The 43397-nt window shown below is 65.6% G+C and carries 37 protein-coding genes (1 of these 37 only partly in view); 30 read left to right on the forward strand and 7 right to left on the reverse strand.

Annotated elements, in window-relative coordinates:
- The 4 genes in view from gcvH to ACSBQT_RS12490 are tightly spaced (at most 10 nt apart) and all read left to right on the forward strand, a layout consistent with a single transcriptional unit that may run on beyond the window.
- Positions 1-313: the 3' portion of a glycine cleavage system protein GcvH gene (gcvH, locus tag ACSBQT_RS12475; RefSeq protein WP_101546267.1), read on the forward strand. Its footprint begins 92 nt before the window's first position; the window shows 313 of its 405 coding nt (coding positions 93-405); its start codon lies off the left edge, out of view; the stop codon is at positions 311-313.
- Positions 313-1470, forward strand: coding sequence for an FHA domain-containing protein (locus ACSBQT_RS12480; RefSeq protein WP_435001869.1), 1158 nt, complete (start codon positions 313-315; stop codon positions 1468-1470). The genes gcvH and ACSBQT_RS12480 overlap by 1 nt, the downstream gene beginning before the upstream one ends.
- A gap of 10 nt (positions 1471-1480) precedes the next feature.
- Positions 1481-1966 (forward strand): bifunctional nuclease family protein, encoded by a 486-nt coding sequence (locus tag ACSBQT_RS12485; RefSeq protein ID WP_410711562.1) that lies wholly within the window; start codon positions 1481-1483, stop codon positions 1964-1966.
- 10 nt (positions 1967-1976) lie between these two features.
- On the forward strand, positions 1977-3371 hold the full coding sequence (locus tag ACSBQT_RS12490; protein WP_410711561.1) for a class II 3-deoxy-7-phosphoheptulonate synthase: 1395 nt from the start codon (positions 1977-1979) through the stop codon (positions 3369-3371).
- 77 nt (positions 3372-3448) lie between these two features.
- Here the strand turns inward: ACSBQT_RS12490 and ACSBQT_RS12495 are convergent, their stop codons facing one another.
- Together ACSBQT_RS12495 and ACSBQT_RS12500 are read right to left on the reverse strand one after the other, a co-directional pair.
- A complete protein-coding gene (locus ACSBQT_RS12495) occupies positions 3449-5713 on the reverse strand; it encodes a protein kinase domain-containing protein (protein ID WP_410711560.1) in 2265 nt (754 codons plus the stop codon).
- Complete coding sequence (locus ACSBQT_RS12500) at positions 5710-6849, reverse strand: lytic transglycosylase (protein WP_435001870.1); 1140 nt, start codon at positions 6847-6849, stop codon at positions 5710-5712. Before ACSBQT_RS12500 ends, ACSBQT_RS12495 begins: the two co-directional genes overlap by 4 nt.
- 129 nt (positions 6850-6978) lie before the next feature.
- Between ACSBQT_RS12500 and ACSBQT_RS12505 the strand changes: the two genes are divergently transcribed.
- Complete coding sequence (locus ACSBQT_RS12505) at positions 6979-7329, forward strand: Rv2175c family DNA-binding protein (RefSeq protein ID WP_410711558.1); 351 nt, start codon at positions 6979-6981, stop codon at positions 7327-7329.
- A 90-nt stretch (positions 7330-7419) separates the two neighbouring features.
- On the opposite strand, the gene ACSBQT_RS12510 is transcribed toward ACSBQT_RS12505, so the two are convergent.
- Together ACSBQT_RS12510 and ACSBQT_RS12515 are read right to left on the reverse strand one after the other, a co-directional pair.
- Positions 7420-8736: a polyprenyl synthetase family protein gene (locus ACSBQT_RS12510; protein ID WP_410711557.1), complete on the reverse strand. Its 1317-nt coding sequence runs from the start codon at positions 8734-8736 to the stop codon at positions 7420-7422.
- Positions 8733-9278 carry a hypothetical protein gene (locus ACSBQT_RS12515; protein ID WP_410711556.1) on the reverse strand — a complete coding sequence of 182 codons (546 nt, stop codon included), beginning with the start codon at positions 9276-9278 and terminating at the stop codon, positions 8733-8735. The genes ACSBQT_RS12510 and ACSBQT_RS12515 overlap by 4 nt, the downstream gene beginning before the upstream one ends.
- A 60-nt stretch (positions 9279-9338) precedes the next feature.
- Here ACSBQT_RS12515 and dinB point away from each other — a divergent pair, with 60 nt between their 5' ends.
- The 3 genes from dinB to ACSBQT_RS12530 all read left to right on the forward strand — a co-directional run bounded on the left by dinB (position 9339) and on the right by ACSBQT_RS12530 (position 11894).
- Complete coding sequence (gene dinB / locus ACSBQT_RS12520; protein ID WP_435001871.1) at positions 9339-10592, forward strand: DNA polymerase IV; 1254 nt, start codon at positions 9339-9341, stop codon at positions 10590-10592.
- Between the two features lie 131 nt (positions 10593-10723).
- Entirely contained in the window at positions 10724-11131 is a 408-nt protein-coding gene (locus tag ACSBQT_RS12525; protein ID WP_410711554.1) for a DUF3040 domain-containing protein, read from the forward strand.
- A gap of 49 nt (positions 11132-11180) precedes the next feature.
- Entirely contained in the window at positions 11181-11894 is a 714-nt protein-coding gene (locus ACSBQT_RS12530; RefSeq protein WP_410711553.1) for a YdcF family protein, read from the forward strand.
- Positions 11895-12017: 123 nt separating this feature from the next.
- On the opposite strand, the gene ACSBQT_RS12535 is transcribed toward ACSBQT_RS12530, so the two are convergent.
- Genes ACSBQT_RS12535 through ACSBQT_RS12545 form a run of 3 tightly spaced genes read right to left on the reverse strand, consistent with a single transcriptional unit; the run spans position 12018 to position 16799 of the window.
- Positions 12018-14549: a transglutaminaseTgpA domain-containing protein gene (locus ACSBQT_RS12535; protein ID WP_410711552.1), complete on the reverse strand. Its 2532-nt coding sequence runs from the start codon at positions 14547-14549 to the stop codon at positions 12018-12020.
- The gene (locus ACSBQT_RS12540) at positions 14546-15805 is read right to left on the reverse strand and encodes a DUF58 domain-containing protein (protein ID WP_410711551.1); all 1260 of its coding nucleotides are present in this window, start codon (positions 15803-15805) and stop codon (positions 14546-14548) included. Before ACSBQT_RS12540 ends, ACSBQT_RS12535 begins: the two co-directional genes overlap by 4 nt.
- A gap of 4 nt (positions 15806-15809) precedes the next feature.
- Entirely contained in the window at positions 15810-16799 is a 990-nt protein-coding gene (locus ACSBQT_RS12545) for an AAA family ATPase (protein WP_410711550.1), read from the reverse strand.
- A gap of 459 nt (positions 16800-17258) precedes the next feature.
- Here ACSBQT_RS12545 and mraZ point away from each other — a divergent pair, with 459 nt between their 5' ends.
- The 22 genes from mraZ (at position 17259) to nrdR (ending at position 43203) form a co-directional block, all read left to right on the forward strand.
- Positions 17259-17690: a division/cell wall cluster transcriptional repressor MraZ gene (mraZ, locus tag ACSBQT_RS12550; RefSeq protein ID WP_025777975.1), complete on the forward strand. Its 432-nt coding sequence runs from the start codon at positions 17259-17261 to the stop codon at positions 17688-17690.
- 165 nt (positions 17691-17855) lie between these two features.
- Entirely contained in the window at positions 17856-18818 is a 963-nt protein-coding gene (rsmH, locus tag ACSBQT_RS12555; protein ID WP_410711549.1) for a 16S rRNA (cytosine(1402)-N(4))-methyltransferase RsmH, read from the forward strand.
- Positions 18815-19381: a hypothetical protein gene (locus tag ACSBQT_RS12560; protein ID WP_410711548.1), complete on the forward strand. Its 567-nt coding sequence runs from the start codon at positions 18815-18817 to the stop codon at positions 19379-19381. Before rsmH ends, ACSBQT_RS12560 begins: the two co-directional genes overlap by 4 nt.
- A gap of 75 nt (positions 19382-19456) precedes the next feature.
- Positions 19457-21238 carry a peptidoglycan D,D-transpeptidase FtsI family protein gene (locus tag ACSBQT_RS12565; RefSeq protein ID WP_410711547.1) on the forward strand — a complete coding sequence of 594 codons (1782 nt, stop codon included), beginning with the start codon at positions 19457-19459 and terminating at the stop codon, positions 21236-21238.
- Positions 21238-22809, forward strand: coding sequence for a UDP-N-acetylmuramoyl-L-alanyl-D-glutamate--2,6-diaminopimelate ligase (locus ACSBQT_RS12570; protein ID WP_410711546.1), 1572 nt, complete (start codon positions 21238-21240; stop codon positions 22807-22809). Before ACSBQT_RS12565 ends, ACSBQT_RS12570 begins: the two co-directional genes overlap by 1 nt.
- A 1-nt stretch (position 22810) precedes the next feature.
- Positions 22811-24277 carry a UDP-N-acetylmuramoyl-tripeptide--D-alanyl-D-alanine ligase gene (locus ACSBQT_RS12575; RefSeq protein WP_410711545.1) on the forward strand — a complete coding sequence of 489 codons (1467 nt, stop codon included), beginning with the start codon at positions 22811-22813 and terminating at the stop codon, positions 24275-24277.
- Positions 24274-25362 (forward strand): phospho-N-acetylmuramoyl-pentapeptide-transferase, encoded by a 1089-nt coding sequence (gene mraY / locus ACSBQT_RS12580; RefSeq protein ID WP_139469765.1) that lies wholly within the window; start codon positions 24274-24276, stop codon positions 25360-25362. The genes ACSBQT_RS12575 and mraY overlap by 4 nt, the downstream gene beginning before the upstream one ends.
- Positions 25355-26875: a UDP-N-acetylmuramoyl-L-alanine--D-glutamate ligase gene (gene murD / locus ACSBQT_RS12585; RefSeq protein ID WP_410711544.1), complete on the forward strand. Its 1521-nt coding sequence runs from the start codon at positions 25355-25357 to the stop codon at positions 26873-26875. The genes mraY and murD overlap by 8 nt, the downstream gene beginning before the upstream one ends.
- A gap of 1 nt (position 26876) precedes the next feature.
- Positions 26877-28409, forward strand: a complete 1533-nt coding sequence (ftsW, locus tag ACSBQT_RS12590) for a putative lipid II flippase FtsW (RefSeq protein WP_410711543.1) — start codon at positions 26877-26879, stop codon at positions 28407-28409.
- Between the two features lies 1 nt (position 28410).
- On the forward strand, positions 28411-29511 hold the full coding sequence (murG, locus tag ACSBQT_RS12595; RefSeq protein WP_410711542.1) for an undecaprenyldiphospho-muramoylpentapeptide beta-N-acetylglucosaminyltransferase: 1101 nt from the start codon (positions 28411-28413) through the stop codon (positions 29509-29511).
- A 2-nt stretch (positions 29512-29513) separates the two neighbouring features.
- Entirely contained in the window at positions 29514-30929 is a 1416-nt protein-coding gene (gene murC / locus ACSBQT_RS12600) for a UDP-N-acetylmuramate--L-alanine ligase (RefSeq protein WP_435001872.1), read from the forward strand.
- Between the two features lie 5 nt (positions 30930-30934).
- Entirely contained in the window at positions 30935-31690 is a 756-nt protein-coding gene (locus ACSBQT_RS12605; RefSeq protein WP_410711540.1) for a cell division protein FtsQ/DivIB, read from the forward strand.
- A gap of 270 nt (positions 31691-31960) precedes the next feature.
- Positions 31961-33136: a cell division protein FtsZ gene (ftsZ, locus tag ACSBQT_RS12610; protein WP_410711539.1), complete on the forward strand. Its 1176-nt coding sequence runs from the start codon at positions 31961-31963 to the stop codon at positions 33134-33136.
- Position 33137: 1 nt separating this feature from the next.
- Positions 33138-33896 (forward strand): peptidoglycan editing factor PgeF, encoded by a 759-nt coding sequence (gene pgeF, locus ACSBQT_RS12615; protein WP_410711538.1) that lies wholly within the window; start codon positions 33138-33140, stop codon positions 33894-33896.
- A 78-nt stretch (positions 33897-33974) separates the two neighbouring features.
- Entirely contained in the window at positions 33975-34493 is a 519-nt protein-coding gene (locus ACSBQT_RS12620; protein WP_410711537.1) for a cell division protein SepF, read from the forward strand.
- Between the two features lie 93 nt (positions 34494-34586).
- Positions 34587-34886, forward strand: coding sequence for a YggT family protein (locus ACSBQT_RS12625; RefSeq protein ID WP_264798881.1), 300 nt, complete (start codon positions 34587-34589; stop codon positions 34884-34886).
- A 304-nt stretch (positions 34887-35190) separates the two neighbouring features.
- Complete coding sequence (locus ACSBQT_RS12630; protein WP_410711536.1) at positions 35191-35994, forward strand: DivIVA domain-containing protein; 804 nt, start codon at positions 35191-35193, stop codon at positions 35992-35994.
- Positions 35995-36118: 124 nt separating this feature from the next.
- Positions 36119-36655 carry a signal peptidase II gene (locus ACSBQT_RS12635; protein WP_410711535.1) on the forward strand — a complete coding sequence of 179 codons (537 nt, stop codon included), beginning with the start codon at positions 36119-36121 and terminating at the stop codon, positions 36653-36655.
- Entirely contained in the window at positions 36648-37571 is a 924-nt protein-coding gene (locus ACSBQT_RS12640) for an RluA family pseudouridine synthase (RefSeq protein WP_410711534.1), read from the forward strand. The genes ACSBQT_RS12635 and ACSBQT_RS12640 overlap by 8 nt, the downstream gene beginning before the upstream one ends.
- 239 nt (positions 37572-37810) lie before the next feature.
- Complete coding sequence (gene dnaE, locus ACSBQT_RS12645; RefSeq protein WP_410711610.1) at positions 37811-41320, forward strand: DNA polymerase III subunit alpha; 3510 nt, start codon at positions 37811-37813, stop codon at positions 41318-41320.
- A 72-nt stretch (positions 41321-41392) separates the two neighbouring features.
- Positions 41393-42703: a histidinol dehydrogenase gene (gene hisD / locus ACSBQT_RS12650; protein WP_410711533.1), complete on the forward strand. Its 1311-nt coding sequence runs from the start codon at positions 41393-41395 to the stop codon at positions 42701-42703.
- Between the two features lie 2 nt (positions 42704-42705).
- On the forward strand, positions 42706-43203 hold the full coding sequence (nrdR, locus tag ACSBQT_RS12655; RefSeq protein ID WP_025777954.1) for a transcriptional regulator NrdR: 498 nt from the start codon (positions 42706-42708) through the stop codon (positions 43201-43203).
- The last annotated feature ends 194 nt before the right edge of the window (positions 43204-43397 follow it).

The raw sequence follows: 43397 nt of genomic DNA on the forward strand, positions 1-43397 counted from the left end.
TATCACTGATTTCGCCCAGGAACAGCTGGGTGACGTCGTCTATGTCGACCTGCCTGAAACCGGGGATTCGGTCACCGCAGGGGAGTCCTGCGGTGAAGTCGAGAGCACGAAGAGTGTCTCCGACCTGATCGCACCTGTGTCGGGGACCGTCACAGAGGTCAACGACTCACTCGACGATTCACCGGAGACCGTGAACTCGTCTCCCTTCGAAGACGGGTGGATGTATCTCGTCGAACTCAGTGACCCCGCACAGCTCGAATCGCTGATGGACAGCGAAGCGTACAAAGAGCTCATTCAGAGCGAGGAGGCGTAATGTCGCAGAACCACGATCAGAATCGTCCCACCCCCTCGCAGCCCTGGTATGACAACGGACAGGTCCCGCAGTCGAAGAAGTTCCCGTTCGGAGCCGGAAACGGCAACGGCGCTGACGAGTCGCCGACTCGGATGAATCCTCAGGTCGACCAGAACGGTCAGGGGAACACCCCTCCCTACGGTCAGCAGCCTGCCGACGGCGCCCCGCAGGCACCGCAGTACGGCAACGGCCAGAACCATGGCGCCACGCCGCAGGGCGGCCAGAACTACGGTGGCACCCCGCAAGGCGGCCAGCAGTACGGCAACGGTCAGCAGTTCGGCGGCGCCCCGCAGGGCGGACAGAACTATGGTGCGTCGCAGCCGGCGAATCAGCCGTATGCCGGACAGGGTCAGGGCAGCCAGGGGCAGCCTCAGTATCAGCCCCAGCAGCATCAGTATCCGCCGCAGAACTACGGCCAGCCGCAGAGCGGCCAGCCGCAGGGCGGTCAGGGTCAGCAGCAGTACGGCTCCAATGGGGCCGGTCAGTTTGCGCAGCCTCAGGGCAGCCAGGGTCAGCAGCAGTACGAGAACCATCCGCAGCAGGGCGGCCAGCAGCAGTACGGTTCGAACGGGGCTGGCCATTACGGCCAGTTCGATCCCAATCAGCAGCAGGGCAGCCAGCCCGGCCCCGGCCAGTATGGTCAGCCGCAGTCCGGTCAACCGCAGGGCGGCCAGCCTCAGTCCGGTCAGCCGCAGGGCGCGCCGACGAACGGCGGACAGGACGCGATGAACGATTCGGGCAGCCAGCAGTTCCAGGGAATCCTGGATCCGCACACCGGTGAGATCCACCCGGTTCCCGACCTCGACGGTCTGCAGGATGCCGATGCTCTGCTCGTCGTGGTCTCCGGACCGGACTCCGGTTCGCAGATCCTGCTCGACACGGACGTGGTCACTGTGGGCCGCAGCCCGAACGCCGACATCTTCCTCGATGACGTCACCGTCTCGCGTAAGCATGCCGAGTTCATCCGCACACCCAGCGGGTTCACTCTGCGCGACACGGGCTCGCTCAACGGCACCTATGTGGGCCGTCAGCTCATCGACTCCATCGAACTGCAGAACGGAGCCGATGTGCAGATCGGCAAGTTCCGAATGATCTTCCAGCAGCGTCCGCGCTCCTGACCGGGGGATAATGTCAAAAGTCCAAGTCGAGGTTGTCGGCGTCCGCATCGAAATGCCCGCCAACCAACCGATTCTGCTGCTCAAGGCCAGCGAACCTGCGTACTATCTGCCGATCTGGGTCGGTGCGATCGAGGCCAATGCGCTCTCGATCGCGCAGCGGGGGCTGACCCCGCCACGCCCCATGTCACATGCTCTGCTCCTCGACGTCCTCGAGAAGTACGGGGCCGAGCTGCAGGACGTGACGATCACCGGCAAGGACGGTCAGATCTTCCTGGCGGAGCTGCACACGAATGACGGGAAGTCGATCTCCGCGCGCCCTTCGGACGCGGTGACTCTGGCGCTGACAGCCGACTGCCCCGTGTTCGTCGAAACACAATTGCTTGAAGAGTCCGGAATCGAAGCCCCCGAGGCCGATGAAGAGGAAGTCGCACAGTTCAGAGACTTCCTCGACAATGTGTCGGCCGAGGACTTCGAGACCGGTACCGAAAACCCATGAAAGTGAAACATTGAGTCTCCACACCGATCCGGTCCTGTCCAACAGAGAAATCGCCGCCGCCGGCCACGACAATCTCCGCGGTCTCGACGACTGGCGAGAGATGGATCCGAAGCAGCAGCCGACGTATCTCGACAGTGCCGCGCTCGACGAGGTGCTCACCGATCTGCGCAACTCACCTCCGCTGGTCTTCGCCGGTGAAGCCGATGTGCTCAAGCAGCGGATCGCCGCCGCCTCGCGCGGAGAAGCCTTCGTCCTCGCCGGCGGCGACTGCGCCGAATCATTCGACGGAGCCCAGGCGGACAAGATCCGGGCCCGTGTGCAGACGGTTCTGCAGATGGCGGCCGTGCTCACCTACGGCGGATCGATGCCCGTGGTGAAGATCGGCCGCATGGCCGGTCAGTTCGCGAAACCGCGTTCGGCCGACATGGAGACCCGTGACGGAGTCACCCTGCCGTCGTTCCGCGGAGACATCGTCAACGGCTACGAGTTCACCGAGGAATCCCGCCGCCACGATCCGGAGCGTCTGCTCAAGGCGTACCACATCTCCGCTTCCACGCTGAACCTCATCCGTGCGTTCACCCAGGGCGGCTTCGCCGATCTGCGATTCGTCCACGATTGGAACCGCGGTTTCCTCGCATCGAACCCCGGCTACCAGCGCTACGAGCAGACCGCTGCCGAGATCGACCGTGCCATCCGCTTCATGGATGCCTGCGGAGCCGACTTCGATGCACTCAAGACCACCGAGTTCTACGCCGCCCACGAGGCGCTGCTGCTCGAATACGAACGTGCACTGACTCGTATCGACTCACGCACCGGTGAAGCCTACGACGTGTCCGGCCACTTCCTGTGGATCGGCGAACGCACCCGCGAGATCGATGGTGCCCATGTCGACTTCCTGTCCAAGGTGCGCAACCCCATCGGCGTCAAGCTCGGCCCCACTGCCACGGCAGATGACGCCCTGGCCCTGGCCGAGAAGCTCGACCCGGACGCCGAGCCCGGCCGCCTGACCTTCGTCACCCGCATGGGTGCCGGTCAGATCGGTGAGTCGCTGCCTGCTCTGCTCAAAGGCATCGGCGACCGTCTGCCGCATGTGACCTGGGTCTGCGACCCGATGCACGGCAATACGATCACCTCGAACACCGGGTACAAGACCCGCCGCTTCGAAGATGTGATGGCCGAGGTCGAAGGATTCTTCAACGCCCACGCTGACGCGGGCACGATCCCCGGTGGACTGCACATCGAACTCACCGGCGATGACGTCACCGAGATCATGGGCGGAGCCACCGAGATCGACGACGAAGGCCTGCGTCGCCGCTACGAGACCCTCGTCGACCCGCGCCTCAACCACGATCAGTCGCTGGAGATGGCGTTCCAGGTCGCCGAGTACCTCACTCGCCGGCAGTAACCGCCACAACTGACTGAGCCGGGGGCTCCGCAGAATCTTCTGCGGAGCCCCCGGCTTTGTCGTCTGACCGACGAGTCCTATTTGTCTTTGTCGTCCTTCTTATCGTCGTCAGACTTCTTGTCCTTGGAGTCGTCCTTCTCGTCCTTCTTGTCGTCCTTCGAGTCGGAGTCTTCCTTCTTCTCCTCGCCCTTGGACACGCGGACGATGATGAGCGAGTTCGCGGGCTTCGCCTCGGTGCTCTTCGGGAACTGCGAGACGACCTTGCCCTTGGGGACATCGTCGGAGAAGACCTCGTCCTTGCCGACGCGGAATCCGCGCTTGGCCAGAGTCGCATAGGCGGCGTCGAAGGTCAGCCCCTCGACGTTGGGAACCGGGATCGGCGCGACGCCCTTGGACACGACGAGGTCGATCTTCTCGCCCTTCGACAGCTTCGTCCCGGCCTTCTGCGAAGCCGAGATGACGGAGTTCCTGGCGACGGTGTCGCTGTACTTCTCCTCGACCTTGCCGACCTCGAGGTTGACCTTCTTCAGCGCGGCTTCCGCATCGTCGCGGCTCGTGCCCTCGAGCTTCGGAACCGCGAACTTCTCCTCACCCTTGGACACGACGACCGTGACGGACGAGTCGGGGGCCAGCTCCGCACCACTGACCGGTTCGGTGCCGATGACAGTGCCGGCGGGAACCTTGTCGTCGAAGACCTCTTTGGGCTCGGCCTTGAGGTCGTTGTCCTCCAGCTGCGAGGTGACCTCCTCGACGGGCTTGCCCGCCAACTCACCGGGGACGATGGATTTCGGTGTGGGCAGGTTCGCCACAACGAACCAGGCGACCAGCGCGAGGACGGCGACCACGGCGACGAGCCCCGTGAGGACGCGCCGTCGGCGACGTCGGGCGGGAGATGCCACCGCCGAGGCGGCCGCGGAGCCGGCGACGACCGCGGCCTTATCGTTGCGGTCGGAATCCGAATCCTGCGACTCCGGTTCGTCGTCGGAGTCCTCTCGGTCGGAGGAGTCGTCCGAATCGTCCGAGTCTGCAGCGGCGTCGGCAGCGCCTGCGGCTTCGGCGCTTGTCGTGTCTGCGTCGGGGGAATCGGCGGTCGCACCGGCCCCGGCAACCGCGGCGCCGGCCACTCCGCCTCCGGCCGCAGCGACGGCGGCCGCGCCGGCAGCACCGGCCGTGTGGTCGTCATCGTCACGATGGGCGTCATCGGAGTCGGCGTCATCGTCAGGATCAGAGTCGTCCGACTCGGTGCCGTCGACCCCGTCGGCATCGTCGTGGGCAGCCTCCTCGGCAGCCGCCTCGGCGGAGGACTCGTCGTCATCGGCAGCGTCCGGACCGGCCGCACCGGTGTCCGCCTCGGTGTCGTCCTCTTCGCCTTCGAGATACGGGATCTCGTCGGTGCGGGAGCGCTTCTCCTTCGGCACCTCTTCGCCGAGGTCGATGCTCGCGGTGAGCGCGGGGGAGTGCTCACCGGTGGCGATCTGCGGATCTCCGAGGTCGAGATCGGCCTCGGACATCTCCGCGCGCGCTTCGGCCAGGGCCAGACGGAATTCGGCGGCATCGGCAGGGCGGTCCTCGGGGTCCTTCGACGTCGCCCACAGCACGAGTGCGTCCAAGCGCGGACTCAGGCGGGTGACGACGTCCGACGGCGGCGGAACCGTGTCGTGGACGTGACGGTACGCGACCTGGATCGGTACGTCGTCGGTATACGGCTGAGCGCCGGTGAGCATCTCGTAGAACATGATGCCGACCGTGTACAGATCGGTGCGGGCATCGGCTCCGGCTCGGGTGACGAGCTCTGGAGCAACATAGCCGACCGTGCCGATGAGGGTCTTCGTCGTCGTCGCCGTGGTCACGGCACGGGCCAGACCGAAGTCGGCGAGCTTGACCTGACCGTCGGTGCCCAGCAGCACATTGTCGGGTTTGAGATCCCTGTGGATGATCCCCGTCGAGTGCACGGCCTCGAGCGCGGCGAGGATCGCATCGAGGACGACGATCGCCTGTCTGGGCGTGAAGGTTCCGCGGTGCTTGAGCTCGCGGCGCAGCGTCACCGACGGCAGGTATTCCATGACGAGGTAGACGATGTCGCCGTCGCGCGCCTGATCGTGGATGGCCACGAGGTTCGGGTGGGTGAGCCGACCGGCGTTGATGGCCTCCCGGCGGAAGCGTTCGACGAAGGTGTCATCGGAGATGAGGTGCTCGTGCATGACCTTGATCGCGATCTCTCGGTCGAGTCGCAGGTCGGTGCCTCGGTAGACCATGGCCATACCGCCGCGGGCGATCTTGGCATCGATGCGGTAGCGGTCATTGAGCACCGTGCCGATGAGGGGGTCTCGGCGGGCGGTCACAGGGCCTCCTCCGAACGCGCACGCTGCAGCTGGACGGCGCGGACGAAGGCCTTCGTCTCCGGCAGCAGTCCGTCGGCGCGAACCGAGCGCAGGTCCTGGTAGTAGCCGGCGATGGCTTCGTTCTCCGATTCGGCGGTTTCGATGAGCCAGCCGAGGATGACAGTGCCGGCGACGATATTGTCTTCGATGTCGAGCAGGTCGAGTCCGCGACCGACGATATCGGACGCCCAGCGACCGGATCGGGGCGTGATCTGCATGATTCCGATCGCATTGCCGGCCGAGACCGTCGTGTGCTGGAATCCGGATTCCGCGGCGGCGACGGCTTGCATGAGGGCGGGATCGGCGCCGAGTTCGACAGCCAGTGAGGCGACGAGCAGCTTTGCCTGCGCCGGGGCCGGATGGCGGCGGTGCAGCAGGGTGTATTTGTTCAGTCGCGCCGCGTGGAGCACCGAGGGGCGGATGCCCTCGACCTGCGCGCTGGCGGCGACGCGGGGGATGTCGCGTGGCGCTTCGGGGGCTGTGCGACGCGGGCGGGCCTTCGACGGGCGCAGCAGGAGGAGTTCGCCGACGGTGATGAATGAGTCATCGCCCATGGCGTTGGCCTGCCGCAGGGTCGCCGGCGAGATTCCGTGCCGCGCCGCGATTCCCTGCAGGGTGTCACCGGGAACGACGACGTGGGAGGGATCATCGTCGGGCAGATCGTTCTTCTCCGGCAGGGACAGGACCTGACCCTGGTGGAGGTTCTGACGCGGCGAGATGCGGTTGAGTTCGGCCAGCGCGGGCACGGAGACGCCGTGTTTGCTGGCCACACCATAGAGGGTGTCGCCCTGCTTGACCTTGTACGTGCGGCCGCCGTGGGTGACGGGAACGGTGGCACTCGCGGTGCCCGAGATCCACTGCGGGCCGGTGCTCGAAGTCGCTGCGTCTTCGTCAGCGGAAGGGCGGTCGGATGTGCCCTCGACGGCGTCCTCGGACTGATCGTCGGGGGATTCGGTAGTGGGGGCTGCCTCGGTGGGGGAGTCGTTTTCGGGGTCGACCCGTTCGGCTCCTGGGATCGGACCGGTCGAATTCACCTTCGATGCGGCGCGGATGTCAGGAGCGGCGGTGACGGGCCTGTGCCGTCGCGGTCGTGTCATCTGTCACCTGTTGACTTCATGTCGAGTGGGGAAGCTACGGTCCCCAGCCTAACGAGTAGCCGGGCCCGACCCGAGCATTCGGCACCGCATGGCGGGGTGTTTCTGCCGAATATTGCTACGCTTGAGGGCGTGAATACCGAAGAACTCGTCCAGGACTGGGCCACGCTGCCCGACATCGCAGAGCTCACCGGGCTCGGCATCTCCCAGGTGCGGAGGATGCTCGAAGACGGCGCCATCTGCGGAATCAAGATTGGCAATCCGAAGGTTCTGCGGGTTCCGTTGGCCTTTTTCGTCGACGGCGAGGTCGTCAAACCGCTCAAGGGCACCCTGCACACCCTCTATGACGCCGGATTCGACTACGAAGAAGCCATCGTGTGGCTCTTCACTCACGACGAGTCCCTGCCCGGCCGACCCATCGATCTGCTTCGCGCCGGCAACAAGAAGGAAGTGCGCCGCCGCGCTCAGGCCCTCGCGTTCTGATCTGGGCTGCCCGCGCAGAGTGAGCGCTTTCAGCCGTAAGCGCCGTGAGCGAACTGATCCGTCGGGTACGCCTGAAGCGGTCCGGCGGATTCAGCTGGAGCGGTAGCTCAGGGCTTTCGCGAATCCCTTGAGCCGCTCCTGCGCGGCCGACCCGATGCGCACCTGCGCCGAGGCGGTCGACCCTGCCGCTGAACCTGCACCGGCCTCTGCCCACGTATCGACGACCGTCGCTGCGTGGGCATGCTTGTCCGCGATGAAGGATTCGACGGCGGCGAGTCCGCCCGAGTCCGTGATCATGTCAACGCATTCGGCCACCTCGGCGTCGCTGAGATCCGGATCGCCCAACCGTGCGGCGAGGATCTCGAGCTGGTCCGCCGAGATCCGGGCCGCGGTCTCGGCGATGAGCACGGTCCGCTTGCCCTCCCGGATATCGTCGCCGGCGGGTTTGCCGGTGGCCGCGGGGTCACCGGCAATGCCGAGCACATCGTCGCGCAGCTGGAACGCCTGTCCGAGCGGAAGGCCGAAAGCGGAGATCTCCTGCAGCTGCTCAGAGTCCGCTCCGGCCAGGGCCGCGCCGAGGAGGAGCGGCTGTTCGACCGAGTACTTCGCGGACTTATAGCTCAGGACCTCCCATGCGCGTTCGGCGATCCGGTCGTCGCTAAGCGGGATGACCTCGGCGAGCACGTCGAGGTACTGACCGACCATGACATCTCGGCGCACGGTTCCGCGCAGCTCGAGGGCCGTGCGGCTGTTGCCCAGGGCCTCCTGGGAACGTTCGAAGAACTCCTCGCTCAGCGCCAGACAGATATCGCCGATGACGATGGAAGCGGAGACGCCGAAGGACGCGCCGTCGCCATGGAATCCGGAGCGCTGATGGCGGGCCTCGAACTCTCGGTGCAGGGCCGGACGGCCGCGACGGGTGTCCGAATTGTCGATGACATCATCATGGATGAGCGCGGCGGCGTGGAGCAGCTCGAGCGAACCGGCTGCCTGAGCCAGACCCACGGTGACGTCGGCTGCAGAGCCGGTTGCCCGGTCGGCTGCGGCCCCGCCTGCCACGCCGGCGCGGACGTCACCGCCGGCGAGCTGGAAGCCCCACCACAGCAGGACGGGACGGATCCTCTTGCCGCCGCGGGTGAACTCGATGAGCGCATCGCCGATCGCTGTCGCATCGGGTGAGATCGCCTCGAATTCGGCAGCCTTCTCAGCGAGGAAGGCCTCCAGCTGAGCGGACACCTCGCCAGCGATTGACTCGGGAGAGTCGAGGGACTCGACGAAGGTGGGACAGGCGTCGGCCGAGCTGGGAGCGTCGGACGGGGCGGGCGCGGTGGACGAGGCGGACTCAGGGGAGTCGGACGGGGCGGACTCAGGGGCGTCGCCGGTCAACCCTGATCTGTGCGAGGTCATGAACCGATGTTTCCGCCGACGGTCACGATCGAATTCGCTTTGTCCTCCGAATCCTCGGCGACCGTGACGACGAGGACGCTGTCATTGTCCTTGTGCTTGAAGTTGACCACGCGGGCGCTCTTCGTCTTCACCTCATCGCCGAGGCGTTCGAAGTCCGCCTTGCCGAGCTCCTTCTCGTAGAACTCGAAGATGTCCTTGGCATCGGCCTTCGCCTTGACGACGAGACTGACCTGCTCGGGCAGCTTCTTGTCCTTGTCGTTGTGAGCCTTGACGCTCGACGCGGAGAGCACCTCGGAATCGGGGTACGGCTTGATGTACTCGGGCAGATCCTTCACATCGTTCGATGTATCGGGGTCCGAGCCCGTGGCCTCGGTCGATGCTTCGGACGAGGCAGTCTGGTCCTCGGTCGGGGACGCGGAAGCCGAGGCCTCCTGAGAAGCCGAAGGGGTCGATTCGGCCTTGTCTCCACCGTTTCCCGAACAGCCCGCGAGAGCGAGCGCGGCAACGATGGGCAGTGTCATGACAGCGGTGCGCGATACCATGCTTCAAGAGTACCTGGACTGTTCGGCGGAGCCGAAAGAAACGAGGGCGAGGGGCAGGCGATGAGTCGGAAGCAGCTGGCACGATCCGGAGGTGATCTGACCCGTTTGGGCACGGACGACACCGGTGCCACCATGCTCCACCTCGACATGGACTCGTTCTTCGTCTCCGTCGAGCTGCTCAGCCGCCCGCACCTCGTCGGCCGCCCGCACCTCGTCGGCCGCCCGGTCATCGTCGGCGGACGCAGCGGACGCGGAGTCGTCGTCTCGGCCAGCTATGAAGCCCGCGAGTTCGGTGTGCATGCGGCGATGCCGATGTCGCGGGCCATGAACCTGTGCCCCGTCGCCGAGGTGATCCCACCGTCCCACGGCCTGTATTCCTCGTACTCCCGCCAAGTCTTCGATCTCGTCGCCGAAGTCACCCCCGATGTGCGGCAGGTCAGCGTCGACGAAGCCTATATCGATGTCTCCGGAGCCGTGCGCCGGCTCGGCTCTCCGGTGGAGATCACCACGCAGCTGCGCGCCCAGATCCAGGAGCGCACCGGTCTGAGCGCCTCGGTCGGCATCGCCGTCAGCCGCGTCGTGGCCAAACTCGCCTCGACCAGGGCGAAGCCGAACGGTCAGCTGCTCGTGCCCTCGGCCGCGACCCAGGAGTTCCTCGACCCGATGCCGGTCGAAGCGCTGCCCGGAGTGGGGGAGAAGACTCAGGAGGGGTTCTTCCGCTACGGAATCCGCCTCATCGGCGACCTCGCCGCAGTCGACGAGGATTGGGCCGCACGTGTCTTCGGTGCGCACGGTCATCAGCTGTGGCGGGCTGCCCACGGTCAGGACTCGTCCGGTTTCGACCACCAGGCCAAGGAGCACTCGATCAGTGCGGAGAACACCTTCGGCGAGGACATCTGGGACATCGCCGTGCTCGAGCACGAACTGCTGCGCCTCGCCGACAAGGTCGCCTACCGAGTCCGTGCGGAGGGAAAGGTCGCCACAAGCCTCGGACTGAAGTACCGCCTCGGCGATTTCACGACTCTGTCGAGGTCGGTGACTCTCTCGGCACCGACTGATCTTGCCCGGGAGATGTACGAGGCGCTGCGCCCGGCTCTGCGCAAGCTGCGTGAGCAGCGTTCCCAAGGAGTCAGGCTGCTCGGCGTCCGCGCCGCCGGCCTCAGCGATTTCGCCGTCACCGGGCGGCAGGCCACCTTGGACGAACCAGTTCGTTCCGGACGCGAAGCCGAGGTCGCCCTCGACGAGGTGAGGCGGCGATTCGGCAGCGAAGCGATCTCTCAGGCCTCGCTTCTGCGCAAGCGTCCCGAGGCCTGAGAGCGGGTGAGCGGGAGCACAGTCTGAAGACCCCGTGGGAATCCGGCTCCTGACGGCCCCCGGAGATGTTTTTTCGGCCCTCAGAGACTATGATTGGGGGAAAGACTTGAGAAGCGAAACGGGGGTTCGAGATGCCACTCTCCGATCACGAACAGCAGCTGTTGGATCAACTGGAGAAGCAGCTGCGCAGTGAAGACCCTCGTTTTGCCCGGAATATCTCGGAAACCCAGGCAGCTGCCACGGGTCCCGGGTTCTCGGCGAAGCGCTTCGTCCTCGGCATCCTCATCGCCCTCGCCGGGCTGGCCGCGACGATCCTCGCGATCTCGCTCGTCTCCAGCTCCGCCTGGTGGATCGCTCTCGGCGTCGTCGGCTTCGGCCTCATGGTCACCGGAATGTACTGGGCGTTCAGCCGTCCCGGCCATGTGCACACGACTCAGACGGACTCCCGGAACTCCGGAGCGAAGACCGAGTCCAAGGGCAACTCCGGATTCATGAGCCGAATGGAAGACCGGTGGGAGAAGCGCCAGCGCGGCGAATGATCCTGCTCTCTGCGATCAAGGCACTCTCGACATGAGGGTGCCTTTTTCAATGCCGGTCCGCGTACTCGCCGGTTCTGCCCTTGCGGTCTTTGCCGGCATCTCCGCCTTCGCCGAGGCAGCGCACTGGCGATCGAGCCACCGTCGGCTGGGAGACTGTGATGCCTCGGGTGGCCAGCGACCACGGAGCGATCGACGGTCGATTCCAGGCGTTCGGGCCCTGACCGCGGCAGGCAGAGACGAGAACACGGCCGACAGCGACCAGATCATCATCGTCCTCGGATATGCCAACCGCGGTCTGCGACCGAACGCAATCAACCGGTTCCGGGTCCGCGCGGGTCTGCGGTCGATCGTTCCGGCAGCCCGGTCGACTCTCCTCATCTTCTGCGGAGGCGCCGTCACAGGACGAACACCGGAGGCCCTCATCCTCGAACGCTTCGCCCGGGACGAACTCGGCTACACCGGCCGAGCTGTGCTGGAGGAGCAGAGCATAACGACGTGGGAGAACATCGCCAACGCGATCCCCATCATCGACCGCGAGCTCACCCCGGCCACGACGATCAGCATCGTCTCGAACTCCCACCATGCCGAGAAAGCCCGTGACCACCTGTGGCAGATGCGCCCGGACCTGGCCAGGCGGTTGGTCCGCGGGGGAGACTACCGATTCGGTGAACAGCCGCTGGTGAAGCCCATCGCCGCCGTGCGCGGCCTGCTCGCCCTGCGTGCACTCGATCGAGAGAACGCGAAACGCGCGGCAGGGCGCTGAGGTCCCAGACTCTCGCACTGAGCGTCCAAACTCTGCGAGACAGCGAAGAGGCGCCCCCGCAGGACCGCCCCTTCGCACATCGACCAGGACCGTCGGGTACCGGCCTGGTTCGTCAGCTCCTCGTCATTTCGGACGATTGAACAGGCTGGCCGGCCAGATCTTCGCAGAGATCCGACTGCCCGGCGTGGTCCTCTCCGACAGGTCCGTCCTCACCTCGTCGACGAGCGCACTTACCTCCGAGTCATCGAGCGACTCGGGAGCGGCACCGTAGCGCTGAGCTTCGAGGGCATCGACGAACGCTCCGAGCGCAGAGTCATCATGACCCGACTCGGACGGACGTGACGGGGCCGGACTGCTCAAGCGCCGCAACCGTTCGTCCGAACGATCGAACGTCGAGGAACCGGCTGCATTTTCACCGGCGGCACCGGAACCGGCTGCCGCCTCGGCGGCGGACTTTCGGATCGGTTCGCCGGTGTCCGCATCGATCTCTGGTGCCGTTGAGCCGGCTTCCGCATCGGTCGGGCTCGAGGCATCCGCAGCCTCGGTGCCACCACCGCCGGCAGCTCCGGCAGCTCCGGCCGCTGGGACGGCACCGGCGAGCACGAGCTCGTTGAAGCGCAGCGTCCGGCTCGAATCCAAGCTCTGCCCGTAGTCGGTGGCCAGAGCACGGACCTCTGTCCACACCGCCTCGAGATTCTGCGGATCCTTCGTCCGGCGCGAGCGCAGGATCGACCGCCAGATCGCGGGCAGTGCGGCGAGCAGCAGCAGGACGAGCACGATGGCTGCGATGCCGAAGACAGTGCCGAAGTTCGAACCGGCCGGCTCTGCGGCCTGAGTGCTCGTCTCCTCCTCGGTGGGTTCCTCGGAGTCACCGGTCGGCGAAGCAGATTCGGTCGGCTCTTCGCTCGGGCTCGCAGACTCCGACTCGTCGCCCTCCTCCTGTTGGTCGGCGCCATCGGCGAGAGTCCACTTCGGCGGATCACCGGCGGGACCGCCGGGGGTGGGTTCGAAGCGCACCCAACCGGCACCTTCGAAGTAGAGTTCCGGCCAGGCATGCGAATCCTGCATGCTCACGTCGACGCCGTTCTCGGCTTCGTCCCCGCCGGCGTATCCGACGCCGATGCGGGCCGGAATTCCCATCGTCCGAGCCATGATCGTCATGGCCGAGGAGAACTGGACACAGTAGCCCTGCTTATCGGCCAGGAAGTCCGAGATCGCGTCGCCGCTGGCCCGTTCGGGGGCATCGAGCGAATACTCGAAATCGCCGCCGCGGAAGTACGCCTGCAGCATGACTGCGGCCTCCCACTGGTTGTCCGCATCGGCGGTGACCCGCTCTGCGGTCTCCTTCACGCTGGTCGGCAGGGAATCGGGGACGGCGAGTTCGGTCTCGAAGTCGCTCTCGGACACCGGAGTCGCCGACTGCAGATCCTTGACGTCGGGATTCGGGGACAGATAGTCCATCGAATACTGCAGTCCACCGGTCTTCTCGCCATTGCCGACGACCGTCAGGGTCTTCTCGTCGAAGATCCACCGACGACTCAGATCCTTCGGCTGCTGCGGAGCATACGGAGACGGCAGGTACTGCTGGTCGTAGTTGTCGCCGACGGCGACGCTGATCGTCTGCTCCTTGAAGTTCTTGTCCCGCGGCATCCCCGCGGGCCATGGCATTCCGTCGGCGGCGATCGCGAACGGATCGAGGCTGAACGGGCTCGGTGCCCAGTTCTCACCGTCGAAGTCGTCGATCGAGGTCAACCGGATCGGATCCGCGTCCTCGTCCGTCGTCTGGTAGCTGAACAGCGTCGTGTCATCCCGGTCGCCGAGGTTCTGGCGCAGGTTGAGGAATGGGTTCGTCACCGTCAGATCGCCCTGACCCTTCGACGCCCGATCGGGCAGCGTGGGCACCGGGGGCAGCAGAATGGGCAGGCCGATGCCGATCGCCAGAGCCAGAGCGCCGGCGAGGATCGCCGTCATTCCTCCGCGCCACCGAGTTGCGGGCAGATAGGGGCTGAGCATGAGCAGCAGGAACGCCGCGAGGATCGCGACGATGTGCCACCACTTCACCTCCTGAGCGGCGAAGTAGACGGGAATCATCCACAGCACCAGCAGCAGCACACCGCCGACCTTCGGCGCCCGCAGATCCGAGACGAGGCCGTCGATGAGGATCGTGATGAGGGTGAAGGCGATCGTGAGCATAGCGATGAAGCCCGGTGTGCTCGCCGCCGGGGGAGCGGTCGCGTAGAGGTCGCTGACCCCCTCGGAGAGCAGATCGATCACCGTTCCGAAGGACTCACCGGTCGGGATGAACCCGAGCAGCAGCGAATCCCCGGCGCAGACGATGAAGACCGCGATGAGACCGGCCACGCACTGGGCGATGACCGCGGTTCCGGTCGAGCGCAGTGCCGGAACGGTGCGGAACACGGCGCCGACGATGACGACGACGGCGACGGCGACCAGGACGGGCGAGACCCAGGCGAAGTCCTTGAACACCGCCGATACGGCGACAGCGGTCAGGGCCATGGCGACGAAGACGACGATCGCCTCGAGCCAACCCGTGCTCGGACGCTCATCGCCCGTCGACACGGGTGCCGAATAGTCGTTCGCCGGAGACTCGGAATCGGCTCCGCGCGGACGTGTGTCAGGAGTATTCAGACTCATCGGCGCACCCCCTGCGGAGTCGAGCTAGCGCCACCCGGGGCCGCGGACGCGCTGCCGGCGCCGGCAGTTCCCGGTCCGGGTTCGGCCGAGGTCCGACCGGCGCCGCTGCGAGAGCGCTTGGACTCGAACGTCGTCCACGACTCCGGCAGGTCCTCGCTGAGACCGAGCATCGTCAGATCGTCGATCTCGCTGAGAGTGCGCAGAGTCACCGGCACGCGGCGGGAGAAGTGCGAGGCGAGTTCCTGCCCGCGCTGATCGCCGACGGAGCAGATGACGATGTGGTTGGGGTTGTCGTGTGAGGGCAGTTCGACCCTGCCCGGGCGCACAAGGGCGGAGAGCAGACGCAGCTTGTCGATCTCGCGAGCTCCTTTGAATCTGATCTGGTGTCCGGGAGCGACGACGTTGACCTCGTAGTCGGCCTTGAGGAACGCGGTTCCGGCCGCGGTCGCCGCGGCCAGCAGGAACTCGATCTCGAGATCGCTCGGCTCCTCGGCGCCCTCATCGGCGACGAGGTCGATGAGGATGAGCGAATGGAGCGTCTCCTCATCGGCTTCGTGTCGGACCATGAGCTCGCCGGACTTCGCCGTCGAGGGCCAATGCACGTGCCGGAGGTCATCGCCGGGCACGTACTCACGTGTGTGGAAGTCCCGAGTGGTATGACCGGTGCGGACCTTGCCGTCGTCGAGGCGGGCGGGCCGGATCGACGAATCCTGCGGGATGCGCGCGGGCAGGATCGGCACGGACACGGCCACGGGGAAGGCCCCGTGAACCTTCTTCTTCATCTTCACCAGGCCGAAGGGGCCGAACACGGTGATGAGGACCGAGTCGATTCCGGAGACACCGCGGCGATTGGGGGTGAACGACGTCAGCACCGTCTGTGATGCCCCGTGGGCCAGAGCCGGAACATCACCGGAGGTGGAGTCGCCGAACCCTTCGGCCGGAGTGAAATCGATCGTCGCGGCAGGGATCGCGAGCTGGCCGATATTGGTCACACGCGCCTGGACTTCGACCTCTTTGCCTTCGGCGGCCAGCGGGTAGCGGTCTCCCGAAGGAGACAGCGCCACCTCGTGGAGGTTCGTGCTCATCGCGATCGACACCCGGCGGGTGCCCCACAGGATGAGCAGAGCCGAGAGCAGGACAAGGCCGAGCAGCAGCAGACCGGCCGGCAGCAGGCCGGGCAGCGCGAAGCGGTAGGCCGTGATGATCAGGGCCGCCCCGGCCAGGACGAAGATGATGCCCGAAGTGCTCAGTCGCATGCGGTCACTGGTTCGCGGAGACGGGCACGCGGGACAGCACCCGACCGATGAGGTCGGCAGCCAGGTCTGCGTCGTCTCCGTCGCGGGGGATGATGCGGTGGGCGAGGATGTACGGGGCCAGGGCCTGCACATCGTCGGGGGTGACGAAAGTGCGACCCGACAGGGCAGCGCGAGCCTTCGCCGCCCGCAGCAGATGGACGCCGCCGCGCGGGGAGCTGCCGAGCAGGATCGCCTGATCGTTGCGGGTGGCGTGGAGGATCGCCACGATGTACTCGCGCAGCTGCCTGCTCGCGGAGACATGGCGGACGATGGTGCGGGCCTGAGTGATCTGTTCGAGGTTCGTCACCGCGGCAGCGGTCTCGAGGGGATCGTTCTGGATCTGGTTGTCCAGCAGATCGACCTCATCGGACGTCGCCGGGTATCCCAGGGAGATGCGGGTGAGGAAGCGGTCGCGCTGGGCCTCGGGCAGAGCGTAGGTGCCCTCCATGTCGATCGGGTTCTGAGTGGCGACGACGATGAACGGTGTGGGCATCGGATAGGTCTGCCCGTCGATCGTCGCCTGGCCCTCGGCCATGCACTCGAGCATCGCCGACTGCGTCTTCGGGGACGCGCGGTTGATCTCGTCGGCGATGACGATGTTCGCGAACACCGGTCCCTGTCGGAACTCGAAGTGACGAGTCTCCTGGTTGAACAGGTTCACGCCCACGACGTCGGTGGGCAGCAGGTCAGGGGTGAACTGGATGCGGCGCACGGAACCGTCGACGACCTTGCCCATGGCACGGGCCAACAGGGTCTTGCCGACGCCGGGGACGTCTTCGAGGAGGACGTGTCCGCCGGCGAGCAGTGCGATGAGCGAGAGCCCTACGGCGTCATCCTTGCCCTCGAGCACCGAGTTCATCGCGGTGCGTGCCCGCGAGGTCAGATTCTGCACCCACTCGATGTGTTCGGCGCCGATCACGGAATTGGTCTGTGTACCTTCTTGGCTGGTCGACATACCCTCCATTGTCCCTTAAAGCCGGCACCCCAGCCACACGAGTTTCTTTCAGCTTCGTCACTGCCTTCCCCTCCCCGCTCCCATTCCCTCCCCGAGGTGCCCCACCCCACTCCCCACCACCTTCCCCACTTTTCTCCACGCGGACCCTCCACTTTCCTCCCCACTCGCCTCCACCTCGGTGCGGGAAATCGCCTGCGATCCCCGGATTCTCGCGGATCTGTGCCGTTTTCATCGTCCTCGCCGAGGCGGCCCACCGCCTCGGCGGACCCTCCGTTCTCCCCGCGACCGACACTCCCGCGACGCGCCTCTGAGAAATTTTCCCCACTTTCCTCCACTTGTCTGACCTGGGAAAACAATTGGTCCGGAGCATCGGTAGGGCGAAAAGCTGGAATCTGTGGAGGGAAGTGGAGTACTGTGGTTGCTATCGGAGCCGATGGGTTTCGAAAGGGGTGAGACGACATGTTCTTGGGCACTCATATGCAGAAGCTCGACGACAAAGGTCGCCTCATCCTGCCCGCAAAGTTCCGCGAGGAGCTGTCGCCCGGACTCGTTCTGACCCGTGGCCAGGAGAACTGCCTCACCCTGTTCCCCACCACGGAGTTCGAAGCCGAGCACGCGCGAATCCAGAACGCGCCGAAGACGAATAAGGAAGCCCGCGATTACCAGCGTGTGTTCCTGTCGGCGGCATCTGCGGAACAACCGGACAAACAGGGACGCATCACGGTCCCGAACATATTGCGGCAGTACGCATCACTTGATCGGGAAGTCGCAGTGATCGGCATGGGCAACCGGGTCGAGATCTGGGATGCACCGACCTGGGAGGACTACCTCGTCGGCGCTCAGCAGGCTTTCGCCGAACGCGAGGAGGAGGTGATCCCCGGAGTGATCTGATTCTGCTCGGGTTTGATCCTTGCCCGCCGTGCTCGAGTTTCGGGGAACTTCCCCGTTTCCGAAGCTCGGACGTCCTGACACACTTCCCCGGTGGCAGGGCCACGGCGGTCAAGGTTCTGGCTCCAGCAGCGCACCCCCGACCACCCCCGTATGAAGGACCCACGAATGACAGCTCAGCACGTACCGGTGCTCCTGACGCGCGTGGTCGAACTCATCGGCGTCGGAGTCGAAGCCGCCAGGGACGCCGGACTCACCCCGGTCGTCGTCGACGGCACACTCGGCATGGGCGGTCACGCCGAAGCCGTCCTCACGGCCTTCGACGATGTCCACCTCGTCGGCATCGACCGTGATCTGCAGGCCATCGACATCGCCACGAAACGCCTGGCCCCCTTCGCCGACCGCGTCGATATCGTCCACGCAGTCGACGACGAGCTGCCCGATGTCCTCGACGATCTCGGCATCTCAGAGATCAGCGCGATCCTGCTCGACCTGGGAGTGTCCTCGCTGCAGCTCGACGAGGACGAACGCGGATTCTCCTACTCCCGACCGGCGCCTCTGGACATGCGCATGGACCGCACCCAGGAGCTCACTGCTGAGAAGGTGCTGGCCACCTACTCGGAATCCGAGCTGCGCCGCATCCTCCGCGAATACGGCGAGGAGAAGCTGGCCGGCAGGATTGCGAAGATCATCGTCACGGACCGGGTCGACACCCCATGGAAGACCTCGGACCAGCTCGCGGCCATGCTCTCGCGGGTGATCCCGCAGACGAAGAAGAAGTCGCATCCCGCCAAACGCACCTTCCAGGCCCTGCGCATCGAGGTCAACGACGAGCTCGGGGTGCTGCGCACCGCACTGCCGGCGGCACTGGAGGCGCTGCACATCGGGGGAGTGGCCGTCATCGAGTCCTACCAGTCATTGGAGGACACGATCGTGAAGAAGACCTTCCGAGCGGCCACGACCTCCTCGGCGCCGCCGGATCTGCCGGTCGTGCCCGAAGAGCACCAGCCCTGGCTGACCGAGATCATCCGGGGCGCCGAAATGGCTGATGAGCAAGAAGCAGAGACCAACCCGCGGGCGGCAAGCGTCCGGCTGCGGGCAGTGCAGAAGATCAGGGAGGCACGATTGTGAAGAATTCCCAGGCGACCGCGGGTCAGCCCCACTTCACCGAACGCTCCCGCCGGCTCGAAGAGGCCGGTGGTCAGCAGGGCGGAGCCAAGCTGCGGCTGCTCAAGTTCGAACTGCCGAAGTCCCGTCTGCCCTTCTCCATGCTGTGCGTGGGGATCCTGCTGGCCACTCTCGTGGCCGTGCTGCTGCTCAACATCTTCGTCGCCAACACCTCCTACAAGGTCGACCAGCTGACGAGTGAGAAGGAAGCCCTGGCCGAACAGAAGGACCGCCTCGTCGAGGACAACTCGTACCGCGAGTCCCCGCAGAACATCGCCCTGGCCGCCGAAGAGCTCGGCCTCGTCCGTGATTCCTCACCGGAATTCCTCGACGCGAAGACCGGGAAGATGATCGACGCCCCGGGGATCGACGTCAGCGGTGAGAAAGAGCCCACAGTCGTGCCCGGCCCGCGCGCCGATACACGCGATGACATCCGACCCAATCTACGATCGGATGAGAAGCTCCCGGTCGTCGGGGGCAGCCCGAGCCAGGACGTGGCGGCTCCCAGCCAGGAGGCGCCGAAGTAGTCCGAGCTCACCGGGACCAGGGAACGGCCTGACCGAAACATTCGCCGACCACACCAAGGACCGAGGACTCCAGCTATGGGCTCAGCCAAGACCCGACTGAAGAAGAAGCGCAAGGGCGGTGGCCCCAATCTGCGTTGGCGGATGGGCTTCATCGCCGCGGTGTCGGTCCTCGTCCTCCTCATCACCTCCGTCCGCCTCGTCTCGATCCAGGGCATGGACTCGATGAAGCTGGCGGAGAAGGCGCTGTCGAATCGACTCGTCACCCGCACTCTGCCTGCCGATCGCGGACAGATCCTGGCCGCCGACGGCACCGTGCTCGCCGACAGCGTCTCCCGCTACCAGCTCGTCGTCGATCAGCAGAATGTCGCCCAGTACGAAGTCGACGGCAAACTCGTCGGAGCCTGGGGTGCGGCCGAAGCGCTGTCGAAGCCGCTGAAGACCGACCCCGGTGTGCTCTATCCGAAGCTCGTCGGCGACAAACGCTGGAACCCCGTCGCCAAGGGGCTGACCTCGGAGACCTGGCGTGCAGTGAAGAAGCTCGAGGTCCTCGGCATCTCCGCCGAGGAGTACTCGGTGCGCTCGTACCCTGCCGGAGGCGTCGCCGGCAACCTCGTCGGGTTCCTCAGCTCCGACGGCACGGCCCAGGCCGGTCTCGAGACTGCCTATGACGAACAGCTGTCGGGCAAGGACGGCCAGCAGCAGTACGAACGCGGAGCACGCGGAGAGATCATCCCGCTCGGCGACAACAACATGAAAGACGCCGTCGACGGCCAGGGTCTGCAGACGACGATCGACCCGGCGATGCAGTACTACGCTCAGCAGGCGATCGAAGAGCAGAGGAAGAAGCACGAAGCCGAATCCGCGTCGATCGTCATCAAGGAGGTCAAGACGGGACGCATCATCACCGCCGCGGATGCTCCCACCGTCGACCCGAACTCTCCGGGCAAGGTCGACGGCCCCGACCGCGGATCGCGCATCTTCACCGACATGTTCGAACCCGGTTCGACCGCGAAGATGGTCACCGCCGCAGCGCTGCTCGACAAGGGACTCGTCACTCCCGAACAGGAGTTCACCGTCCCTGACAAGTGGAAGGCACCGAACGACGAGGAGTTCCGTGACTCCCATGAGCACCCCGATGAGAAGCTCACCTTCGCCGGAATCCTCGCCGAGTCCTCGAACACCGGCACCGTGCTGGCGGGTAAGGAACTCACCGAGGCCCAGCGCTACGAATACATGAAGAAGTTCGGCTTCGGCACCAGCTCGGGCATCGACTTCCCCGCCGAGACCTCGGGCATCCTGCATCCGTATGAGGAGTGGGACGGACGCACGAAGTACACCGTGATGTTCGGTCAGGGTGTGGCCGCGAACGCGATCCAGACGACCGACGTCATCTCCACCATCGCCAACGGGGGAGTCCACGTGCCTTCCCGCCTCGTCGACGGAATGATCTCCCCGAACGGAGGGACCATCTCCACCCCCGCAGGAGAGAAGGAACGGGTCGTCAGCAAGAAGGCTGCCGACGAGACCCTGCGGATGCTCGAAGGCGTCGTCGCCGAAGGCACAGGAAAGTCCGCCCAGGTCTCCGGCTACAGGGTCGCCGGAAAGACCGGCACCGCGCAGGCACCGGCAGCCGAGGGCGGAGGCTATGACGGATACACCGCCTCCTTCGTCGGCGTCCTGCCCGCCGAAGATCCCGAACTCGCGATCTCCGTGACTTTGCAACGTCCTCGGAACGGCTACTACGGTGGACAGGCCGCAGCCCCCGTCTTCTCCGACGTCGCGGGCTTCGCCATGCGGCATCTCAAGATCCCACCGTCGACGCAGAAGCCCGACCTGCCCGCTCGAGAATGGAAATGATGCGCTTTTCACAGCTGCTGCCGATCGCACCCGGCACCCTCCACGGTGACCCCGAGACAGAGGTCGCCGGAGTCTCCCACGACTCGCGTGCGGTCTCACCGGGTCAGCTCTACGCTGCCCTGCCGGGAGCGAACGTCCACGGTGCGAAGTTCGCACCCGAGCTGATCCGCGGCGGGGTCGACGCCATCCTCACCGACGACGCCGGCTGGCAGCTCATCACCGAAGCGCTGAGCACGGACGAGGCGGGCCGGGACCTGCTCGCCGGAGTCACCGCTCTCATCGTCGAAGCACCCCGCGCCGTGCTCGGGTTCGTCTCCGCCGCCGTCTACGGGACCACCTCGGTGCCGGAGCTCATCGGAGTCACGGGAACAAACGGGAAGACGACGACGACCTATCTGGCCGACGGGATGCTCGCGGCACTGGGCCATCGCACCGCCGTCATCGGCACGGTCGCCATCCTCATCGCCGGCGATACGGTGCCCAGCGTGCGCACGACTCCGGAGGCCCCCGAACTGCACGCCCTGTTTGCGAAGATGCGTGCGGCCGAGGTCGACACCTGTGCGATGGAGGTCTCCTCCCACGCGCTCAGCCAGCACCGCGTCGACGGGGCTCATTTCAGCGTGGCAGGGTTCACGAATCTGTCCCAGGATCACCTCGACTTCCACAACACGATGGAGGAGTACTTCGAGGCGAAGGCCCAGCTGTTCACCCGCACTTTCTCCGACAAGGCCGTCATCGTCGTCGAAGACGAATGGGGCGAGCGGATGACAGAGGCCGCGCAGGTGCCCGTGCGCACTCTGGGACGCGACGAACGCAGCCAGTGGCGCATCGAACACACCCCGGGCGAAGCGGACTTCGTGCTCCACCTCGACGCCGGGGAGAGCATCAGGCTCCGCTCACCGCTGCCGGGCGATTTCAACGTCACGAATACGGCCCTGGCGGCCTCGATGCTCATCGAGGCCGGCGTCAGTGCCGAAGAGATCGATGCGATCGGTCGCAGCTTCGCGGCCACGGTGCCCGGACGGATGGAGATCATCGACGTCTCCGGACCGCGGGCGCTGGGCGAATCCCACCCGGAGATCCTGCCGCGGGCCATCGTCGACTATTCGCACACCCCCGACGCGATCGCGAAGGCGCTGGCGACGCTCCACGCCGACTCCGATGAGCTCATCATCGTCTTCGGCGCCGGTGGCGACCGCGACCGCGGCAAGCGCTTCGGCATGGGTCAGGCAGCGGCGCGTGAAGCCGATGTGATCGTTCTCACCGACGACAATCCGCGCACCGAGGATCCCGACACGATCCGGGCTGCCATCAGGCAGGGAATCGACGCCGAGGTGGATGCGGGACGGGCACGTGTGAAAAAGATCATCGAGGTCCCCGACCGCGGTGCCGCCATCGACGAGGCGATTGCCGAAGCAGACGCCTCGGCGACCGTGCTCGTCGCGGGCAAGGGGCATGAGACAGGCCAGACCGTGGGCACCACGGTCACCGATTTCGACGACCGGGCGAGGACACGCTCAGCGCTGTCCATGCGACTGGGCGGCGCACAACCAGGTAAAGTTCACAGATGATATGAAGCGACTGACTGCAGCCGAAATCGCAACCGCCCTGAGCGGCGAGTTGTACGGCATCGACCCCGAGACCCCATTGACCGCCGGTGTGGTGACCGACTCGAGAGAAGTCGGACCCGGCGATATCTACGTCGCCCGCCGAGGCGAGAGCTTCGACGGCATCGAATTCGCCGCCGCCGCCGTCGAGGCGGGAGCGGCCCTGATCATCGGCGAATCCGTCCCCACCATCGACGACGACCCGCTGCCGGTCGTCGTCGTCGCCGATGCCACCGAAGCGCTTGGCCAGCTGGCCAAGCACAGCATCGAAGGCCTGCGCACAGATGGCGAACTCACCGTCATCGCGATCACCGGATCCGTCGGCAAGACCACGGTGAAGGACCTCGCCGCGGATCTGCTCTCGGGTGAGGCAGAGACCGTGTGGCCGCCGAACTCCTACAACAACGAGGTCGGAGTCCCGCTGACGGCTCTGCGGGCGGTCGAATCCACCCGCTTCCTCGTCCTCGAGATGGGGGCTCGGTCGATCGGCAACCTCGCCTATCTGACGAGCCTCATCCGCCCCGACATCGCGGTCGAACTGGCCGTGGGCACCGCCCACTCCGGAGTCTTCGGTTCGATCGAGAACACCGCACGGGCTAAGGCCGAACTCGTCGAGTCACTGACGGCCGGATCCACTGCTGTGCTCAATGCCGACGACACCCGCGTGTCGGCGATGCGCGAGGTGCTCGCTCCGGATGTCACCACCCTGTGGTTCTCACAGCGTGAGTCCCTGCCCGAATGGGTCGGCGCCGACGACCTCGTCGTGCGCGGCACCTCGGTGTCCACGGATTCCTCCGGTCATCCGACGTTCACCCTCGCCCTGCCCGGTGAGGAGCCCCGCGATGTGCGTCTGGCGCTCATCGGCGAGCACCACGTCGGCAACGCTCTGGCGGCAGCAGCCATCGCCCACGCCTGCGGCGTCGCGGCCAGGTCGATCGTCACCACCCTGTCGACCTCCTCGGCGGCCAGCCGCTGGCGGATGGAGCTCATCGATTCGCCGTCGGGCGTGACCGTGCTCAACGACGCCTACAATGCGAACCCCGAATCCATGCGGGCCTCGCTGAAGACCCTGGCCTCGATGGGCCGCGGTGATGAGGAGACCAGCCCGCGACGCACCTTCGCCGTGCTCGGCGAGATGCTCGAACTCGGGTCCGAATCGGTGTCCGCGCACTCGGATATCGGCGAACTTGTCGTGCGCCTCAACATCACTCGCACCATCGTCGTGGGAGAAGGCGCGAAGCCGATCTTCAACGCCGCGAACCTCGAAGGCTCCTGGGGCAACGAGGCGGCCTGGGTCGCCACAGCGGCTGAGGCGAAGGACTTGCTCAACGCCGAACTCGCTCCCGGCGACATCGTTCTGTTCAAATCCTCCCGCGACGCCGGTCTGCGCTACCTGGGAGACGAAATCGCCGGAGTATCGGGGGCCCAATGATTGCCGTACTGCTTGCAGCCTGCCTGGCTCTCATCTTCGCCCTCGTCGGGACCCCGCTGTTCATCCGGGTGCTCGTCAAGAAGGGGTACGGCCAGTTCGTCCGTGACGACGGTCCGACCTCGCACGCGACGAAGCGCGGAACCCCGACCATGGGCGGAGTCGTCATCATCGGCGCCGCAGTGCTCGCCTACCTGCTCGGACACCTGTTCACCGGTTCCGTGCCCACGGCGTCGGGCCTGCTCGTGCTGTGGCTGGCTGCGGGACTGGCTGTCGTCGGATTCCTCGACGACTTCATCAAGATCAAGAAGCAGCGGTCACTGGGTCTGCGCCCGATGCCGAAGCTCATCGGGCAGGCCTTCGTCGGAATCTCGTTCGCCGTGCTCGCGCTGCAGTTCCCGAACTCCTTCGGCGAGACCCCGGCGTCGACGAAGGTGTCGTTCATCCGCGACACGAACCTCGATCTCGCGTTCGGCTCGGCGATCCTCGGCCTCATCCTGTTCGTCATCTGGGCGAACCTCATCGTCACCGCCGTCTCGAACGCGGTGAACCTCACCGACGGTCTCGACGGACTCGCCGCCGGCGCCTCGGTGGTCGTCTTCGCCGCCTATGTCGTCATCGGCACCTGGCAGTCGACCCAGAACTGCAACCTCATGTCCGAGGCCACGAACGCCTGCTACTACATGCGCGACCCCCGCGACCTCGCCATGGTCGCCGGCGCCATGGCCGCGGCCTGCTTCGGCTTCCTGTGGTTCAACACCTCGCCGGCGAAGATCTTCATGGGCGACACCGGTTCGCTGGCCATCGGCGGTGCCTTCGCCGGACTGGCGATCATGTCGCGCACCGAGCTGCTCCTCATCGTCCTCGGCGGACTCTTCGTCATCATCACCCTGTCGGTGATCATCCAGGTCGCTTCCTTCAAGACCACCGGCAAACGCGTGTTCCGCATGGCACCCCTGCAACACCACTTCGAACTCAAGGGCTGGGCCGAAGTGACGATCGTGGTGAGGTTCTGGATCATCGCGGCACTCTTCGTCATCGCCGGAATCTGCCTGTTCTACGCCGATTGGGTGGCGCGCATTGGCTGATGAACCGACCACCAAGGAGATCCCGGCCGCACTGCACGGGCCGAGTTCATCCCTGGCAGGACTGCGGATCCTCGTCACCGGTCTCGGGGTGACGGGATTCCCCGCTGCAGTCCACCTCGGCGAACGCGGAGCCGATGTCATCGTCATCGACGGCGACGCCACCGCCGATGTGAGCGAGAAGGCGCAGATCCTCGAGGTCTTCGACGTCGACATCCGACGGGGACCCGAACACGTCGAAACGCTGCCCGAGGGCGAACTCGACCTCGTCGTCACCTCACCCGGATGGCGTCCGGACCAGCCCGTGCTCGCGGCCGCAGCGAAGGCCGGCATCCCGGTCATCGGCGAAGTCGAACTCGCGTGGCGGATCCGCGGCACCAACGACGCCAAATGGCTCGCCATCACCGGCACCAACGGCAAGACGACGACCACGACGATGCTCGAATCGATGCTGCTGGCCGCCGGGCTCAAAGCCAAGGCCTGCGGCAACATCGGCACCCCGCTGCTCGAAGCCGTGCTCGAACCCGGGCTCGAGGTCCTCGCGATCGAACTCTCGAGCTTCCAGCTGCACTGGCAGGAGTCGATGAGCGCCGACGCCGCAGCCGTGCTCAACATCGCTCCCGATCACCTCGATTGGCACGGCAGCGCCGAGGCCTATGCGGCAGACAAAGCGAAGATCTTCCACAACGCGAAGCTCGCCTGCGTATACAACTGCGCCGACGAGGTGACTCTGCACATGGTCGAGGACGCCGACGTCATCGAAGGGGCAAAGGCCATCGGCTTCACCACCGGAGTGCCTCGCCCCGGCGAGCTCGGCGTCGTCGAGGACCTGCTGGTCGACCGAGCCTTCATTCCGCAGCGCTACTCATCGGCCGCCGAACTCGCCTCGCTCGACGACGTGGCGACGGCCACCGGCGTCGCGGGTTCGCGGCCCGCCCCGCACCAGGTCGCCAATGCTCTGGCCGCAGCGTGTCTGGCCCGCGCCATCGACGTGCCCGGTCAGGCGATCGCCGCGGGACTGCAGAACCATTCGCTCGGCGCCCACCGCATGGTCACCGTCGCCGAGGCGGACGGCATCCGCTGGGTCGACGATTCGAAGGCGACGAACACCCACGCGGCGAATGCCTCTCTGGCCGCCTTCGACTCGATCATCTGGATCGCCGGCGGACTGCCCAAAGGCGCCGACTTCACCTCGCTGTTCGCCGACCACCGCGAACGGCTGAAGGCACTCGTGCTCATCGGCTCGGACGATTCGGCCTACCGAGAGGCCATCGCCGCGACCATCCCCGACCTCGAAGTCGTCCGGATCGAACCGGCCCTGGCAGTGGACTCCGGAGTCCCGAAGCGCCGCGGAGAGGCCGTCGCCGCAGCCGCCGTCGACGCGGCTGCGCGGTTGGCCGAAGCCGGAGACACCGTTCTCCTGGCACCGGCGGCCGCGAGCATGGACCAGTTCCTCAACTACAACACTCGCGGCGAACTCTTCGCCGAGGCCGTCAACTCGCACCTGGAGCGCTGAGATGGGACGGCAGACCACCGCGAAGGCGGATGAACGTCGCCGTCGCAAGCTTGCGAAGACGACTGTATCCGCATCCGCTCCGACGACGTCGAAGACGTCCGGAGCGTCGACCGCGACGAAGTCCTCGACAGTGAAGACCGCCGAGAAGACCAGCGTCCCGAAGTCCGCCGCACGTGACTCCGCGTCGAAGACCGCGGGCGTCAGGACGTCGGCGAAGAAGCCCGCGAAAGCCAAGGGAACGCAGAACCCGGCGAAGAAGCCCGCAAAAGCCGCGGGGAAGAACAAGACCGCCTCGGTGCTCAAGAAGGCATGGACCCATCTGCGCGGTGACATCTCCAGCCTCTCCGCGCACCCGCTGACGACCTACTTCCTCATCCTCGCCTCCGTCGTCCTGCTCACGGGACTCGGCCTGGTCATGGTGCTCTCGGCCTCATCGATCACCTCCTACGACGGGGGAGCGGGCTCCTCATTCGCCTACTTCAACAAGCAGGCGATGTTCGCCGGGGTCGGTCTCGTCCTCATGTACATCGCCAGCCGGATGCCGCTGCAGTTCTGGAAGCGGATCGCCTGGTTCGCCCTCATCGGCGGACTCCTCATGCAGGCGGCGGTCTTCGTCCCCGGGCTCGGCAAAGAGACGAAGGGCAATGCGAACTGGATCGGGTTCGGCGGATTCCAGATCCAGCCCTCGGAGTTCCTCAAGGTCGCCCTCGCCGTGTGGCTCGGCTTCATCCTCGCCCAGAAGGCCGGGAAGATGACCACCTTCGGCCACGCCATGATCCCCGTCGTGCCCGGCGTCCTCGGCGCCGCCGGACTCGTCGTGGCCGGCAACGACCTCGGCACCGGCTTAGTCATCATGGCCATGGCCGTCGTCTGCCTGTTCGTCGGCGGATTCCCGGCGAAGTACTTCATCCTCCTGGCCGGCGTGCTGGCCGCTGCGGTCACCTTCTTCGTGCTCAGCTCCCAGAACCGGCTCGACCGCATCCAGGCGATGCTCACCGGTCACGCGGATCAGAGCGCCGCGGACACCATGGGCCAAGCCTGGCAGTCCAACCACGGACTGTTCTCGCTGGCCTCCGGCGGATGGCTGGGGGTCGGGCTCGGCGCCAGCCGTGAGAAATGGTCCTGGCTGCCCGAAGCCCACAACGACTTCATCTTCGCCATCATCGGAGAGGAGCTGGGCCTCGTCGGCACCCTCGTCGTCATTCTCATCTTCGCCGTCCTCGGCTTCGCCATGGTCCGCGTGGTGATGCGTTCGAACAGTCTCATGGTCCAGGTCGCCACTGCCGGCTTCTTCGCCCTCATCATCGGGCAGGCCGGAATCAACATCGGCGTCGTCACCGGACTGCTGCCGGTCATCGGTCTGCCGCTGCCGTTCGTGTCCTACGGCGGCTCCTCGATCATCGCCTCTCTCCTCGCCGTGGGAGTGGTGCTGTCGTTCGCTCGCACCGAACCGGGCGCCGAGGCGGCCATCGCCGCCAACAGGGATCGCCTGCGATCCTCACTCGCCGTGCTTGCCCGCAAGAAAAGGAAATGAGATGACGAGTATCCTCCTCGCCGGTGGAGGCACCACCGGCCATATCTCGCCGATGCTGGCGATCGGCCGTGAGCTGCGCCGGCAGCACCCCGACTGGGACGTCGTGGCGTTGGGCACCCCCGACGGACTCGAAGCCGAAATCGTTCCACGCGCCGGGTTCGAACTGCTCACCATCGACAAGGTGCCCATGCCGCGGTCGATCAGTCCCGCCCTGCTGAAATTCCCGGGACGCTTCCGCGGCAACATCTCCGCCGTCAAGCAGATCATCGCCTCCCGCAGCATCGATGCCGTCGTCGGCGTCGGCGGCTACGTCTGCCCGCCGGCTTTCCTCGCCGCCAAACAGGCGAAGATCCCGCTGATCGTCCACGAAGCCAATGCGAAGCCGGGAATGGCCAACCGTCTCGGCGCCCGACTGACCACCACCGGGCGCGTCGGGATCACCTTCCCGGACACGGAGCTGCCGGGCTCCACCCTCGTCGGCATGCCCATGCCCACGGAGATCACGGATCTCGACCGCAGCGACGACGATCAGCGTGCCGGCTTCCGTGCCGATCTCGGGCTGCGCGACGACCGTCCGGTCCTCGTCGTCACCGGAGGTTCCTCCGGTGCGCAGAAGATCAACGAAGCGTTCCTGGCCACCGCGACCGCGTGTCAGGAGGCCGGCATCCAAGTCCTCCACATCACGGGAGCCGGGAAGGGCGAGGCCCTGCGGGAGGCCGCGGCCGAACTGCCCGACTACCACGTCGTGGACTACGTCGACGGAATGCACCGAGCCTATGCGGTCGCCGATCTGCTCGTGGCCCGCTCCGGCGCCGCCACGGTCTCCGAAGCCACGGTCGCCGGAGTCCCGGCGGTATACGTGCCCCTGGCCATCGGCAACGGCGAACAGCGCCTCAACGCCTCCGGAAGCGTCTCGGCCGGTGCCTCGCTCATGGTCGACAATGCCGAATTCTCACCGTCGACGGTCGTCGACACCATTCTGCCGCTGCTGGCCGACGAGACCCGTCTGACGCAGATGAGCCAGGCGGCTCTGCATCTCAACTACCCCACCGATGCCGCGGCCCGCATGGCCGCCATCGTCAACCGCGCGCTGGAAGGCTGATCATGACCTCTGCGAACACGAGCCCCGCGAACATCGTTCCCGTCGGCGAACTCGGAGCCGTCCACTTCATCGGCATCGGCGGTTCGGGAATGTCCGGAATCGCCCGGATCATGGTCATGAACGGAGTCACCGTCTCAGGTTCGGATGCGAAGGAATCCAACGTCGTCGACGTCCTCCGGACCCTGGGAGCCACGGTCACGATCGGACATTCGACCGACAACCTCGGCGAGGCCGATACCCTCGTCATCTCCTCGGCCATCCGCAAGGACAACCCCGAACTCGTCGAAGCCCAGCGCCGGGGACTGCGCATCCTCCACCGCTCCGGAGCCCTCGCGTCCCTCATGGTCGACCGGCGGGCCGTGGCCGTGGCGGGCACTCACGGGAAGACCACGACCACGTCGATGACGACCGTGGCGCTGCAGGCCTGCGGTGTCGACCCGTCCTTCGTCATCGGGGGAGTGCTGTCGACGACGGGCACGAACGCCCACCTGGGCACCGGTGACGTCTTCGTCGCCGAAGCCGACGAATCCGACGGATCGTTCCTCCTCTACGAACCGGCCATCGGCATCCTCACGAACGTCGAAGCCGACCACCTCGATCACTACGGAACCCCGGAGAAGGTGCGCGAAGCCTTCATCGAATTCTGCGACGGCATCCAGACCCGGGGCGGAACGATCATCGCCTGCGCCGACGATCCCGGATCCCACGACGTCGCCCTGCACTCCCGCCGCCAGGGAGCCGATGTCGTCCTCTACGGCACGTCCGAGGATGCCGATATCGTGCTGCGCGACCTCGACTCCGGAATCGGCTCGACCTTCGTCCTCGACCTGCCCGGCCGGGACGACGAGCTGCGAGTCGAACTGCGGCAGCCGGGAATGCACAATGCCCTCAACGCCACCGCCGCGATCGCCGTGGCGCACAGCCTCGGTGCCGATGTCGAACGCGCGGCCACGGGTCTCGCCGGCTACGGAGGCACCCGCCGTCGCTTCGAGGAACGCGGAATCGCCGCCGGCGTGCGCGTCATCGACGACTACGCCCATCACCCGACCGAGGTGCGCGCGGTGCTCAGCGCCGCCCGCGGAGTCGTCACCGACGAAGGACGGGTCTGGGCCGTCTTCCAGCCCCACCTGTACTCGCGGACGATGGAATTCCGGGAGGAATTCGGACAGGCCCTCGGTCTGGCCGATGAGGTCGTCGTCCTCGACGTCTTCCCCGCGCGCGAAGATCCCGTGCCCGGAGTCACCGGCGCGCTCATCGCCGACCGGGTCCCGCACGAGAACGTGACATTCCTGGAGTCCTTCGCCGAGGCGGTCCCCTTCGTCGCCGCTCGAGTGAAGCCCGGCGACCTCGTACTCACCGTCGGAGCCGGTGACGTGACCATCCTCGGGCCCGAGCTGCTGAGCGCACTGGAGGGCTGACACCCATGGTGCCGCTTCCCCCGGCCCAGGCCGGTGACAACTCCACCGCGGATCTCACCGGAGTCATCCGGGCCCGCCGCCTCAGGACCTGGCGTCGACGCCTCTTCGCCATCGGCATCGTGGCTGCCCTCATCGCCCTTGTCGCCGTCGCCTGGTTCTCGCCCCTGCTGTCCCTGCAGAAGGTGCAGGTGAGCGGCAGTCGACTGGTCGACACCGATAAGGTCAGCAATTTCGTGCTCGACGACCAGGGCAGCCGACCGCTGCCGCAGGTGCGCCCCGGCAGCGTCGAGGACGCCGTGCTGAAGGAATTCCCGAAAGCCGAAGCGGCCTCCGTCCACTACGCGGGACCCCGGTCGCTGAAGATCGAGATCACCGACCGCACCCCCGTTATCGCCATCAGAGGCGAATCCGGCTATCGCCTCTACGACTCCGAAGCCGTCGACCTCGGCACGGTCGACACAGCACCGAAGAAGCTCACGGTGCTCAGCGGCGGCGGACACCAACCGGACAGAGAGACCGTCTCCGCGGTCATCCGATTCATGGGCGAACTGCGACCGGAGCTGAGGCGTCAGCTGGTGACGATCGAGGCCAAGGACGCCATGAGCCTCAAGGGACGGCTCGACACCGGAAAGCAGAAGGCCACGGTCGTCTTCGGCGATTCCTCCGACTCCAGCCTCAAGGTGCGCACCGCCGCCCAGCTGGCCGCCGAGGGCCGCACCGAGATCGATGTCTCCGTGCCCTCGGTGCCCGTGACCGACTGAGTCCCGCCCGACCAGTCGTCGGCCCGAACCGGTCTCGAACACCCCGCCGCGGCCGGACCGGGCCTCAAAGAGCTGCCCAGGATGGGCCAGCCGCTGCGATTGCCTCCGTTTGGCCCCGACACACCGGGTGTGAAGTTTGGCCGAACCCCGACACTCCGGCGAGAATGGTTGCAGTGAGATTGCCCCGCCCAATAGCCTCAGGGCAGAGAACACAGACCGAATGCGCACGCAGACCCTGCGGAGCGCAAGCGCTTGAGACGAGGAACCGACTTGGCTGAATTCCCACAATCCGGAGCGGACATCAAAGTTGCCGGAACCGGCGGCGGCGGCGTCAACGCTGTACAGAGGATGATCGACGTCGGCCTGCGCGGCGTGGAGTTCATCGCGATCAACACCGACGCCCAGGCACTCGTCCTCTCCGACGCCGATGTCAAGCTCGAGATCGGCCGTGACCAGACCCGAGGCCTCGGCGCCGGCGCAGACCCGGAGATCGGCAAGAAAGCCGCCGAATCCTCCGAAGACGCCATCCGCGACGCCCTCGAGGGCGCGGACATGGTCTTCGTCACCGCCGGCGAAGGCGGCGGCACGGGAACCGGCGCCGCCCCGGTCGTGGCCCGCGTGGCCCGGTCGCTCGGCGCACTGACGATCGGCGTCGTGACCCGCCCCTTCACCTTCGAGGGACGCCGTCGTTCCGCGCAGGCAGAAGCCGGAATCGCGGCGCTGCGCGAAGAGGTCGACACCCTCATCGTCATTCCCAACGACCGTCTGCTCTCGATCTCCGATCGCAGCGTCTCCGTCGTCGAAGCATTCCGCTCCGCCGATGAGGTCCTGCGCTCCGGTGTCCAGGGCATCACCGACCTCATCTCGGTCCCGGGTCTGATCAACCTCGACTTCGCCGACGTCAAATCGGTTATGCAGGATGCCGGGACCGCGCTCATGGGCATCGGTGCGGCAACCGGCGACGACCGTGCCGTGCAGGCCGCCGAATCCGCGATCGCGTCCCCGCTGCTGGAAGCCAGCATCGACGGCGCCCACGGCGTGCTCTTCTGCATCACCGGCGGCGGCGACCTCGGACTCTTCGAGGTCAACGAGGCCGCACGCCTGGTCCAGGAAGCCGCGCACCCCGAGGCGAACATCATCTTCGGCGCCGTCATCGACGACAACATCGGCGACGAATGCCGAGTGACCGTCATCGCCGCCGGATTCGACAACACCTCTCCGAATGCGGAGGTCGCCGGATCCGACCAGGTCCCTGCACCGATCCCGGCCGCCGCTCCGGCCGAGACCGAGTCCGAGTCGCCCGTCATCGCCGAGTCCCCCGAAGCCGACGAGCCTGCGCCTGCCCCGCGCCGCAGCGAGGAACACCAGATTCCCGCTTCGCTGCCGGGCGAACGCAGCAGCTCGAATTTCGACTCCGACCTCGATATCCCGGACTTCCTCAAGTAATATGCTGCGCTCGAGGTTCGTCATCCCGGGCGGGCGCACCGCCCACGTCGCCTTCACCGACCGGCACGGCGGATACTCGAGCGGGGACTTCTCCTCGTTCAACCTCGCCCGCCACGTCGGAGACGATGCCGAACTCGTCGCAGCCAACCGAGCCGCTCTCGCTCAGGTCATCGGCCTGAGCGGCGAGCGGCTCTCGTTCGTCTCCCAAGTCCACGGCACCGATGTCCACATCATCGGCGACGAAGCTCAGCTGCGGCAGACTCCGGTGGAGGCCGATGCCCAGCTGACGGCCGTCCCGGGACTCGGGCTGGCGATCATGGTCGCTGACTGCACCCCGGTCATGCTCGCCGATGCCGACGCCGGAGTCATCGCCGCCGTCCACGCGGGTCGCCCGGGAATGGCCGCAGGAATCGTCGGCAGAACGGTGGCCGCGATGCACGACGCCGGTGCACGGGACATCCACGCGGTCATCGGTCCCTCGGTGTGTCCGCGCTGCTACGAAGTCCCAGCCGAGCTGAGGAGCGAGGTCGCGGCGATCGAGCCGACAGCCGCCTCGGTGTCGGTGACCGGAACACCGGCACTCGATGTCGCCGGGGCCGTGGCCGAACAGCTGCGCCGGGCGGATGTGACCATCGATCATTTCTCGCGCACCTGCACGAAGGAATCCGAGGACCTCTTCTCCTACCGCAGGCAGAAGCGCACGGGCCGTTTCGCAGGGATCATCTGGCTGCAGGAAGAAAACACCGCGACACACCCATAGGACTCACAGGCCCAGATGCTCGCGTGCGATAGTTTGGGCGACAGGTGAGCAAGTGCCGAAGTCCGAGGAGCTTTAGACATGTCAGCAATCAAGAAGACGCTGGAATACCTGGGTTTCGTCGAAGAAGAGGACGAGACCACCCAGCACACCGACCGTCGTGAACCCGCCCGCCGGGACCGCGAGGTCGTCGAGACCTTCGACGAGGACGACCAGTACGACGAACCGGCCGCAGCCGAGGAACGGACTCCGGCTCCGGTGACACCGATCCACCCGTCACCGATCCGTCCCGTAGACACCCCGGCGCCAGGAACCTCAATGAACCGCATCAGGACCATCCACCCCCGCAGCTACAACGACGCCATGGTCATCGGTGCCGCCTTCCGTGAGGGCACCCCAGTGATCATGAACCTCTCGGAGATGGACGAGAACAACTCCAAGCGCCTCGTCGACTTCTCCGCGGGTCTCATCTTCGGCCTCCACGGGTCGATCGAGCGCGTGACGAACAAGGTCTTCCTGCTCACCCCCGAGAACATCGAAGTCGCCGGCGAGGGCGAAGCCGATTCGGATACTCAGGCCAGCTTCTTCAACCAGAGCTGAGTGCGCTGGAGAATCTCTCAACTCGTCCTCAGCTGGAGCCGATAGGCTGAAGCCTCAGAACTCAAGCAACAACGAAAGGCGCGGGGGACCCACGTGGCCATCATCTTCTACATCCTCGGTACTGCTCTGAGCCTCTACGTCTATGTGCTCCTGGCGCGAGTCGTGCTCGATCTGGTCCAGGTGTTCTCCCGCGATTGGAGGCCCACCGGTTTCCTCCTCGTTCTCGCCGAGATCGTGTACACACTCACCGATCCGCCGCTGAAGCTGCTGCGCAAGATCATTCCGCCGCTGCGTCTGGGACAGGTGTCGCTCGACCTGGGATTCATCGTCCTGCTCATCGGCATCCAGATCATTGCGTCGGTGTTCTTCAACCTTTCGCACACCACCGCCTGATGCCCGCCAACACAGTGTTCTCCGCGGAAGAACCACTGTGAATGGATATGGGGAACGGCGTGAAGAATGTGCCGGTCGATTAAGGGTATTCGATTGATCGAATACCGGATAAATGGTGAATATGCTCACCAGAATTGGCTGTCTGTGTGCTCGAGTTGTTAGCCTCGAATGCGGAAAACTTCGTCATTGAATGCGAGACACGCCATTACTGCGGGACAAAACTGCAGGTGTTACGCTAATGTGACGTTGAAGCCGTCCTTCTGGGCGGCAGCGTAATGAATGTAGATCGACCGAAGGTGACCTCATGGCGCTCACGCCTGAAGACGTAGTAAACAAGCGGTTCCAGCATGTGAAGTTCCGCGACGGGTACGACCAGGACGAAGTCGACGATTTCCTTGATGAGGTCGTCGTTGAGATTCGCCGTCTCTACCAGGAGAACGACGAACTGCGTCAGAAGCTCTCCACCGCCGAACAGCGTGTGAAGGAACTCGAAGCCGGCGGCGCCTCCGCCGCACCGGCACAGGACATCGACGCCACTCAGGCGATGCCCGCCGCTGTTCCTGCTCCCGAAGAGAAGGAAGAGGCTCCGGCTCCGGCCGAGGCACCTGCCGCCCCGGCACCGGTCGAAGAGACCCCGGCCCCGGTCGTCAAGGAAGCTGCTCCCGCACCCCAGGACAACTCCGCTGCACCAGCGATGGCCGCAGGTTCTGCCGGTGGAGCCGCGGGTGCCGGTCTCGGTGCTGCCGCGGTCGGCGGCGACGGAGACGCTCATGGTCTCATCGCTCTGGCCCAGCGTGTCCACGACGAGCATGTTGCCGAAGGTGAGCGCAAGCGCGACGAGCTCATCAAGGGCGCCGAGAAGGAAGCCGCCGACATCGTCGGCAAGGCCGAAGCCAAGCGCGACGAAACGCTGTCGACTCTCGAATCGCAGAAGTCGACCCTCGAGCGCTCGATCGACCAGCTCTCGAACTTCGAGCGCCAGTACCGCACTCGACTCAAGAGCTACCTCAACGATCAGCTGCGTGACCTCGAGAACTCCACGAGCCTGGCTCCGGAGACCCTCGACGGAAACGGCCCACTGGGCGGTTCCTCGAACCACAAGCTCTGATCTCATCGCATCACCGACCGAGGTCCGGGAACTCTGCGGAGTACCCGGGCCTCCGTCGTGTTCGCACACTGCATCGTCGTGCGGCTGAATCCCGCAGCCTCGGCGGTGGTCTAGAATGAACCAAATGAACGATCCTGCCTCACGGGTGAAACGACCTCGCGCCGCCATGATGGCCCTGCTGTTCACAATCGCGGCAGTCGTGCTCGTGATCGATCAGTTCACCAAATTCCTCGCCGTCAGTCTCCTTGAAGACCAACCTCCGGTGCCTGTGATCGGATCGCTGGCCGGATTCACCTTCTACCGCAATCCCGGAGCCGCTCTCGGCCTCGGGTCGAGCGTGACGTGGATCTTCCCGATCATCGCCATCGGCGTCTTCGTGGCGATCCTCGTGATCTCGCGCAAGCTCGGATCGAGAGCCTGGGCGATCGGTCTCGGTCTGCTCTTGGGCGGACTCTTCGGCAACCTCGTCGACAGGCTCTTCCGTGAACCCTCGTTCCTGCACGGAGCAGTCGTCGACTTCATCGATCTGTCGCTGTTCATCTGCAACGTCGCGGACATCGCGATCTCCGCCGCCGCAGTGACCTTGGTCATCGTCAGCCTCAGAGGCATCGACATCGACGGATCGGACTCCACCCGCGTGAAAGAGGACTCTCATGACTGAACGCTCCATCCTCGTCCCTGAGGGACTCGACGGTCAGCGCGTGGACGCTGCGATGTCGAAGCTGCTCGGCCTCTCCCGAACCGCCGCCGCCGACATCTGTGCCGACGGGGGAGTGGAGATGTCCGGGCGTCCGGTCATCAAGTCCGATCGCGTCATCGCCGGCGAACGGCTCGACATCATGATGCCCGAACCGAAGAAGCCTCTGGAGGTCGTTCCCGACCCCGTGCCGGGAATGCGCATCGTCCACGACGAAGACGCATTCGTCGTCGTCGACAAGCCCGTGGGTGTGGCAGCACACCCGGCTCTCGGCTGGACCGGACGCACCGTCGTCGGCGGACTCGCCGCTGCGGGATTCCGCATCGCGACTTCCGGCGCTCCCGAACGTCAGGGCATCGTGCAGCGACTCGACGTCGGAACTTCGGGGCTCATGGTCGTGGCGAAGAGCGAATACGCCTACAGCGTGCTCAAACGCGCCTTCAAGGAACGCACGGTGGAGAAGACCTACCATGCGGTCGTACAGGGTCTGCCCGATCCAGTGCTCGGCACCATCGACGCCCCGATCGCCCGACACCCCAAGCACGACGGACTCTACGCGGTGCGCACCGAGGGCAAGAACGCGATCACCCACTACGAGGTGATCGAAGCCCACCGACGTGCCGCGCTCGTCGAGGTCCACTTGGAGACCGGACGCACCCACCAGATCCGCGTCCACTTCTCCGCGACCAAACACCCCTGCGTCGGTGACCTGCCCTACGGTGCCGATCCGGTGCTGGCGAAGGAACTCGGTCTGGAACGCCAATGGCTGCATGCCGTCAAACTCGGCTTCCACCACCCCGACACGCAGAAGTGGGTCGAATTCGAAAGCGGGTACCCCGAGGACCTGCAGACCGCGCTCGACCGCATCCGGCCGAACTGACGCCGCGCCTACGCGCTGCCGCTGTCCGATGGTGTCGGAGACTGACGGCTGAGCGACGCGTCGACGGGACCTGCGCGAACCGGAGGCTCGTCGGCAAGTGCCCGGAACAACAGGCGCGGGAACCCTCCCTGCGGGTGCCGATGGACTAAGCTGGAACGGCAACACCGGCAACTTCAGGAAGGCGGCGCCCAGTGCCGAACGAGGACTTCGTCCACCTCCACGTCCATACCGAATACTCCATGTTGGACGGTGCGGCCCGCCTCGCCGATCTGATGGCGGCGACGAAGGCATCGGGAATGTCCGCGATCGCCACGACCGACCACGGATACCTGTTCGGCGCCTTCGACTTCTGGTCGCAGGCGACAGCCGCCGGAATCAAACCCATCATCGGCGTCGAAGCCTATGTCACGCCCGGCACGGATCGCCGGGACAAGACCCGCGTGAAGTGGCGCACCGACGAATCGCAGAAGAGCGACGACCTGTCCGGCGGTGGTCTCTACACGCACATGACCCTGCTGTCACGGAACAACACGGGCATGCGCAACCTGTTCAAGGCATCGTCGTATGCCTCCCTGGACTCGGTGACGGCGAAATGGCCCCGACTTGACCAGGATCTGCTCGAGAACTACTCCGACGGACTCCTCGCCACCACCGGCTGCCCGTCGGGAGAGGTGCAGGTGCGGCTGCGCCTGGGACAGTACGAAGAGGCCAAGGCGGCCGCCGGGAAATACCGTGAGATCTTCGGCAAGGACAACTACTACGTCGAACTCATGGACCACGGTCTGTCCATCGAGAAGCGGGTGACGAAGGATCTCATCCGGCTGTCGAAGGAACTCGACATTCCGCTGGTCGCTACCAACGACCTCCACTACACGCACGAATCAGATGCGAAGGCGCACGAAGCGCTGCTGGCCATCCAGTCCGGCTCCAAGCTCATCGAACCCACGTACGATCAGGGCGGTTCGCGATTCGCCTTCTCCGGCTCCGGCTACTACCTCAAGACCCCCGCAGAGATGCGGACCCTGTTCAAGGAATTCCCCGAAGCCTGCGACAACACCCTCGAAATCGCCGAGAAGTGCGAAGTCTCCTTCGACACCTCGGCGAACTACATGCCGAAGTTCCCGTGCCCTCCCGGTGAGGACGAGACCTCGTGGCTGATCAAGGAAGTCGCGAAGGGGCTCGACTACCGGTACCCGAACGGCGTTCCCGACGACGTCCGCCGGCAGGCCGACTACGAACTCGACATCATCATCTCGATGGGCTTCCCCGGCTACTTCCTCGTCGTCGCCGACTTCATCAACTGGTCGAAGGACAACGGCATCCGCGTCGGACCCGGCCGTGGTTCGGGAGCCGGCTCCATGGTCGCCTACGCTATGCGCATCACCGACCTCGATCCGCTGCAGCACGGACTGTTCTTCGAGCGCTTCCTCAACCCGGACCGTGTGTCCATGCCCGACTTCGACGTCGACTTCGATGATCGTCGCCGCAGCGAGGTCATCGACTATGTGACCGAGAAGTACGGCGATGAGCGTGTGGCGATGATCGTCACCTACGGCACGATCAAGACGAAGATGGCGCTGAAGGACTCCGCGCGGGTGCTCGGCAAACCCTTCTCGATGGGTGAGCGGCTGACGAAGGCGCTGCCGCCGGCGGAGATGGCCAAGGACATTCCGCTCAAGGACATCGAGGACCCGGAGTCCAAGCGGTACAAGGAAGCCGGGGAGTTCCGCGAACTCGTCGACACCGATCCGGAGGCTCGAGAGACCTTCGAGACTGCGAAGGGCCTGGAAGGGCTGAAGCGTCAGTGGGGCGTCCACGCCGCAGGTGTCATCATGTCCTCGGATCCGATCATCGACGTCATCCCGATCATGCGTCGGTTCCAGGACGGCCAGGTCATCACCCAGTTCGACTATCCGACATCTGAGGGCCTCGGGCTCATCAAGATGGACTTCCTGGGATTGCGGAACCTCACGATCATCTCCGACGCGGTGGAGAACATCAAAGCCAACCGGGACTTCGATCTCGACCTCGAGCACCTCGCCCTCGATGATCCGGCGGCGTACGAGCTGCTGACCCGCGGTGACACCCTCGGCGTGTTCCAGCTCGACGGCGGCGGTCTGCGTGCCCTGCTGCGGATGATGAAGCCGGATAACTTCGAGGATATCTCCGCGACCCTGGCGCTCTACCGCCCCGGTCCGATGGGTGCGGATTCGCATACGAACTATGCCCTGCGCAAGAACGGTCTGCAGGAGGTCACCCCGATCCACCCGGAGCTCGAGGAGCCGCTCAAGGATATCCTCGACACCACCTACGGCCTCATCATCTACCAGGAGCAGGTGATGGCGATCGCGCAGAAGGTCGCCGGCTACTCGCTGGGCCAGGCCGATATCCTCCGCCGTGCGATGGGCAAGAAGAAGAAGTCCGAGCTCGACAAGCAGCAGGTCGGCTTCTTCGGCGGAATGAAGGAACGCGGGTTCTCCGAAGCCGCCGCTCAAGCCCTGTGGGACATCCTGCTGCCGTTCTCGGACTACGCGTTCAACAAGGCGCACTCGGCCGCCTACGGCGTCGTGTCCTACTGGACCGCCTATCTCAAGGCGCATTACACGGCCGAATACATGGCGGCCCTGCTCACCTCGGTCGGTGACAACAAGGACAAGCTCGCGATCTACCTCAACGAGTGCCGTCGCCTCGGAATCACCGTGCTGCCTCCGGACGTCAACGAATCCGCCCTCCACTTCACCCCTGTCGGTACGGACATCCGCTTCGGCATGGGAGCGGTGCGCAACGTCGGCGCCCACGTCGTCGAGGGCATCGTCGAGGCCCGCGGAGAGAAGGGCTCCTACACCTCGTTCACGGACTTCCTCGACAAGGTGCCCAGCCATGTGTGCAACAAGCGCACGATCGAATCGCTCATCAAGGCCGGCGGCTTCGACTCGCTCGGCCACAGCCGCCGCTCACTCGTCGAAGTCCACGAGGAGGCCGTCGACTCGGTCATCGGCGTCAAGAGGCAGGAAGCCAACGGTCAGTTCGACCTCTTCGCCGGACTCGGCGGGGGAGATGACTCACCGGGATTCTCCGTGACCATTCCCGATCGTCCGGAGTGGGAGAAGAAGGAGAAGCTGTCCTTCGAGCGCGACATGATCGGCCTCTACGTCTCCGATCACCCGCTCAACGGACTCGAAGGCGTGCTGGCCGCCGAATCCGATGCCTCCATCGCCGAGGTGGTCGATCCGGAGTCGCACCGTCATGACGGATCCCAGATCAAGGTCTGTGGAATGATCACACAGGTCACCCGCAAGGTGTCGAAGAACTCCGGGCGCCCCTATGCGATCGTGACCTTGGAGGACCTCGAAGCCGAGATCGAAGTGATGTTCTTCGGCGACACCTACGAACCGGTGGCGAGCCTCCTGGCGACCGACCTCGTGATCTCCCTGACCGGTCGCATCCGCACCTCCGATGACCGTCCGACCTCGCTGATGGCGATGTCGATGACGATTCCCGATGTCACCGACCCCAACGATCGGCCGCTCAACCTCATCATGCCGATGGAGAAGGCGACCGAGGAGATGGCGACGAAACTCAAGCAGATCCTCGAGTCCAACAAGGGCCAGACCGATGTCCACATCACTCTGTCCCAGCCGGGACGGCAGACGGTCATGCGTCTCGACCGGTCGATCCGGGTCGACCCGAACCCGAGCCTCTACGGAGACCTCAAGGCGCTGCTGGGATCCCGCTGCCTGAGCGTCTGATGCGCGAACGCCGAGCCCGCCTCCCGTCCGCACTTCGGGCCGGAGGACAGCGGTGCTGCTGTGGAGACTAGAATGGTGCGGGTGAACATTCTGGACTTCCGTGGTGAGACCCTCAACAAGCGATTCCTGGCGCAGAAGCTGCCTCGGGCCGCCGAGACCCATGCCGATATCGAACGACGGGTGGCTGAACTCCTCGACACCATCGCCGGTGGGGGAGCGGCCGCGGTGAAGGACTTCACCGAACGCTTCGACGGAGTGCGCCCCGAAACGCTGCGGGTACCGGGATCCGCGCTGGCCGAGGCCGCGGCAGAACTCGATCCCGCGGTCAGGGCCGCGCTCGAAGAATCGATTGCCCGCGCCCGGAAGGTCGCCGCCGATCAGCGTCCCGTCGATGTCCGCACCGAACTGGCCTCAGGCGCCTTCGTCACCACCCGGCATCTGCCGGTCGAACGCGTCGGACTCTATGTGCCCGGCGGACTGGCCGTCTACCCGTCGACGGTGATCATGAACGTCGTGCCTGCACAGACGGCCGGTGCACGCTCGCTGGCGATCGCCAGCCCGCCGCAGAGCAATGGTCTGCCGCACCCGATCGTGCTCGCCACCGCACACATCCTCGGCATCGACGAGGTCTGGGCGATGGGCGGGGCACAGGCGATCGGCGCTCTGGCCTATGGCTTCGATGACGGTGAGGAACTCGAGCCCGTCGACCTCATCACCGGTCCCGGAAACGCCTATGTGGCTGCGGCGAAGTCGCTCGTCCGCACCCGGGTCGGCATCGACGCGGTCGCCGGCCCCACAGAGATCATCATCCTCGCCGACGAACAGGCGGATCCGCGCTTCGTCGCCGCCGACCTCATCAGTCAGGCCGAACACGACGAACTGGCCGCCTCGGTGCTGGTCACCGACTCCGTCGATCTCGCCGAAGCGGTGCAGAAGGAGTTGGACGTGCAGGTGCCGTCGGCGATGCACACCGAGCGGATCGGGGCGGCTCTGGCCGGACGGCAGTCGGCGATCGTCCTCGTCGACGACCTCGACGCCGGGATCACCGTCGTCAACGGCTATGCCGGTGAGCACGTCGAGGTCCACACGGCCGATGCTGCAGCCGTCGGGGCGCGGATCACGAACGGGGGAGCGGTCTTCCTCGGCGATTGGGCTCCGGTGTCACTCGGTGACTACTGTGCCGGGTCGAACCACGTGCTGCCCACGATGGGCACAGCAGCTCACGGCTCGGGACTGGGTGTGCACTCATTCATCAAGGTCAGCCAGGTCATCGACTATGACCGACAGGCACTGTCCGCGGTGGCGGAGCACATCGGTGTTCTCGCCGCCGGCGAACAGCTGCCGGCCCATGGCCGGGCTGTCGACATCAGGTTCGAGGAGTAGAGATGCGCTGTCCGTTCTGCCGTGAGTCCGATTCGCGGGTCGTCGATTCGAGGACCAGCGAAGACGGCGCTGCTATCCGCCGGCGCCGGCAGTGCCGTCATTGCGGTCGCCGCTTCACCACGATGGAGGCCACGAGCCTGTCGGTGATCAAACGCTCCGGTGTCACCGAGGAGTTCTCCCGTCAGAAGATCATGTCGGGTGTGCGCAAGGCCTGCCAGGGACGTCCGGTCAGTGACGATGATCTCGCGAAGCTCGCTCAGCGGGTGGAGGAGAACATCCGGTCGCGCGGAATCGCCGAGATCGACGCCGACGAGGTGGGACTGTCGATCCTCGAACCGCTGCGCGAACTCGACCAGGTCGCCTACCTGCGATTCGCCAGCGTCTACCAGGGGTTCGACTCGCTCGAGGACTTCGAGGCGGCGATCGATTCGCTGCGCGCAGACGCGCTGCTGCAGTCCGGTCAGACTCGGGAACCCACCCCCGACGACTTCGCCGACTGAGCTGCTCGGGGGTCCGGCCGACCGGATCCTGAGACTGCTGGGATTTCTGTCAGAAATCTTCGTTTCGAGTACCGCGGTACAGAAATAGTTGTGTAGTATTGAACGTGCGCGCTACGGCGCGCGGCCGCTTGCGGTTCGGAGGGGAAGCCGAACCCAAGCGGCCTTTCACATTCACCCCTCAATTACTACCTGAC

This window comes from Brevibacterium sp. H602 (genome assembly GCF_051172395.1).
Classification (GTDB): Bacteria; Actinomycetota; Actinomycetes; order Actinomycetales; family Brevibacteriaceae; genus Brevibacterium.

Bases quoted from the DNA above. Each gene is read 5' to 3' on its own strand.
- ACSBQT_RS12530 (WP_410711553.1), top strand. From the start codon at position 11,181: ATGCCGGTCCGCGTACTCGCCGGTTCTGCCCTTGCGGTCTTTGCCGGC.
- ACSBQT_RS12635 (WP_410711535.1), top strand. From the start codon at position 36,119: ATGAACGATCCTGCCTCACGGGTGAAACGACCTCGCGCCGCCATGATG.
- rsmH (WP_410711549.1), top strand. From the start codon at position 17,856: ATGACAGCTCAGCACGTACCGGTGCTCCTGACGCGCGTGGTCGAACTC.
- ACSBQT_RS12605 (WP_410711540.1), top strand. From the start codon at position 30,935: ATGGTGCCGCTTCCCCCGGCCCAGGCCGGTGACAACTCCACCGCGGAT.
- mraZ (WP_025777975.1), top strand. From the start codon at position 17,259: ATGTTCTTGGGCACTCATATGCAGAAGCTCGACGACAAAGGTCGCCTC.
- ACSBQT_RS12510 (WP_410711557.1), bottom strand. From the start codon at position 8,736: ATGACCTCGCACAGATCAGGGTTGACCGGCGACGCCCCTGAGTCCGCC.
- ACSBQT_RS12525 (WP_410711554.1), top strand. From the start codon at position 10,724: ATGCCACTCTCCGATCACGAACAGCAGCTGTTGGATCAACTGGAGAAG.
- ACSBQT_RS12515 (WP_410711556.1), bottom strand. From the start codon at position 9,278: ATGGTATCGCGCACCGCTGTCATGACACTGCCCATCGTTGCCGCGCTC.
- ACSBQT_RS12540 (WP_410711551.1), bottom strand. From the start codon at position 15,805: ATGCGACTGAGCACTTCGGGCATCATCTTCGTCCTGGCCGGGGCGGCC.
- dinB (WP_435001871.1), top strand. From the start codon at position 9,339: ATGAGTCGGAAGCAGCTGGCACGATCCGGAGGTGATCTGACCCGTTTG.
- ACSBQT_RS12630 (WP_410711536.1), top strand. From the start codon at position 35,191: ATGGCGCTCACGCCTGAAGACGTAGTAAACAAGCGGTTCCAGCATGTG.
- pgeF (WP_410711538.1), top strand. From the start codon at position 33,138: ATGCTGCGCTCGAGGTTCGTCATCCCGGGCGGGCGCACCGCCCACGTC.
- ACSBQT_RS12570 (WP_410711546.1), top strand. From the start codon at position 21,238: ATGCGCTTTTCACAGCTGCTGCCGATCGCACCCGGCACCCTCCACGGT.
- ACSBQT_RS12480 (WP_435001869.1), top strand. From the start codon at position 313: ATGTCGCAGAACCACGATCAGAATCGTCCCACCCCCTCGCAGCCCTGG.
- hisD (WP_410711533.1), top strand. From the start codon at position 41,393: ATGGTGCGGGTGAACATTCTGGACTTCCGTGGTGAGACCCTCAACAAG.
- mraY (WP_139469765.1), top strand. From the start codon at position 24,274: ATGATTGCCGTACTGCTTGCAGCCTGCCTGGCTCTCATCTTCGCCCTC.
- murC (WP_435001872.1), top strand. From the start codon at position 29,514: ATGACCTCTGCGAACACGAGCCCCGCGAACATCGTTCCCGTCGGCGAA.
- ACSBQT_RS12545 (WP_410711550.1), bottom strand. From the start codon at position 16,799: ATGTCGACCAGCCAAGAAGGTACACAGACCAATTCCGTGATCGGCGCC.
- ACSBQT_RS12535 (WP_410711552.1), bottom strand. From the start codon at position 14,549: ATGAGTCTGAATACTCCTGACACACGTCCGCGCGGAGCCGATTCCGAG.
- dnaE (WP_410711610.1), top strand. From the start codon at position 37,811: ATGTTGGACGGTGCGGCCCGCCTCGCCGATCTGATGGCGGCGACGAAG.
- ACSBQT_RS12485 (WP_410711562.1), top strand. From the start codon at position 1,481: ATGTCAAAAGTCCAAGTCGAGGTTGTCGGCGTCCGCATCGAAATGCCC.
- ftsW (WP_410711543.1), top strand. From the start codon at position 26,877: ATGGGACGGCAGACCACCGCGAAGGCGGATGAACGTCGCCGTCGCAAG.
- ACSBQT_RS12565 (WP_410711547.1), top strand. From the start codon at position 19,457: ATGGGCTCAGCCAAGACCCGACTGAAGAAGAAGCGCAAGGGCGGTGGC.
- ACSBQT_RS12640 (WP_410711534.1), top strand. From the start codon at position 36,648: ATGACTGAACGCTCCATCCTCGTCCCTGAGGGACTCGACGGTCAGCGC.
- ACSBQT_RS12575 (WP_410711545.1), top strand. From the start codon at position 22,811: ATGAAGCGACTGACTGCAGCCGAAATCGCAACCGCCCTGAGCGGCGAG.
- ACSBQT_RS12500 (WP_435001870.1), bottom strand. From the start codon at position 6,849: ATGACACGACCGCGACGGCACAGGCCCGTCACCGCCGCTCCTGACATC.
- nrdR (WP_025777954.1), top strand. From the start codon at position 42,706: ATGCGCTGTCCGTTCTGCCGTGAGTCCGATTCGCGGGTCGTCGATTCG.
- ACSBQT_RS12620 (WP_410711537.1), top strand. From the start codon at position 33,975: ATGTCAGCAATCAAGAAGACGCTGGAATACCTGGGTTTCGTCGAAGAA.
- murG (WP_410711542.1), top strand. From the start codon at position 28,411: ATGACGAGTATCCTCCTCGCCGGTGGAGGCACCACCGGCCATATCTCG.